Here is a 42530-nt window from a genome sequence, read left to right as displayed (position 1 = left end):
CACTTTACATTTACATGAACCACAAATACCACTGCGACATGCGATGATGATCGGAACACCTGCTTTCTCTAGTGAGTCAGCTAACGGAGTTCCTAGATCCGCTTCAACTTTTGCACCAAACGCAGGCACAAATACTTCAACAGATCCGCTCGCTTCAACGCCTTCTGCTTGATTATCTGTATCCACTTTTGAAGTTGGAGTGAAGCTCTCTTGGTAGAAGTTGGCCATGTTAAATTCCAGCTCAGTCAGATAACGCTCAACATCTTCCATAAAGCCAACTGGACCGCATAAGTACACGGTTCTTTCTAGAATGTCAGGAGACAGACGAACCAACCAACTCTTATCTAAACGCCCTTGAGGTGCTGTGGTCCCTTGGTTATCTTTCAATAATAGCTTGAGGTTGAAATTCGAATGCATTTCATCCAACTGATTTAGCTCTTCAAAATAGATGGTTTCTTGCTTGCTGCGTGCCATGTGGATGAAATCAATTTCAATCGCAGGATCATGTTTTAACCAGTACTTGACCATCGAGATCACTGGCGTAATACCGCAGCCTGCACTCACCAAAGTAACCTTCTTAGTAGTACTAGGCTTGCAATCAATGCAGTTAAACTCACCCGCAGGCTTGAGTACCGTGACTTCATCACCTTCGTCCAGTTCATCCACAATAAAGTTTGACACTAACCCGCCATCGACACGTTTTACTGTCAGCTTCAAACGGTTGTCATCCGTATCTGAGGCAATCGAATAAGCTCGATAATCCATTTTCTGTGGCATATTCAAGCCTAGAGTGATGAATTGACCTGGCTTGAAGTTGAAATGGAGATCTTGCGGAATTGAGCCCAGCTCAAAGCTAACCGTATCAGGCGTTTCATGCCATTTTTTAAGACAAACCAAAGAGATTGAATCGCTATCAGACCACGCGTACATAGTAATACTCACTTTTTATAATTTGGGATGAACGACAAAAGCCTCGAGCCTTAAATAGACTCAGTCTATTAGGCACGAGGCTTGGTTAGCGAGATTAAGCCGCTAGGATTGTTTTAAGATCTTGCTCAGGCGTAGAAATAGCACGCATGTCGAACTCGTCTTGAATGATCTTCAGTAGGTTCTCAGTTAGGAACGCAGGTGCAGTTGGACCTGTATAAATACCTTTCACACCCAGTGCGAACAGAGTCAGTAAGATAACAATCGCTTTTTGCTCAAACCAAGAAAGGACCAGAGTTAATGGAAGCTCGTTGATCCCACAATCAAACTCTTGAGACAATGCTAGGGCAAGTTGGATTGCAGAGTATGCGTCATTACATTGACCAACATCGAGAAGACGTGGAATACCGTTAATGTCACCAAATTGGTTCTTGTTGAAACGGAACTTACCACAAGCCAAAGTCAGGATAACTGAGTCGTCAGGCGCTTGAGCAGTAAAGTCGGTGTAGTAGCTACGCTCAGCTTTATCACCATCACAGCCACCCACTAAGAAGAAGTGTTTGATGTTACCTTCTTTTACTTGCTCAACCACTGCTGGAGCCGCTTCCATAAGTGCATTGCGACCAAAGCCTACAGTGATCATCTGTTCGATCTCGTCGTGTTTGAAGCCCTCTTGTGCTAGTGCACAATCGATAACAGCGCTGAAGTCATCACCTTCAAGATGAGCAACACCCGGCCAGCCTACGATGCTACGTGTAAATAGACGATCAGCGTACGCGCCAACATCTGGGTTAAGTAGACAGTTAGACGTCATCACAATCGCACCAGGGAAGTTAGCAAACTCTTTTTGTTGATTTTGCCATGCGCTACCGTAGTTACCTGCTAAGTGTGGGTATTTGCTTAGTTCAGGGTAACCATGAGCTGGAAGCATTTCGCCGTTGGTGTAGACATTAATGCCCTTACCTTCTGTCTGTTGCAGGATCTTTTCTAGGTCATGTAGGTCGTGACCAGAAACAAGAATACAGTGACCTTTCTTCGTTTTAACATTCACAGCCGTTGGTTGTGGGTGACCAAAGGTATCCGTCTCGCCTTTGTCCAACATCTCCATGACTTTGTAGTTCATCAGACCGATCTGCATTGATGTATCAAGCAGCTGTTTCAGATCCGTAGGATCAGTCCCCAAGAACGCCATGATTTGGTGGTATTCAGCATGAATATCTTGGTTTGTTTGACCAAGAACACGTGCGTGCTCCATGTATGCTGCTGCACCCTTCAAGCCGTATAGACAAAGCAGACGTAGACCGATTACGTCTTCATGTTGAGAATCGTGACCACGGTTAACAGCAGCTTGTGGTGCAAGAGCAAGCAACTGAGTGCTATCTGTCGGAAGATCAAATTGAGCTGCTGGTGACAGTGCTGGAATTTCAAAACCAACCACCAGCGCAGCGGCACGAACTTGTTGCTCTAAACGCTGCTTGTATTCGTGTGACTGTTGAGCAAATTCAATGATTCGCTCAGGGTCAAAGTTTACGTTAGTTAATGTCGCGAAAAACGCTTTTGGTGCCCACTCATCGATTTCCGTATCAATGACGTTGCAAGCGCGGCCCAAGTTGGCCCAAAAAGAAACCCCTTGCAGTGAGTACACCAACACGTCTTGTAAATCAGAAACTTCAGAAGTTTTACCACACATACCTTGTGCGAATGAGCAGCCTTTAACGGTTGGCGTTTGAATAGTTTGTTCACATTGAATACAGAACATATTGGGCTCCAGTAATAGTCGTTTGTTGTAAGTTCTTGGCTCACAATGATTTATTTTTCCTACTCCCTAGAGCACCTTCCATGCCAACTTTTAACTCATTGTTTTATAATAGAAAAGCTACATAGCCATATTTTTAGTGCGTATTTATGACTACAAAAGACGACTAAAATTAAACACACCTAGGTCAATATGACTTTCAAAGATTTTTTTGAACACCGTTCATGTTTCGTTCAGAAAAGCTTTGTTAGAGTGACAACATAGAAAAAGAGGAAATGAATTATGAAAAATATCTTAGTTACTGTTGCAGCGCTCTTCACTGGTCTTATCGCACTATTTACCAGCTTGCTGCTTGCTATCCCTCTAACGATTGCTGCCCTAATCACAGGGAAAAAAATTCAGAAGCAAATGAGCCAACAAGGCTTTACATCACGTATGAATACTAACTACTCAGCGAATCGAGATGCTGGTGTGATTGAAGGCGAATACGAAGACTTGTCGAACAAACGATAAGTCACAGATGAGTTAGCACTAGCACAACACAGTGGGCACAGTGCCCACTGTTCAACAAGCACCATAAAAGAAATAGATTAGTAAACCCGACATGAAGAAAACCCTCACATTAAGCTTGCTTACGCTAACATTAATGGGCACATATGGTTGCTCCCATGAACCTGTTATTCCCGCATATCAAGCGTCTGGTGAGCTCCCTACTTATCAGCAAGATAGCTTTGATCGCTACCAAGAAGAAACACAGCAATGGCTGGCTTCTCACCGCATCTTTGTCTCAGAGGACCACCAAAAAGAGATTGAGCTAAACTCTCCAACCGAATATCAACCAGATCAACCAAACGGCGAAGCAGTTCTCCTTGTGCATGGGCTTGGCGATTCTCCGTACTCATTCCACGACGTCGCGACTTACCTTGCTCAACAAGGCTATCTGGTGCGTACTGTTTTACTACCAGGTCACGGCAGTCGTGTTGCCGACTTAATGTTGCCTAGTTTAGAGGACTGGCAAGGCGTTGTGGCTCATCACACCAAGCTGCTTCAACAGGAGTATGATTCGGTGTGGCTAGGAGGTTACTCAACAGGTGCCAACCTAGTTACCTCACAAGCGATGAAAGACGATACGATTTCCGGGCTACTGCTGTTCTCTCCAGCGTTCCAACCGAACTCTTCAGCGGTGCAGTTTGCAGAACTCGCAAGCTACTTTGTCACGTGGGCCGATCAAGATCCTGAAGACAATATGCTGCGCTACAACTCGTTACCAATGAATGGAGCATCGGTTTACTACCAAACCTCTGAGATTGTGCGTAACGATTTACAGAAAGGATACTACGACAAGCCGGTATTTGTATTGATGAGCGAAGGCGACAGCGTGATTGATACGCAATATGTGGAAAATGCCTTTAGTCAGTCGATGTCAAATCCAAGCAACGTGATGATCTGGCAAGGGGAGCAAGAGTTAAGTGACCCAAGAGCGGTGCGTTACAGTATGAAGCTACCAGAGCAACGCATCTCTAATGGCTCTCATATGGGGCTACTGTTCTCTCCACAGAACCCATATTACGGGGTAAACGGTAGTGAGAAGATCTGCTCTAATGGTCAAGCAGAAGGACTAGAAGAAGCGTGCCAAGCCGGTGAAGAGACGTGGTATTCCGCATGGGGTTATCAAGAGCCCAACAAGAATCACGCTCGCTTAACCTTCAACCCATACTTTGAAGATAACATGCACAAACTTAGTGAGATGATGGCGTCTGGCACTGTTATGGCAAACTCAAAGTAAGCTCATAGCCAGCTATCGTATTCAAAAAATAAAAAGGCTCACCACAATACATGGTGAGCCTTTACGTTCTAAAGCGTCTTTTCTAGATTGTCCATACCACACGTGCAGCCAGTAGAATCAATACCACACCCGATAGCCTGTCTATCAACTGGGCTTGAGAGCGGATACGATCAACAATCAGCGGGCTCGACAATACCAGTGTGATGAAGGTGTACCATAGGCCATCCACAATCAGCGGTGTCGATACGATGATGACCTTGTTCATCAGTTCATTACCTAAAGCGACAAACTGACTGAATAGAGCAATAAAGAACAACGCGATCTTTGGGCTAAGAATTGAGATGAGAAAAGCTTCACGAGCAGACTGCATGTACGTGACAGGCTCCCCACCTTCTAATTTTGCTGCCACACCACCTTTTGAACGCAGCGCGTTAACACCTAGATACGCCAAGTATGCAGCACCCGCTAAGCTAATGCCTTTAAATAGCATTGGCGACTGTTCTAACACGACCGCCAAACCGATAATAGTGGCAAACGCATAGATACCGATCCCTGCCGCATGTGCCCAAGCCGCGATAAGACCATTCATTCGTCCACCAGCTAGGCTGTGTTTTGCAATCATTGCTAAGCTTGGCCCCGGTGACATCGCGCCCAACAAGCAGATTGCTAATAAAGAAAACCAAATCGTTATTGTCATTATTCCATTCCTACACTCAATTACTGCGAGCAGACTATCCTCGCTGACTATGTTGTCACCTTAATTTGAACAAGCTATAAATTGAAATCAAAGATAATCATCATTACTATGATTTGAAATCATACTGATATTGTAACTGGATTTCTGCATAGCAAGATACGCCTTCTCACGTACCCACTTGTGTGCAGAATCATTATCAAACTTAGGGTGCCACATCAGCCAATAGGTGTGGCTATCGGTTTCAAAGGGCAATGAGCGGTAGGTCAATGATTGATGACGAGCTAAGTTGTAAGCAATGTGTTCGGGAACAATCATCAGATAATCATCTTGGTTCAGCACGTTACACGCCGCCGAGAAAAACGGCACTTTCAAAGCCACTCTTCGGGAATACCCTAGCTGCTTTAAAGCGATGTCAGCCTGAGTGTCTTTGTCCCCACCCCCGGTCACTCTAATATGCGCAAAATTAACGAGATCATCGATACTCAATGTTTCTTGTCGTGCTAAAGGGTGCGAGCTTCGCATCAGGCATACCGATTTGTCTTCACCCAACTTCATGCTTGATACATGCTCTGGTTTAGTTGGAAACATGCTAGATGCCAAGTGAATCCCCATATCATGAAGGCATTCAAGGTAACTGGGATCCCACAACCGATAGGCGAGATTGATATGCGGCGCGACCTCAGAAACGTCGGCAACAATGTTGGGCAAGATGTACTGAGCAACATAATCACTCGACGCCAGTACTAACTCCCCTTTCCACTCTTTAGGATCAAAAGGCTGATCATCAAGAAGGTGGTCAAATTCCCCTAGCAGCGCGTCCAATTTATCTTTAAGTAGCAAAGCACGTGAAGTCGGAATGAGTTTATTGCCGTCTCTGACCAATAACGGGTCATTACACAGATCTCTCAATTGGGAGAGCTGGCGACTGACCGCAGATTGAGTGATATGCAGTCGCTCCGCAGCACGACTAACATGGCACTCTTCAAGCAACACATGCAGTGAACGCAGCAGATTAAGATTAATATTGCCTAACATGAGAGCCTTACTGAGTTTGCTTATTGAAGAATTCAGTGAGCACCGTGTGCGTCATCAGCTGGCGTAGGTCAGCATAGTTGTGCAGCTGATCTCTGATTCGATTGAGATGTTCCATACTTTCAACTTCTACATAGAGCATCATATCTGTCTCACCACTGATAGAATGACACCACTGAACGCCATCAATTCGATAGATTGACTGTGCATACGATTCGCAGCTGTGGTCACTACTGGAGAGATCGAACTTTAACGAGATATAAGCGCATACATTCTTCGACGCATTCGAATCTGCGACTCGCGCATAATAGCCTTGAATGACTTGGTCATTCTCAAGTTTCTTCATTCTTGCATTGACCGCCGAGCGCGATAGATTAACTTCTCTGGCAATATCACTGACCGAGCAGCGCCCATCATTTTTTAGAATATCGACGATTTGACGATCAAATTTATCCATTGTGCTCACGACTTCCATTGTTCTAGTTATTTCAACTTCCTAATTTGACACAAATTTCAACGTTAGAACAGCCGACACTTTCACTTCTAAAAAACAAAACACCGTTAAAATGACACCAAGTTACGACGTTTCGCTAGCTGCAATCTAAGTAATGACGGAGTATGCTTTTGCAATAAAACATAGCGCTGGCGAATTCCTTAAAACACTCCAGCCACGATAAAATCTTCAAGGACGGCGAATGACACAACTCAAGCAAGAAATCACCCTGCTTTCCGGTATAGGGCAGCTTTCTACCACCCTACTAGGGACTGGGTTATTTATGATTCCCGCAATAGCCGCAGGTATCGCAGGACAATTATCGTTATTAGCTTGGTTGCTGCTGTTCATTGCCATTTGTCCAATTGCTCTCACTTTCGCGGCACTTGGAAAGCGCTATCCTAATGCCGGCGGTACAGCCTATTTTGTGCGCCAAGCATTTGGGCAACGTATGGAGACGGCAGTCGCTTGGCTATTTGTCAGTGTGATTCCTGTTGGCATCCCTGCGGCGATCGCTCTAGCTGGAGGATTTGCGCAGCAGTTACTTCCGGCGCCTCTAAACGCACCACTCAGTGCCCAATTTTTAACTGTCGTACTACTGATCATTGTAAATCTATTAGGCAGCAAGTCTTCCGGGCGACTGCAAACTGTCATCGCACTCTCTATTCTCGCGCTTGTCGGAGCTTTTATTTGGAAAGCAGATATCAGCATGGCTGACGTCGCGATTCCAAGCGTCGATTCAAGTTCAATGTGGTCAATCGGCTCTGCTTTGGCTGTGATGTTTTGGTGTTTTGTTGGTATTGAAGCATTCGCACACATGGGGGAAGAATTTAAGAACCCGCAACGAGACTTTCCCATCGCTATCATCGCAGGTTGCTTTGTAGCAGGATTGGTTTACTGGGCTTGCTCAGTGGTGATTTTAAAATTGGGCGCGTATGGTTCCGCTGAATTTGATGCGACAGCAATTCCATGGGTCACAGAACAACTGTTTGGTGCAGGCTTCAAAACCGTGATCAGCATACTCGGCTTCTTTGCCTGCTTTGCAAGTCTCAACCTATACACGCAGAGCCTATCACGCATGATTTGGGCTCAAGCTCGTCAACACAATCCAAGTGGTAAAATGGCTCAGCTCAATACACGGGGGGCACCACTTTACCCAACGATTGCTATCGGTGTTGTAGCACTACTGTCTTGCGTGATTGGTGAACTATCTTCATTAGATCTTGAGTTTTTCCTCAAGCTGGCCAACGGGATCTTTGTGTTAGTGTACCTATTGGCGATGCTCGCAGCCTGTCGCTTGCTGTCAGGTTCAGGTCAATATATTGCAATGCTGTCGCTGCTATTGTGTACCTTAGTCTTCATCTGCTTAAGTTGGTCAATGCTCTATGCATGCATCGTGTTTGCTGCCTTGCTGCTACCTTGGCGTCGTTGGCTGGGTCGACCTCGCGTTTCACTGGAATAATCACCTACGCCTCACAATGAGATACTTTTTGCGCCATTACTCACGATAAAAAACTTGAGCAATGGCGCGCATTTTCTGAGGTATTTGTTCCAAAGGAATGTTTCCAAAGCCCAGAACTACGGCACGCCAATTACGGCTACTGTTTTTCGTGTATTCGTAAAAACTAAACGGACGCACGACGATGTTTTCTCGCTCTGCCCTTTCACTCCAATCTTGTTCTGAAATCCCGCCATACCACTTCACCGTCACATGCAGTCCGGCCGCTTGGCTTATCACTTCAAGGTCTTGGCCGAACTCACGCTCTAATGCTGTTAGCATCGCTTCATGCTTCTGCTTGTATAGGCGTCGCATTTTTCTAATGTGCCTTAACAGGTCACCTTCATTAATAAAGTCCGCTAACGCTTCCTGAGTATGCATGGGTGAGTCGCCAGTAATTGCGTCTTTGATTTCTAAACAACGAGGTACCAACTGTTTAGGTACTACCATGTAGCCAATTCTCAAGCCATTGAACATCACCTTACTGAGTGAGCCTACGTAGATGACCCGCTCGTCTTGCTCTAGCTTACCCGCTAACCCTTGCATGCTGGTGTATGGGCGATGAGCAAACTGAAATTCACTATCATAGTCATCCTCAATGATCCAAGCCTGTTTCTGTTTTGCCCAATTAATGATCTTGAGCCTCTGCTCCGTAGTAAGCGTCGTACCCATTGGATATTGATTACTTGGCGTGACATAGAGCGCGTGAGCTTGACTCGCCAGTACTTTATCTAAACACAGTCCTTGCTTCTCACGCACTGGAACAGGCTGCATTTGGAGTTGTAAAAGGTCGATGATCTTATGAACCTGACGATACCCGGGCTCCTCCATCAAGACTTCATCTCCAGCCTTAAGGGTCGCCATCAACGCTATCGAGAGCGCCTGCTGTGCACCAATCGTAATAATGACTCGACTAGAATCACAATGAACAGAGCGGCTACTCGCCAAGTAATGACTCAAAGCTTCTCGAAGCACAATGGAACCTTGAACCTGCTGATTTCCTGCAAGGTTTAAACGCGTCACATGCCGCTGCAGTAAGCGCTGCCATTTAGCGAATGGGAAAGCTTGGAGATCGGGAACTCCAGGCGCAAAGCCCTGATTCACATCAAAAGGCGCTTTTCCATTCACATCATTAGGTTCTTTGCCTACCGTTTCCGATTGAGCTTCTGAAGTCCGTAAATAGTATTCGGGCTGTTCTATCGAAACAAAATAGCCCGCTCCTTTTCGGCTTTCTATGTAACCTTCACCCACTAACTGTTCGTAAGCGAAAATCACTGTATTACGGCTTACATCAAGCTCCAGAGCTAGCTTGCGAGTAGAAGGAAGCTTATTCCCTTTACGCCAAAACCCACGCACGATCTTTTCTCTGATGGCGTGAAACAAGGCGTTCTGACGTGTTGTTTTACTGAGATCTAATGACAGGTCTCCGATATCAATTGGCTGCATAACTGGATCCAAAAACTCTTCAAAAGTGGCTCTATTTATGTATCCAGTTAATCGTTAGATTGAGTAAAAAGCAATCATGGAGATGTCATTATGTTATCGAGAACCAACAGAACAACGATTAAGAAAGGAACCCACAAAGCGGAGTTTGAACAGCAAAAGCTATACGACATCATTGATGAAAGCCTTATTGCTCATATCGCCTTAGAAGGAGAGCAAGGCCCGGTGGTCATCCCTATGCTGGCCTGGCGTGTCGATAACCATGTTTATATTCACGGCGCCAAAAACAGTCGTCTACTTAAAGGATTAAAGAAAAGTGCTCAAACGTGTCTCACTTTCACTCTGTTTGACGGCTGGGTGTTAGCGCGTTCAGCTTTTCACCACAGTGCTCACTATCGTTCTGCAGTGGTATTTGGTTCATTTGAGATCATTGACGACGCCGACGAGAAAGACCGACTGCTCAATCATTTCATTGAGCAGATAGCACCAGGTAGAACAGAAGAAGTGCGTCTGAGTAGCCCAAGAGAGTTAGCAGCCACAGAGCTGCTGGCCATTCCGTTAACCGAGGCTTCAGTTAAAATCGGTAAGCACGGCGTGAACGACGATGAGTCTGACCTCGAAATTCCTGTGTGGGCGGGAGTGCTACCTTACAGAACGGTCGTAGGTCCACTCGAAACCGTGCCTGAATTGGAAGGTAAGATTGATTTACCGGACTATTCTGCAGCCTACGGTTCGCGTTGGAGTAATACGCCAAAAAGTAACAACAATGCTTAGCATTGAAGCCGCTTAGAAGTGAGCCTGAAAACGATCGCGATACTGCTTAGGTGTTAAACCTCTATGTTTCTTAAACATACGGTTGAAGCTCGCCGTATTGGTATAACCAAGGCGTGTCGCGATCTCATCGATAGGCGTGGAATAACGCAATAACTCAACCGCCACGTTACTCAACGCGTAACCCGTAATGGTTGAGAATGTAACTCCAAGACGATGCAGTCGCCTCTGAAATTGCTGCTCCGATAACCCAAACAAAGAAGAAACTTTGGCAAGCGTTGGCAAACCAAAATGTCGGCTGTAATTGATCATCTCGTAGATCACCTTATGCTCATCTTCTGCATCGGGCATATTTAGGTAGTTGTCCAAATCATGGTAATTCATTGCTAGGTTGGCACGCCCAGCAGATCGAACTTGGTTAACGGATAGCCTAAGATTACTCGGCAACCACACCTCAGTCCTCGGTTGTCCCCATTGAATTGGGCAATCAAAGTACGCTTGGTAAATCTCTACATTTTTACGATGGCCAGCAATACACACTGCAGCAGGTTTAAAACCTTCTCCAAGATACATTCGCAATATCTTAGTCATGAAAATAGCGACCCGAATGGAGTCGTGAACCTTACCTTTCGCACTATACGCCGGGTTCTCATAACACCATTTAATCAGCGGCCCTACTTCCGCACCATAGAGATACGCACCAGACTGCAAGCAATGGAGGCTTAAGTTTACTCTGCGAATGGTAGAAGCGAGATCATGCCCAGAGAAGAACCAGTTCGCTAATGGTCCCGCTTTCTCAATATCAACTTTTTGCCCTATCTGCAAAATGATGTCTGGGTTGTGTGTCTGCTGCTCTAGGTTCTGATACCACTCGTCAACTTCTGTCACAGGTATCAAGTTCATCGGGTTATCAAACACCGACCTTGGAATACCCAAACTCTCAATGTTTGCCATCTCATTAGCCGCGACTTGCTGATAAATACTAAAAATACCCAGAGCCCGCAAAAAGTTAACGTTATGCACAAAACCACCCATTCATCATAGAAACGAAACAATTTTAATATCACAAATAACAGATCACATCAAAATTGACCTAATTTAGAAATAATCTGTACCTTTGCAACCATAATATCTGACATAGCTCACAATTGCGTTTCTTAGTTAACGTAGGGTTTATCAATGAGTCTTCTTAGTGTCCCGTTTGTTGGAACCGGTGCCGATACAGCACTTCACGTAGTAGCAGGAATTGTGCTTGTCGCGACTATTGCTGCTGCAGGTTACGGTTTCTGGCGAGTTCATGAATTGCCAATTAATAAAGCACATAGCAAAGAGCACCACCAATTGGGGCTGATCACCGCGCTCACCTGGATAGGGTTTATCTGGCATTGGGTATGGGTATTGGCTGTGATTCTCGCGTTTGTCGATATGGAAAAGGCAATTATCAATCTTAGGGATACTTGGCGTGCACCTTCGCCAGAGAAAACTGCAACTCAAGAGAGTGATAACAACGAGGAGAAGCCAGCATGTTAGAAGGTTTAGCTATTTGGGCTCTTTTCATTTATCTGCTTAGGTTAGTTGGTATGCCTTGGAACAAAGGAACCAAAGCGTTCGCTTACCTAGGTGGTACATCGTGGTTGCTGTTCGTATGGGTTGGATTGATTAACTATACTCCGATGGACCTATCGGGCGGCTCAGTAGTCCAATCACCGCATATTCAGCTGCGACCAGATTCCACAGCAGTGTCAGGTAAAACGACCAAGGTTCACATCACACCGAACCAAGATGTAGAAGAAGGCCAGCTGATCTATGAAATTGATGACACCAAATATGTCATTGCTCGTGACAAGGCAAAGATTCAGCTTAATTCAGCGCAAGTTGCTCTAGAAACAGCGCGTCAAGAAGTCGATATCGCGAAGATTTCGTATCAGTCATCACTCGAAGACATCAATTCGACAGAAGCAAAAATTGAGTCCGCGAAAACAGATCTTGTACTGCAAGAGAAAACACTTAAACGCTATTTGCGTCAAAACAGCGTGGTAGAGCATACGATTACGGAATCGGACATCGATCAGCAAACAGCTACTGTCGATTTGGCGCAACACAGCCTGACGACACTGAAGTCCGAACTGAGCAAGAAAAAGGTAGATGCCGAAAACGCTAAACTAAACATTCAAAAAGCGGAAACCAATGTCACTAAAAAGCAGACTGACGTAGACACTGCAATCTCTACATTGGCTCAAGCGGAATGGGATTTAAAGAGCACTAAGGTAACCGCACCAACAGATGGCTTTGTTACCAACTTCATTCTTCGTGAAGGCCAACGTGTATCGATGATGCCACGTATTCAGATGTACACCGAAGAGAAGTACGTACTGATGCGTGTGAATCACCAAGCGATTCGTAACATTAAAGTGGGCCAACCAGCGGAGTTCGCAACAGCGGTGTATCCGGGTAAAATCTTCTCTGCAACGGTGGAAGGCATTGTTGAGGCAACAGGTGAAGCGCAAGCAACGCTACTGGGTATCGATGAATCAGTTCGAGCAACGACAGGCAAGAACTTACAGAATAAACACCACTTCGTTCGTTTGAAGATTGAAGAAACCGAAGGCTATGACATTCCCGTCGGCTCAGTTGGTCTTGCATGGGTAAGTGGTGAGAAGCCGATCAGCTTTATGGCATTCTTAGATGTAATTCGTGGCATCATTATTCGAATGAAATCTCAGCTGTACTTCTTCTACTCGATATAACGGATACGCTCCAACAAACTAAGAATCAACAAGGTCAGCGTTTTGCTGGCCTTTTTTATTATTCAATACATTGCATTTATGTGCCATTCGCAATTTGGAATTGCAAATTGCAAAAACAACGGTCAAATACGCATCAAATTGATATAAAACAGCCGAAAATGGGCCTGTAAAAGTTGGCACACTACCTGCAATACTACTAGTGACCCTTCTTAAGCCGAGGGTCACCTAGCCAACTGACGTTGTTAGTGAACCTACATTGTTCACACTATATATAAGCCAATTGCCATTTTGCAGTTGGCTATTTTTTTGTCTAAATTTCTGCAGAAATTTACAGACACCTATTCATTCCAATAACAACCAATTTTCATAGCTAAGCCGCTCCAAAAGAAACACAACCTCTATTAGAAAACGTTTTCCTTATAAAAAATTAAAAAAACACAAACCTACAAGCAATTGTTTTAATTAAAAATAACATTGCCACACTGACTTTTAGGCAGCTTAATGACAAAAATAACATTGACTATGTGATTTATATCACCATAATGCGCACGTTTGTCTGAAATATGACGAGCGTAATTAGTTTAATTTATAAATTGCGGAGGTAAAAAATGGCTGCGGATAATAACTACAGTCTAGGGCCGGTTCCAACATCGGCTAGGAAAGGAGTCGCTTCATTAACAATGGTAATGTTAGGTTTGACTTTCTTCTCCGCAAGTATGTGGACAGGTGGTTCACTCGGTACTGGTCTCACCTTCAATGATTTCTTCCTCGCCGTTCTCATCGGTAACCTAATCCTTGGTATTTACACTTCTTTTCTTGGCTACATCGGCTCTTCTACTGGCCTCTCAACCCACCTTCTCGCTCGATTCTCTTTTGGTACTAAAGGCTCTTGGCTTCCTTCTGCTCTCCTTGGCGGCACACAAGTTGGCTGGTTCGGCGTTGGCGTAGCAATGTTCGCAATCCCTGTGCAAAAAGCGACCGGCATTGATACCAACACCCTAATTATTGTTTCTGGCTTATTGATGACGGCGACAGTGTACTTCGGTATCAAAGCCTTGATGGTCTTATCGGCGATTGCTGTTCCTGCAATTGCAATCTTAGGTGGCTACTCAGTGATGACTGCTGTAGACAGCGTTGGCGGCTTGGAACAACTTCAGCTTATCAAACCAGAAACCCCAATGGATTTCTCTATGGCGTTGGCTATGGTTGTAGGCTCTTTCGTTAGTGCAGGTACGCTCACTGCCGATTTTGTCCGCTTTGGTAAAAAACCAGCAAGCGCAGTTCTGGTTACTATGGTCGCTTTCTTCATCGGTAACTCGCTAATGTTCATCTTTGGCGCAGCAGGCGCAGCGGCAACAGGCCAATCAGACATCTCTGATGTAATGATCGCTCAAGGTCTACTTCTTCCTGCTATTATCGTGTTAGGTCTGAACATTTGGACAACCAACGAAAACGCGCTGTACGCATCGGGGTTAGGTTTCTCAAACATCACAGGTCGTTCGAGTACACTAATGTCGATCATGAACGGCATCATTGGTACGATTTTCGCGCTATGGTTGTACAACAACTTTGTAGGCTGGCTAACGTTCCTATCGCTGGCAATTCCACCGATCGGTGGCGTTATCATCGCCGATTTCTTTGCTAACCGTAAACGCTACAAAGATTTTGCAAAAGCAGAGTTTCAAACAGTGAATTGGGCTGGCATTATCGCGGTTGCAATTGGTGTTGCTGCAGGTCACTTCCTACCAGGTGTTGTTCCTATCAACGCTGTGTTAGGCGGCGCTATCAGCTACCTAGTGCTCAACCCTCTTATGAACAAAAATGCTCTGAAATCTCAGACGGCTTAAGGAAAAACTATGACTACCTTATTGATCAAGAACGCGAAGCTTCAAGACCAAGATGGCTTGAAACAAATTCTGATTGAAAATGGTCAATTCAGTCGCATTCTAGACAATGATGATCAGATTGATCATCAAGGTGATATTCTCGACGCTCAAGGCGGCATTGCGGTTACTCCTTTCTGTGAGCCACACATCCACCTAGACACAACTCAGACAGCCGGTGAACCAAACTGGAATATTTCAGGTACGCTTTTTGAAGGTATTGAACGCTGGGCGGAGCGCAAAGAGTTACTGTCAATTGAAGATGTAAAGACGCGAGCGAAACAAACACTGAAATGGCAGATTGCTAACGGTGTTCAACACGTTCGTACTCACGTTGACGTTTCTGATCCGACACTTATTGCACTGAAAGCGATGGTGGAAGTTCGTGAAGAGATGAAAGAGTGGGTTGATATCCAGATCGTTGCGTTCCCTCAGGAAGGCATTCTTTCTTACCCGAATGGTAAAGAGCTGCTTGAAGAAGCGGTTCAGCTCGGTGCCGATGTCATCGGTGCAATTCCTCATTTCGAATTCACTCGTGAATATGGCGTTGAATCTCTCCACTATGTATTTGAACTTGCACGTAAATACGACCGCTTAATCGACGTTCACTGTGACGAAATCGATGATGAGCAGTCTCGCTTCGTTGAAACCTTAGCCGCTCTTGCGCATAAGTTTGAGATGGGTGAAAAGGTTACAGCGAGCCACACGACCGCAATGGGCTCTTATAATGGTGCTTACGCGTCTCGTCTGTTCCGCTTGTTACGCATGTCAGGCATCAACTTCGTTGCAAACCCATTGGTAAACATTCACCTGCAAGGCCGCTTCGACGACTATCCGAAACGCCGAGGTGTAACTCGAGTGAAAGAGATGCTCACATCAAACATCAACGTATGTTTTGGCCATGATGATGTTTTCGACCCGTGGTATCCACTTGGTACAGCAAACATGCTGCAAGTCCTGCATATGGGTCTGCACGTCACGCAGGTGATGGGTTACGATCAAATCAACCAATCATTGGATTTGATCAGCAAAAACTCTGCTCGCACACTGAATATCCAAGACAAGTTCGGCATTGAAGTGGGTAAACCTGGCAGCTTGTTGATTCTTCCTGCTGAAAATGGTTTTGATGCTGTGCGTCGACAAGTACCCGTTCAGTACTCTGTGCGACATGGCAAGGTGATCGCAGAAACACAGCCTGCGCAAACCAAAATTAACCTAGATAAATCAGAAGCAATTAACTTTAAACGTTAGTTTCGTCTACACTGATAAAAAAGGAAGCAAGTTAGCTTCCTTTTTTGTTTGTCGATTAGAGTGAAAACGTAACCGCTGCAAAATAAGCAAGCCCTTATTTTTTCTGCCCTAAGCGGCAAAAAAGTCGCCAAATTCGTAATGAATGTGTGTACAACGATGCAGACTGTGTTAACATGCTCTTGCTCTGTTAGCCGGAGTTATTTAAGTTAGAACCAAAGTAAAATTGACAAGTAAAATCGTTACCCGTTTTTGTAAGTAGTTTTTCCTTATTTCTTAGCAATATTAAATAATTCAATTATCAGCGCATTGCATTAATGCAATCAACAATTTAGTAATTTTTTGAATAAGGGACAAATTATGTCTAACACAAATACTGGTACTGTAAAATGGTTTAACGAAGAGAAAGGTTTCGGCTTCATTTCTCAAGATAACGGCGGTGCTGACGTATTCGTTCACTTCCGTGCTATCGTTTCTGAAGGTTTCAAAACTCTGAAAGAAGGCCAAAAGGTTTCTTTCGAAGTTGAAAACGGTCAAAAAGGCCTACAAGCAGCTAACGTTGTTGCTCAATAATAGCTTCTAGCTAAAAAGATTTTAAAGCGCTGGTTTTTACCGGCGCTTTTTTGTTTCTGCTGGTCAAACAGTTACTGTCACTACTACACCACTCCATTCACCAAACCAATACCTCTCAAGGTCTCATTTGGTGACATCTTGCCCAATAAATACTTAGTAACACAAAAACCCACAGAAAATGAGGTAATTTATATAACCCGCATCCATTAATCGTATAATTTTTAAAGCAAATAGAGCGAAAATCCGCTAATCTTGAGTTCACGTTAGATTTAGCTGGTTTATATATCTGCAAGTAAAATAATGAAGAAAGACGAATTTCAGAAATCCACCGCAAATTTAAAGAAAGCGGTGCCACTTATGATGAAAAATAGAGTGTCCACCACACCTGCAAACTACGCCTTGTGGTACACCTATGTAGACAACGCCATTCCACAACTCAACAAAGACATGGACGGCGTGCTAGAACATTATGGTATCTGCCCACCAGCACTGGGTGAGCAACTGTACAACGACTACGTTGCGAGTAAATCCGAAACCACCATTAATGATTTGCGTGCCAATCTAGAGTTGTTGGTTTCTGAAGTATCGAGTTCGATGAACGACACACTGACCGATACATCGGCGTTCTCTGAAATGATCGACAAGAGCTTCGAAGACTTATCCCAAGTCGATAACAACAGCATGTCGATTGATGAGGTGATGTCTCTTGTTCGTCAGCTGGTATCTGAATCACAAAATATTCGTCACTCTACCCAATTTCTGAATTCACAACTGAATGCCGCGACTTCTGAGATCAGTAAACTAAAAAGTCAGCTGGTAGAGGTGCAAAAAGACGCACTCTTTGACAGTCTAACCACTCTTTATAATCGTCGCTCTTTCAATAAAGACCTGCAGATGTTGTGCGAATCTGATCAAGCACTGTGTTTGGTACTGCTGGATATCGACCACTTTAAAACCTTCAATGATACTTACGGTCACTTGTTTGGCGATACGGTCTTAAAAGGCATCGCGCGTAAACTCAAGATGGCGTGTCGTGATGGTATCTCAGCTTACCGTTTTGGTGGCGAAGAGTTCGCGATGATCATTCCTAATAAGTCATTGCGTATCGCACGTCAGATCGCTGATACGAGTCGCCGCTCTCTAGAAAAGCTTTCGATTAAAGATCGTCGCAGTGGCGAGCAAGTGGGTAACATTACCGCTTCATTCGGTGTTGCCGAGCTGCAGCCAAACGAAACGGCCGATTCATTGATCGAACGTGCTGATAAGCTTTTATACGAAGCCAAGTCTCTAGGGCGAAATCGAGTTATGCCATTATAAGCTGATTACTATTGCTCGAATGACCGTCGTTCTAATGACTATCACTCTCAAGCTATAAGTGAAAAGCTGTTGTATACAACCAAAGCGATGTAAGCTTGCCTCAATAATCAACAAAGCCCCGTCAATATAGACGGGGCTTTGTTTTTTCAGTCGTAGATTAGCCATTTCGCGTTGTCAGTGTCACTTAAGAGCACTTAAATGTTGTAGCAGTAATTTAAGCAGTAATCCTCACCACTTTTTGCACGAAATTCTTTGTCTTCACTACACGCCTTAGGCTTACCTTTCTCATCGCCTTGAACCAGACTGATCCAGTGACGTAAAGCTGCCGTCTCAGGCTGTTCGGATTGAGTCGCTTCCATTGGGGATTGACCGAAAGTGGTACAAGTTTCCAACTGAATATCATCGATATCGACCAGTTCAATACGCCCTGTTCCTTTATGGCAACCAAACATTACTTCAAGGTGGCTACCACTTCCATCGCGGAACAAAATTGAATCTGGGTCGCATTTCTCGCCCATGTAGGCAACAAACTGCTTAGGATGTTTAAGTCCGCTGTGTTGACCATCTTTGAAATATGCCATGATATGACGGTAATCGATTACATAGCTAGTAACGTCTTGATGTGAACCATTCTCTAGTGGAAACAGACGGTCTAGCAGCTGTTTTGCTTTAATCTGTTTTTCTGCTTGCTGGTTTGCACTGATCGTCTCCACGGCAAAGACAGCTTCAGCGATAAATGGCTTAGATTGTTTTTGGATTTCTGTTTTATCGAATGTCAGCATATTCATAGTCTTTCCCTCTTGACCAGTCCGATGAAAAATCATCGATTTTCATAGCAAATGTGTGTCCTAGAGCAATTATTCCAAACAAACGTTTAATTTCTTCGTCATTTTGTGAATTGCTTAGTTTGTAGACTAGCGTTTTTTTACCTACAATTTCACAACAAAAATTTTACAATGTGAATTTTACAAATATGGCCTTGTCAAAAAGTTTAGTTCGTCAGTCTCATTTCTTGGGTACCAAGATACGTAACCTAAGGAAACGCAACCATTTAACCATGGAAGATCTCTCTGCGCGTTGCATTAGAGTGAATCCTGAATACGCCCCTTCGGTCTCTTATCTCTCTATGATTGAGCGAGGGAAACGCGTCCCGAGTATTGATATGCTCGAAGTAATCGCAGAAGTTTTTCAGAAAAATCCCACTTGGTTTTTGGACGATGAGCCAGAGCAGCAAGCGATAACCCCCGACAAGGGCAATCGTGGTGGAATAAGCGGAATGGCTTTAGAGCCGAGTTTCCTATTCTCGAATGACATTCTTCAGATTGCCATTCCAGAAATGCTCTCACAAACGGGCATTTCTGGACGGCAATTTGCTCACCTACTCATTCGAGCGCATCAAGAAAGCAACCAAAACCACTTTCCAGATTTGGAACGTGCAGCCGAAGAGGTTGGACTGAAACGGCTCAACTTAAGCGTTGAAGACCTTATCGATATTGCTCGTGGGTTAGGAATACAGATTCGCTGGGTAACACGCACTCCGCAAGATGTGGTGGATGAACTAGGGATAAACGCAAAACAGCTAGTTACGTCATTCTTTGAGCCTCCTGGTACCATCTATCTCAATGAGATCCTCAAGGAATATCCAACCCGTCTCAAGTATGACCTTGCTGTTTACATTGGCCACTGTATTTTGCACAGCAAAGAAGGGCTAAAGAGCGTGTTGTCTGTGGGCAATAACAACACTTGGGATGATGCCCAAAGCAAAACTTCTTCACAGCTTAACTCTCAAGATATCTTGCAAGCGTGGCGAGACTTTGAGTCTAGCTTTTTTGCTGGCGCCCTACTCTGCCCTAAAGTGCCGTTCAGACAACTACTGGACAGAACTGGTTATGAAATCGACGTACACCAAAGAGCGGGGGTTTCCCCCTCTGTTGCGATGCGAAGAATGACTGTAGTATCGCCCTACCCTCACTGGCACTACTTTGATGCTTATGGTCCAGGGAAACTCAAAGCGGTATATCGAGGCAACGGAATCCCACTTCCATGGGGTAACATGCGAACGGTAGCCGACCCATGTCAGCACTGGGCAGTTTTCCGTCGATTATCTGAACCTAGAGACGGTAGCTCTGCTCAGATTTCAATTCTGAATGTGGGTGACGAGCCTCGAATCTACTGTTGCGAATCCATCAATATGACGGACCCAGCGGGTAACAACCGCGTATTGTGTGCAGGCATCGACCTCAACCCAGCAATTGATGCGCAAGGTGGTAATTCACGAGAAATAGCAGAGCAGCTAAAAGCTTCCTGTGTAAACAATGGCGGGTCAGTCGCTATTCCACGCAATATCAAGAAGGATCTTACGACCATCGCGAAGATTCTAAACATTAACTGGATTGAACGCGGGATAGAAACAGAGGCAAGACTCATTTGTTCTCGAGGTGGAGAGTGTCCACGTCAGCCGAGCTGTTACTCAAAATGTGGTGAGAGTTAATCATTGCCAAAGCATCAACTTAGAAATTGCAGGCAAAAAAAAACCAACCACAATAAACGTGATTGGCTATATATTTTGTGTGAACAATAAAGGTTCACTAACAACGTCAGTTGGCTAGGTGACCCTCGGCTTAAGAAGGGTCATTTATATTAATGCACTATGCGTGCCAACTTTTAAAGCCCCATTTTACTACGCATCAGCACACTTATTGGTCGTTTATGAGTTCGTGATTTGCAATATGAAATTGCATTTTGCAATCAATACTAATAACGCTAGTGATTATGTTGTTATTACTGAGAGTAAATAAACGCTGTTCAAACGGCTTTTCAACGTCCAACAACCCCAATAAAGCATAAGTAATACGTAATATATTGAAAACAAAAGCCTATTTTCTTAGGACCAAAAAAAACGCAAACATGATTAAATCAGTTTGCGTTCTTGTTTGTTAGGTTAGCACTAAGTCGTCTGAGAGCTTATTACTTGTTGTTTGCTCCAGTTCTTGGCTTGCTGCGACTACCTGTATTCGATTTACTTGCTGATCCCTTAGGACCATAGCTTGAGCCATAACCCGATTTACTTTGACCAGCTTGGTTAGATTTGCCACCGCTGCGTTTCGCTGATGATGGCTTCTTTCCGCTACCTACAGGCTTCGAGTTTGAACCCGTACCATTCACCGGCTTCTTGCCTTTGCCACGCCTAAAGTTACTCCCATTGTTCTTAACAGAAGCATCATCACCTTGCGCTCTATGAGCTGCATCCGGCTGACGTTTAGGTGCAGGGCCTGTGCCAGGCGCATGGCGTTTGTTCTTACCCACGGGCTTATGACCACGAGCATTATCTGATGAACGTTGGCCATCCGAATGCTCTGTCTTTGGCTTCTTAGGCTTTTTCGGTTTCTTAGGCTTAATCGGACGCGTATCCAACTTAGATTCTGGCAATTTGTTTACTGGGCTAAAGCCTTCTAACTCACGACGCTCTAGAACTTGCTGGATAAGACGCTCGATACCAAATAGCTCTGAAGCTTCATCTGCACACACTAAAGAAATAGCCTTACCCACCTCACCAGCACGGCCTGTACGTCCTATACGGTGTACATAGTCCTCAGAGACATGAGGAAGGTCGAAGTTAACCACTTGAGGTAGTTGAGGAATATCAATACCACGTGCAGCAATATCCGTTGCAACCAAGACTCTCACCTGACCGGTCTTAAAGTTTTCTAGTGCTTTTGTACGCGCGCCTTGGCTCTTGTTGCCGTGGATTGGCGCAGCAGTAATACCTTGGTCACCAAGAAAACGAGCCAGTTTGTTTGCTCCATGTTTTGTTTTGCTAAACACCAGAACCTGCTGCCAATCATTATCTTTAATAAGCTTGGCCAACATTGGCGCTTTCTTTTTCTTGTCAACAGGATAAATACTCTGCTCTACCGTTTTCGCCGTAGAGTTTGCTGGATTCACTGAGATCTCAACAGGATTGTTCACTAACCCTTTTGCTAGGCTGCGAATTTCATCTGAGAATGTTGCTGAGAACAGTAGGTTTTGACGCTTTTTAGGTAGGAAAGCTAAGATCTTGCGAATATCACGGATGAAACCCATGTCTAGCATTCGGTCAGCTTCGTCTAACACCAAGATTTCTAGCTGATCAAAACGCACTGCATTTTGGTTATAAAGATCAAGCAAGCGACCCGGTGTTGCAACCAATACATCGCTTCCTTTGCGCAGCTTCTGCATTTGCGGGTTAAGCTTCACACCACCAAATACCACCGATGAATTCAAAGGCAGATTGATACCATATTTCACAACACTTCCGTTGACCTGCGCAGCCAATTCGCGAGTCGGTGTCAAGACCAAAGCTCGTACTTGATTGGCACGCACGCGTGGGCCTTTAGAAAGAAGCTCAAGGATAGGGAGCGTGAAGCCAGCTGTTTTACCTGTACCAGTTTGAGCGGCGGCCATCACATCCTTTCCCTTCAAAACGGCTGGAATCGCTTTTTCTTGAATAGGTGATGGCTTGTCATAACCTTGTGCTTCAATCGCTTTTAGAATAGGAGCAGAAAGGCCTAGGGAGGTAAAACTCATAGAATAATGTCTCAGTTAACGAAAAGGTAAGCTCAGTACGAGGTTCGCATGGGCTGTGTAACGCTAAATCGTGACCAACATCGCGTTACGAAGCGCGGTATTCTGAGGCTTTTAACCCAATTCAGCAACTAAATTCTAATTCGACTTGTATTAACTTGCGCGCTTTCTCTGGTACATTTTTTCATCTGCAGCTTTTAGTAGCTCATCGACATCATGAAACGCTTCTGTATAAGCTACCCAGCCGATACTGGCATTTAGAGCAATCTCCTGCCCATCGAACTCTACGGGTCTCAGACAGATATCTCGTTCTAGCTTGCTGCGGATTAAAAGTAGGTTCTGATCATCATGCACTCGTGGCAGTAAAATCAGGAACTCATCGCCCCCCATTCGCGCCACGATATCCGAGCTTCGTAGTACAGCACGAATACGCTTTGAAACCTCAACCAGTACCTTATCGCCTGCCGCATGCCCGTATGTATCATTAATTGATTTAAAGCCATCGAGGTCAATATTCATCACCGCAAAACGTTCTGAACCACTATTCTTAGCATCTCTGAAAGCCATTTTGAGGCTGTACATGAAATAACGTCTGTTGGGCAACATCGTCAGTTCATCGTGCATTGCACGCCCATGAGCGACAGTATAGAGGCGATAGATAGTAAAAAAGGCTAGAGAGAGCAAGAGCAGTACGGAATAGCCGATAATACGCATAATGTTGATGCGTATCCATGACACATCCATCAACACCTTATCTTCGCCTGACAGAGCTAAAAACCAGCCGCCATATGGGAAGCTCGCCATTTCTGTAGCAAATGCGGATTCAAAAACACTCTCATCACCATAGAAAACATCACCATCTTTTCCCGCACTGTTGAAACCTCGGATGGCAAAATGATAGCGGCTCTCCAATTGCTCGGCACCTGCGTCTTTTAACAAAGATTCTAAACTGATAACCGCGCTTGATACTCCCCAATACTCTCGATTAAAGGGAGGGTCCATAAAGATTGGGGTTCGGGTAATGAGTGCCCAGCCACCCTGAAAGAGTTCTACGGGGCCAGAGATGAAAGTTTTTCCAAGTTGTCGAGCCAAAACAATCGAAAGCCACTGTTCTGGGTGATCTCGGTAGTCGATACCCAAAATGCTTTCATTACCTTTTCTTGGGTAGACAAAGCTCAGCACATCATTTTGTGCCAAACCAATCAATTGGATATGCGAACCGTCTTGAATAATACTGTCTGCGATCTTGTTCCACTCTTCAACACTGCCTCGCGGGGCAATGGCAACTTGTGTGGACATACCGTTGAGAAGATACATATCTGTCACAATCACCGCTTCAATACGTGATCTTACGACAGCTAGCTGTTTTTGAGCCTCAGCAAAGGCTTCGTTCTTTAAGAAAGTTATCTGCTTTTGGTGAAAAAATTCAACCGCACTGATGGTCGTTAGCAAAAATAAACAAGATAATATCCTAGCAGACCACTGCTTACTTGAACGATTCGTCATAATTCGTTCCCCCTGCTTTGTCTATTTTTGTATGTTTACTGCTATAAAATGAGGCTCAATAAACATCAATCACTACTTTTTGCTTTAGTTTATCTCATAGTATGCAGTTAACAGGCCAAAAATCTATAACTTGTAAAAACGACATGCGAATAGTGAGCTTTTCATCACCAATAAACATTTATTGGGGTTATCACTTTGCTTTAAATGGTTTTCTTGAGCTATAAAAATAACAACAAGCTGACCAAACACTTACATTCATTATATAGCTCAGTGCTATTTTTGAGCTCTATCCCTCTGCTCGATAACTTTGATATGAAGCTAAAAACAATAACACTCTGTATTTTGCTATCGACCTCCGCTATTGCTGGCGCCTATGCGCACTCTAATGCAAAAGCTGAGAATACAACGCAACAAAATACAGCCCAAAGCAAACTCAACTCATCGCAACAACAAAACTTCAAAGCTTCTGCTGATATCATTCGAAATACTTACGAAAGCCAACTTTATACGCTGCCTGCATTTAAAGAGGGACACTATGGCGTTCGTATGTTCCGACAAACCCAAGATGAAAAATATGCTGCCGCAGTTTGGAGTGACATGGCACGTGTTGCCAGTAAACTGAGCAGACTTTCTAATGAGGTTTATACCCAAGAACAAATTGTTCTCTACTCAGAAAAGCGCATTGCGTCGTATGTTGATGAAGAAGATGAGCGCAGTGTTCGTCGCTACAACATCACTAAGCACATGCCAGAGTATCTGTTCTTAGGGGTTGATCTGCTCGGCTCAATGGCTCGCGCTAACGAGTACGGGTTAGAACATAAAAACGATGCCAAACTAAGAGAAGTTATCCGCCGCTACGATTTTTCTAAGTACGCAACCAACGAAGAGATGGTAAAAGCTTGGGCTGCACAGCTAGCAAATCAAGTGTACTGGCTGCGTCAGTTAGGTGAACAAGATGTGGTTGATGATTTCGTCGAGACATTCAAATCCGCTTACCCTGACAATCAGGACAAGAAGCTCTCGACACAACAGTTTGGTAATAAAATCTACGGGATGACACACATCATTTTTGGTGATTCAGAGTACTACCAACATCAAGTCAGTGAAAAAGAGCACCAATGGATCTACGATTACTTTCGTGAAAATATCGACACAATACTGTTACGTGCCAAGGAAGATGTGATAGCCGAGGTTGGTTTAACCTTCTTATTAGCAGGCTTAGAAGATGATCCAGTTGTAGAGAAGACTCGTCTGGCAATACAAGCGTCTATCGACAAACAGCAAGGTATGATTCCATCCATTACAGGTGATTTTGATTTAGAGTATGGTGAGCACCGAAATGTACTGGCGATTATGCTGCTCGATTGGCAACAAGTGAATGAGGCGCCAACCTTCCAAAAGCATCCGGAAGTATTCAAAAGTCTGCCTTATGGTTTAGTGGAGAACATGCCACACTAAGGACTCGAATTACAGTTGCTCAATACTCAAGTCTATACAACAAACCCAAACATTCTCTGCTTGGGTTTATTTCATTGGGTGACTATTTTTCCGTTACTTCCGCTAACGGTTCACTTCGCTTTGTTCATTACAATCGTAAAATCACCATCGCAATAACCGTCGATCAGCGTGACATCTTCACAGAGCGTTTTGCAAAATCGATAAACCCCTTGTGGGTGGTAGCTGACGAGCAGTTGGCGAGCTGGATAGTAATGTTTGTCTAACAAATTAAACACCACCGTTTTGTTCGCTAACGCATACATTCTTGTGATCATTGAAGTCAGATAGTGTTCGTTTTTAGATGCGTAATTCAAAGAGCCGCTCGCCACAACCACATCATATGGCTTCAAAGAAATCGTGCTTATATCGCCACGTGTAAAGGAACAGGTTGCATTTTGATATCGCTCTTTCGCCTGCTGATAAAACGCCGCTTGCTGCTCAACCCCAAGATAAAAAGGTATCGAGTATTGTGCCGTCAAGAACGGATACAAATCGCCATAACCGCAACCAAGATCAAGTACAGTCTGTCCATCAAACTCGACATTACTAGCAATCGCAGAAAAACGAGCATGTTGTGAATCTCGGTCGGTCCAACCGAGAGAACGCGCGCCATCTTTGGGCCAGCGCTTCGACTGCTTCCGGTGGTACCAATATATTCGGAGTCTATCGAACCAGTGCATTATTTCGTATCGCTAGAGGTCGGTAAGTAACTACCGATCTTGTAACCAATGGCATAACCCACCACCGCTACCGTGACAAAAACCATCGCGGAGAAAACGTAAGCAACACTCGCTATCACGCCGCCTCCCCAAACAACACTAAATACCAAGCCTAGATACGCTTCTTTCGGCCATTGCGTCACTGGAAAGTGGCTATCACCTGCCAACAAAAAAATCAGAGCGGAGACTAATGAAATAGCAACCAGCAAACCAATACATACTCTTGTTTTCATAAAAAGCCTTTCTTAAATAACGCGATAAAACAATGCTTTGGGGATGACGCACCATAGAAGTATATACGAGATAGATTCACCCCACTATTCCCCTAACGAGCGATACTGAGTTTTCCAGAACAATCAACACGAAAACAAAAAACGGGCACTTAGGGAGAAAAGCCCCAAGTGCCCGTTAAATACATATATGGTTCTACTCTACTGCTCTCGCATTGTCATAAAGGCGTCAACTGAGAGAAAGAGTAACCGCAGGTTAAAGCAAGATAAAGATACCCGCCAAGCATGCGCTCATTAGGTTAGCCAATGTGCCTGCTGCAACCGCTTTAAGACCAAGGTTTGCCACCTCAGCACGACGCTCAGGAGCGATAACACCGATAGAACCTAACTGGATCGCAATAGAACCGATGTTCGCAAAGCCGCACAATGCAAAAGTGATGATCACTTGGCTGTGTTCTGAAAGTAACGCTTTGTTCTCGACGAAATCGATGAAAGCAACAAACTCATTCATAATGATCTTCTGACCAATGTAAGAGCCTGCCATTAGCACTTCATCGCTTGGAATACCGATAACCCAAGCCAATGGTGAGAATAGGTAGCCAAATACAGCTTGTAACGTAATACCGGTAAAGCCAACGGTTTCACCTAGGCTCTCAAGGCCTGTATTGACCATTGCAATAACACTGACGAAAGCAATCAGCATAGTACCAACAGCAACAGCGACCTTCATACCGTTCATTGCGCCACTCGCTAACGCGTCAATGACGTTGCTCTGATCAGCCTTGTCCAGCTCAATATTATCGTAGTCACTCGGTGTGCCCAGCTCTGGCACGATGATTTTAGCCATTAAAAGACTACCCGGCGCGGCCATGAAGCTTGCTGCAATAAGGTACTTAAGTTCAACACCAAGTCCAGCATAACCCCCTAACACGCTACCAGCGACCGATGCCATACCACCAGCCATCACTGCGAATAGCTCTGAACGAGTCATTGATTTTAAGAAAGGACGAATAAGAAGTGGCGACTCGCCTTGAGAAAGGAAGATGTTACCCGTTGCAACCAAAGACTCTGCTTTACTGGTACCTAATAGTTTTTGAACGGCACCACCCAGAACTTGAATCACTTTCTGCATCACACCCAGATAGTAAAGTGCAGAAATCAGCGCGCTAAAGAAGATAATGATAGGAAGTACACGCACTGCGAAAATAAACCCTTCAGTAGCAAGGCCACCAAACAGGAATGAGATACCCGCATCTGCAAAACCAAGCAAGCTTGATACACCGCTACTTAAGCTAGTTAATGCCATTTGCCCCCAAGGGAAATACAGCACTAGTGCAGCAAAGCTAATTTGAAGTAGAAAAGCACGGATTACCGTTTTCCAGTTGATCGCCGAACGGCTTTCAGATAGCAGGTACGCGCAAGCAATTAGTGCGAAAACACCAACAAAACCAAATAAAATATTCATAAAATTGTCCTAGAAATCCTTAAAGAGTGAACATGAGCCAAGCGAATGACATAAAAGGAAAAGGACAAAGAATCGCAAGCAATACGCTACGCGAAGAGGGCGTTAACAACGTTAACGAATGTAACAACGAATTGTTCATGTAAGATCACCTTATACAAGCAGTGGAACGCAGCTGGTCCGGTCCGTGGGGTCATTCACATATCCATGTGACGGCTTGTATTGGCTAAGCACCGGCTTAAAACCGGAAGAGAAGTATAAACAACTTAATGAGACTTTCATCACATTTTTAAAAGCAAACGATCGCGCGGTCAAAGATGCATCAATTCGCTCAAATTTGATGGGATTTATTGGAAAACAGAAATAAAAAAAGCGACAATTTTCACTGTCGCTTCTCTTAGGAATACGTATTAGGGCACATAGGTCCAACGAATTAAAACAATCCCAATAACTATAATTAAGTAGCAGAACGTGACTTTATAACGTCCACGTTGTGTTTTTACGCGATTTGTTCCAACTTTCATGTTCCATCATTTAACCAGCAGGTCCGCTATTTAACCAATTTGGCTCTTTACTTAACCAACTTAATTTACTTAACCAACTTAAAGTCATAGCGGCCATCGTTTTCAGCTCTTTCTTCGAACAACAACACATCCTCATGAAAGGTCAGAGCGATAAGTTGATCACTGTATTCATACAGATAGGAGACCGAATACTCTTTATTGAGCTTTTGTTTCGGTTCACCCAACAACTCAATCACTTCCTGTCGGGTCGTTTTCTTCTCTACAAGCTGTTCAAGTTTTGTGTAATCGACATTCTTCGGGCGATCGACGAGTTGCCCCAGCTCGTCAGAGAATGAAACCCATACCGCACTCATCAATAGAGCCAACAACACAAGCAATGTTTTATTCAACACAACACCTCTCCTAAACTGAATAGTAAAGATTACCATCAAAGAGCAGCAATAGCTGTAAGCCGCTGTAAGAACAGACTTTTATATGTAAGGCGTGCGGAAAAACATCGTCGCGCTAGACTAATATTCAGTTGCGGTGGCCTGTGCATCACTGCACTTGTCAGTCGACAACTCAAAGCAGTATTGCGCGTGTTTTTTCAAGCAGCTGAATACTTCAGCGTCGAGTTTGTGGTTCTGCACATGATCATCCAATATCGCCAACGTTTGTTCTAAGCTCATTCCTGGACGATAAGGACGAGACTGAGTCAACGCTTGAAATACATCAACAACTGCAACAATCCGACTTGGTTTATCGAGCTGCTCTGCCGTTTTCCCCATGGGATAGCCCGAGCCATCTAGGCGCTCATGGTGGTTAGACGCCCACTCGCAGATTTGTGGCGAACTAAATAGCTCATGCAGAGCAAAGCGCGAATCTGTCGCATGGCGTTTAATACAGCAGTATTCCTCAGGAGTAAGTGCTCCTGGCTTATGTAGGATCTCTCGTGGCGTTTGCAATTTGCCAATATCGTGGACGAGCCCGGCCAAATAGAGCTTTCTCTGTGTTGTATAGGAGTAGCCTAACTGCTTACCCAGATACTCTGATAACTGCCCTACTTTCAATGAGTGCTTAAACGTAAAAGAGCTCTTGGCATCAACTACGTTAGCAATGAACTCCGCGAAAGCGACCGTCTCATCTAGTGACATCTGCTGAGAAAAGAACGGGACTGGTTTAAACCTATCGCTCATGATCTGGATGTATGACACATCCATAGAGAACCAGAAATCATCGGTATCGACCAACTCACACATATGTTGAACAAGGTTAGTTTCGAACAGAAGGTCTGCTTGTTCAGTTAAGCGTTCAATAATGTACGCCTTGCCGGCAGGAGTGAGGTTACCGAAGCGGTCAGCCGATGCGACACCACATAGGTAGTCAACTCGATCAGCAAGCATGACAACAGCTGCTAGCTCTTTCTCTAGCTGACTAACCGGTAAATCTTTCAGTTCATTCCACGGTGTATGGTGATACAACACAGGTTTAGCAAAGATAGAGAGTACTGGACACTCTTTGAGTATCTGATAACCCTTCTTACAGTGGTGATGCGTCGAGTCTGGGATGAAGCCAGCGATAAGGCTGAGCTGTTCATCTATCTGAGACACACCACAATCGTGGATCAGTCCAAGTGAAAATGCGAGTTGGGCTTGCTCTTCTTCCCAACCTACACTCAGTGCACATCGATACGCGATGTACCCGACTCTTTGCCCATGGTGCTTGCTCTCGAAACCGACATTATCCAGAGCCTTAGCAATACCAAATAGCGCTTTGCGCAAATCTACCGTCACGTTCTGGCAGTACAAATTCATCAATTAAGCCTAGTTTTTATCGTTTTTATATTTATTGGAGGCCAATACTAATCGATTACTTGAGTATATAGTCACAAATTATGTAAGGTTTATTGAGTTTCGTGACATGAATAACGTATAACGAACTTTGCGTGCCACAGTTTGCATAAAAATTAGACAGATAACGATATAAAGAGCAAACTAGTACCAAAGTATAATGACCTTGATGCTGTTAATGAGGACACGATGTTTAAAATAAAAATCAACGACGATATTTCTATTGCACTAGTACAAGAAAGTTTTGCTTCTCATTATGCAGAGCTGGTATCAGCACAAACTGATTATTTAAGCCAATGGCTCGCTTGGCCACCTCATTGTAAAACTGAACAAGACTTTCGTATATTTATCCAACGCTCGCTCCACGACTATGCCGAGGGCAAAAGCATGACTTGCGCGATTGTTTATCAAGATAACATCGTCGGAAATTGTAGCTTCAACACGATCTGCCACAATCTAAAAAAGGTAACGATAGGTTATTGGCTATCAGAGCCTCAACAAGGGAAAGGCATTGTCACGCAAGTCGTCCGCAAGCTCACTCAGATAGCGTTTGACGAGTTAGATATGGAGAAAGTGGAGATCTCAGCAGCAGTCGAGAACATCGCTAGTCGAGCTGTTTGTGAGCGACTTGGATGTAAGCTTGAGGGAATCATTACTCGAGGCGAAAACTTAAATGGACGAATTGTCGACCATGCTATTTATGGTTTAACGCGCAAATAGTAAACAGGTTTGTAGAATTAGAGTATGAGGAGAGGTAAATATGTCCCCTCCTTTTTTGTCATTGGAATTGAAATATTAATACCAAGCACGAAAACCTGTCATTAATCGGATAAAATAAACTCCAAAAGCACTTAAAATAGAATTAACTTTTGAATATTAACTCTAAATTAAGAACTACTCTCTACCCGACGTTTAGGAACAATAATAATAAACTTTGCTCCACCGTGAATGCTGTCCTCTAATTTAAGCTGCCATCTCATTTTTCTCGCCGCAGCATTGGCTATCGCAAGCCCTAAGCCAAAGCCTCCCGTTTTTGCGGTTCGGCTTTGATCAAGACGAGCAAAAGGTAGCATAACTTCATCGCGTTTATCCTCTGGAATTCCATCACCATTATCTTCGATTTGTATCAGCCAGCTCTCGGAGTTCTCATCCAGCGTCACCCAAACTTTATCGCGCGTATAATTCCCTGCATTTTTGAGGATATTGTCCAGCACCAATCGCGCCATAGTGCAGTCGCACTTGGTTGCAAAGCTATTGATAACCAACGACTCAAACTCAACATTCTCGATCTTTGAATAGCGAATGCGATCCAAGCAGTGATCAACTAAGTCACAGCTTGTAGTTATCAAATCGAAGTATGCGCTGTCGATAACGTTCAACTTAGAGAGCATAATAATTTCAGAAGTAAGCTGGTCGATATCGCCAATGTAGCCGTCGATATCATCGAACAGAACTTGCTGTTCAGCCGGCGCTCCCCTGCGTAATAGATCGGTCGCGAGTTGAATCCGACTCAAAGGCGTTCGAACTTCATGAGGAATGGCTTGAGCAAATATATGATTCTGCTTTACCTTACTCTCGATCTCCTCCGCCATCAGATTAAAACTGTTAGCTAATTCTGACACGGGATGAATATCATCCATATCAGAGCGAGTACTGAGTCTACCTCGGCCAAATTGCTGCTGCTTTTCAACCAACAGCTCTATCCGTTCTTGAAAGCGGCGCACTGGTAGATAGATGCTCGCCCCAATCGCGATAATGACGGCAATGAGCAATGCAATCAGAAAGTGTCTCTCTGAGTCTTCATACCATTCTATCGTTGGGGAGAAAAAGTCACCTACCTCACTAAACACAAAACTGTACTTAGAGTTAGGAAGCTGAAATACCGCTGAGTAGAGATTGCGATCACTGAGGTAGATCGGCACACCATTTAGTGTCGTGAAGTGAGTGCAATCCGAGCATGGAGCTTGGCTATCCCAGTTTTCAATAAGACGAAGATTAAAAATGTAGAACTGCTGATAGCCTGTTTTGTCTAGCTCTCTGTATAGTGATGTCGGATGGTTGCGTTGGTGAATATACTGCTCAACAAAATAGGTTCCGTCGTTGAGAAACGTTTCAATCTCTGTACGACGCATGTGCCCTTCACCTAAACTGAGAAACAGATAGATCGTTGCGATCATCCCCGTCACAATCCCAATATAGAGCCGCGCAAACATCGAGATATTTCTTAGCTTGCGTATTACATCTTTACGAAACAAGCATGTACCCCTTGTTTCTTACCGTCCTAATCAGTTGTTTGTCTTTTGCGTGGTTACGCAACTTACGGCGTAAACCAGAGATTCGCATGTCAATTGAGCGATCGTTGAACGCATAGTCAATACCACGAAAAAGCTGGCAACACTGATCTCGCGTGACCACTTCACCAAGGTTATTCACTAATAAATTTAAGATCTCGAACTCAGCAGAAGTGAGCTGTAAGTCCTGACCATAAAGAGTCGCACTTTGAATTGTTGTATTAACCACAATATCGCATGTCTTCTCTTCATTGCTCTCTAATGGAGAACTAGATGACGCACGGCGCAATAGCGCTTCGATGCGAGCCAATAAAGCATGGCCTCGAATCGGCTTTGTTACGTAGTCATCGGCACCAAACTTAAACAAGCTTACCTCGCTCATCTCGTCAGCCGATGCTGTCAATACGAGGATAATACCATTGTAAAACTCACGAGCCTGTCGACAAATTTGTGCACCACTAAGTCCTGGTAGCATCAAATCTAAAAGCACTAAATCTGGCTCGACATCTCGAATAGCTTGTACCGCCAAGTTACCTTGATCAACAACCTCTACCTCATAGCCTTCAGCTTCCAGATAAAGTGTAGTTAGACGCGCAATCTCTTGGTCATCTTCGATTATGAGCACTTTCGCTTTTGACATTCCTATCACCAGTATTTATAAATGCGCGGGCAGTATATAGACTGAGAATACATCATCAATACTGTAACCGAACTCATTATTTTACAGTATGCAAAACAATGTATTCATCTCTGTACACCTATATTTACGATTTCGCATGCGAAATGCACCCTGTTGCGCCTTTACCAATATCCTTTAAATGTTATTCATAAAACTGGCATCATAGTAACGTGCTCGACTTACATCTCCTTTATTTTCTTACCCTCTCTTACATAACGATCATTTACAACAAACCAAAAGTTCATTCATTCTTCCAAGGGCATTTATGCCCTATATATTACTAACATAAATGTAAATAGTAGTTAGAATAACTACTGAGTTGACTTGAAAATACATCGGAAACGATTACCTGTAGGCCTTGGCAGTGGAATCAACCTCACAACTCGATTAGCCCTATGTTTTTAATCTCATTGATTGAGTAGTATTGGCGCCAGTTACCTATTCACCAAAACCATAAATGGAATGATATTTCCTATGAACAAAAAATACTTTGCTGCGTTGCTTGTTACTGGCTCACTCTCTCTCGGTTCAGCGATGGCTGCACAAACAGATGAGACAGCTCAACTGGTTGAGAAACAAGTGTTATCTTGGATGAACGTAGAGGTTGTAAAACAGAGCAGCATTATTCAGAAGATGGTTTTTGACTGCCAGTTTTACAGTGCAACGCCGGTACTCAAATCACCGGATGGCAGCGAAAGCAGTTTTGGACGTTATCAATTTTACTCCCATGACGGTGTGTTGGGTTCAATGACTGAACCATACACCACACAGCCTCTCCCTGAGTTACAACTGTGTATCAAGAGCGGCTTCCAGGTGACTAACCAAGACCAGGCTCAACTTCTGTTTGAAGCGATCGAAACCGTCTATCCAAATGATTCCATGTTCGACCAAAACTACGCGAAAGAGATCATTAAAAAAGAGAGGGAATGGCACCTTATTGATGGAGAGATTTTTGATGACAAGAAGGGCTACGTTATCAAGGTCAATAACAAGGGCCACGTTACCAAAGTGATTCGTTCACTAAACCTATAAAGCAGTACTGAACCCGTGTAGTAATCCCATACGATTGCTACAGCCTCTTCACTTCATTCATTAAGCCTTGATATATGCAAAGTTATCTACCATTCGAGCATCTTAAATGCCCTATTTGGGTGTACGACATCGACAATAAATTGATCGTTTGGGCGAATAGCAGCGCACTGCCACTTTGGGAAGCCGATTCAATTCAAGAGCTCACTTCACGCGATCTTGGAAAAGAGATGTCTGAGGCTATTGAGGCAACACTCGAAGAGTACCAACGGCAATTCCATCTCAATCAGACCATCAAAACCTGGTGGAACTTTACTCCCAAGCACATCGCTAAACGGGCACTATGTCAATTTTCAGGAATTCCTCTGCCAAATGGACGCACTGGTATGCTGGTTCAGGTAGTGGCTGAAGAAAACAGCTTAAAGCATGACTTGGCTTGCTCAGACGGGTCGAACCTTTCTTTATTGTTCGATAAAACCGGCGAGATATTAAGTGTTAATACGGCTTTCTACCAAAGCTATGGCAAACCATTTACTCAGCTGATCGACTTTCTCGGAGACGAAGAGACTGTCGACCTATGGCTTTTCTCCGCCATGCGTGGGCAAGAGATCCTAGAAGAAGTGAGTTGTCAGATTGGCGATAAAACCCATTACTTTGATGTACAAGGTAAATGGTTATTCGACAAGAATCAGCTGCTCCTCAATCTGACCTGTGTCACACGTCAAAAAGAGCGTCTGTTATTAGCCAAATACAACGCTGAGCATGATTGCCTAACTGAACTCCATAACCGTCGAGGTATCACAAACCTATTGCAGACGAGCATTGAATACCGCTCCCCATTTGAACTGATGTTTGTCGACCTAGACGGCTTTAAACTAGTTAACGACACCTATGGACACAATGTTGGTGACCAACTCCTTAAACAAGTAGGGATAAGACTAAAAGAGTTGGTTGATGATACGTGTATGATTGGCCGCTTTGGTGGTGACGAGTTCATCGTCATTGCTCACACTTGTCGAAATCAAAATATCCCACTACTTTGTTCCCGCATCATCAATGCGCTTAACAAGAGCTTTCACATCGCGGGTATCGGTTCCCTATCGGTAGGATGTAGTATTGGTACGGCACACTTTCCCGACAACGCCATGGATCAAGAGTCATTACTTAAACAAGCTGGAATGGCGATGCACATGGCAAAGGCAAATGGCCGTAATCGCTTCCAAACCTTCACTCCGGATCTTGCCAAAGCACTGCATCGAAAGGTCAATATTCGACATCGACTTGCAGGAGCAATCGAGAACGACGATTTAAAACTGCATTACCAGCCGATCATTCACAGTGATAGCAATAAAATAAAAGGCTTTGAGGCGTTACTTCGTTGGAAAGACCATGAACTGGGAGAAATCGCTCCGCGAGAATTTATCAGCTTAGCCGAAGAGACGGGTCAAATCGTTCCGCTTGGGCGGTGGGTATTGAATGCCGCTCTTAAACAACTGGCGACGTGGCACAAAAAGTACGGCCCCGAGCTCACTTTGAGTATCAATATTTCTGGCAAGCAGATCCATTCAGCATTTGCCGACCAACTGTCAGCAATGCTCAAGTTCTATCAGCTACCAGCAAACAAAGTCGCACTTGAGATCACCGAGTCTTCGATGATCTTCAAACATGGAGAAGTCGAACAAGCGCTTTACGACATTGCGGCCCTTAGGGTCGAGTTACACTTGGATGACTTTGGCACTGGCTACTCCTCTCTTTCTATGTTGCATGATTTACCCATCAGTACCGTAAAGCTAGATAAGAGTTTTGTTCACGGCTCACATCAAGGAAGCAAAGCCATTGTAAAAGCGACACATGCCATTTGTGAAAAGCTAGAGCTCAAAGTGGTGGCGGAAGGTGTGGAAACAGAAAGCCAAAAACAGTTTCTTATGAATTGTGGCTACCAATACTTTCAGGGATTTCTATTTAGCAAACCAATTCACCCAGATGAGGTCGAAGAGTACTTTTTAAGTCCGACTTACCATTAATGATTTAATCAACAATATCAGATAGTTAACAAAACCGCTCGCTTACACGGGCTTACATTGTACAAGCTTACAAGCCAGTTGATTAACTTACTGTTTTTATTGATTTTTGTTGGCATGAAGAGAGGTATCATCATCTAGCGTTTCATCAGGTATCTATTTTGTCTATGCCGCTTAGTTTAACCTCGGACTTTAAAGGGGCTTTCGTACATTCAAGCCATTTCTACTACCACATCATACAGAGATACTATGCCTAAAAAATCCGGTTTCACTGTCCTCGAACTTATCGTCTGCTTGGTCATCATCTCTGTCATCGCAACGACAGCTATGGTGAAGTTTATGGAGATCCAAGCAGATGCTCGTGCTAACAAGATCCACGACATTGCAGCTAACCTACGCAATGGCATTGACGTTATCTATGCGAAATCTGTTCTTGCAGGAGTAGAAAAAGAGTGTAATTACACAATCAAAACAGAAGTAGAATCCTATTTTGTTTGTCATGGATACCCAATTGCTTATATGGATTCATTACGAAGGTTAATGAATATCGACTCTAGCGAGTTAAAAGTGATCAATAAAGATAATTTCCCAGGAAAGCCTGAAGAAGAGAGGCGTGCCGCCATTACTTTTCATATGTATGAACACACTTATGAACCCCAAGGTAATTATTGCCAAGTACTCTACCAACCAGAGGAAGAGCCTCAAGTCGTTGTTTTAGATAGCGCTTGTTAAACTTTGACTAGACAACAATTGATGATGGCACATAATAATATTAATTGATTTAATCCTATGATGTGCCATCAATCCTCTAGCATAATTAGTTCATTGTTGATTAACACTCAGTGCTAACATTAATCATAAATAAATATCAAACACTTGAACCAATATCCAAAACTGACTGTAAATTTATAACCAAGTCATAATGAATTCATAACCATAACGGTGATTATTAGTAGATACAAAATTATGTATCTTTATATTCTATTTTCGTTAAATATTTAGGTATTCTCCACTACTTCATTTTTAGACGTGTATTAATAAGCGTTTCATTTATAGATTATATTATTACTCGTGCAACCTAGCAGTCGCCAAACTCAACCATCACCTATATAACACACCAAACCAATAAACATTTATTATATTAGCAGCCGCTAAATAAGAAGCAACTAACTGGGACAAAATTACCCACATTTTGCCAAAATCAAATGGATAAATACCAAAACAAATGGATTTATCCCCTTTCTAACTTGTAAAACTTCTTGATTGATTTATAAATTCCACTTTTGAATGAACATCTCGAGAATCCCTCATTGCCGCCCAAATTCTGCGATTAATATCAAAGTATTGAGAAAAATGGTGACGTTTTGTCGACGTTATTTACAGAGAAGTATGGGCTAAATGAGTAGGAACAATTGATTATTAACACAATAATTATAACAACTATCATTTAGGAGTTAAGCTATGCACTGTTCTCTGAATATATATAGCGAAAGGGAAATATTACAGCTAATTTATAACGAAGAAAAAATATATATCAAAAAGAGCAACTGTAAGATATCTGAGGAAACGCTAAATAGTAAAGAGAGCTTTGTAATAAAGTACTTAATTGATAATTCTTCAATATCAAATCCAAAGTCAGCAAGAGAGGTTGAAGAATCATTCAAATCACATTTTAATGAAGAGTTTAGCCTCTATGCGCTAAAAAACACCATTGCATCAGTCAGAAAGAAATATCGTAACCTGTTAAAAAAGGCAGGTATCGATTCTCAAAGCGAACTCATTTCTAACCTTTATAAAGTGGGATATTTTATTGACCTTGATAAAGCTCCCATTAATCAAGAACAATCAAGGCTAGATATCAACCAATTCAAACCTAGTTATATCGCCGTGCTAAAAATGTTGGCCCGCACTTACTATAAAGAGTGGTTTAAAGGCACTGTTATCGTTCTCTCTACGTCATCGTTAATCTTGTTCGTTGTCTACTTTTTCCAAATCCTTTACACAACCAAGATTGCCGATCAGTTTAGTGAAAACACTAAGATTGTGACCGAAGAGCTCAAGAATTATGGGTGCAACAACGATGATGCAGTCTATGCGTTGAGACACTCACTCAATCTCGATTCAGCGGTGATGACAACCCCTGATGGCTCCTGCTACATATCAACGACTCGCTCTAAATCAGTGAACCCCGATAACATCGGCGAGTTTTATGACAGCTTAGATTTTACCTATTCCGGGTTTACCTATCCCAAGGAAAACATATTCCTCACGGTACGCATTCCAAAGCGATCGATTGAAGCACGATACCGAAACTCATTAATGCCACTGTTCGTCGATTCAGTATCCATTCAAAAGCATGGCAATATTATCCTTCATAACAATGAGAACCATCCACCTCTTTACGACCACTCGCTCGCAACGGGCGCAACCATTAGCTTCTATAGCCATAACATCACTTGGATTTGGTTAACGCTGACGCTCTTGTTTACGGTGTTACTTTACCATCGATACATTGTAGGCGTGGTTGTATACATGTTGCGTTGGAGAAGGATCTCATTCGAAGAAGAGCCGATCATAAACACTGAGGATAATAGCGTCCTTTATTACGAGCTCCTCTCTCGAGTACGTGATGTTGGCGTTTTGGATTTCATCAACGCAATGCGCCGCTCAAATCTACTGACCTTTCACACGATTCTAATGATTGAGGCAGTTAGAGTCGCTAAGAACAACAATAGTCATGACAAATATGGCGTGAACATTTGCCCAAGCACGTTAGTAGGCGTTAACTTCGACAAAATTGAACCCCACTTAGCTGCCATGGAAGCCAACGAATTTGTCGCAGAAATCACCGAGTATTCGAACATTGGATATGGTGGAGAGGTGATAGATAACATCAAAGCCATCAAGAAGCTCGGTATTACTATTGCGCTAGATGATTTTGGCACAGGCAACAACAATATCGAGATCATTAGTGCAATCTCACCAACCTATCTCAAGCTGGATCGCTGTTTTGTAAAAGACATTGAATCTGGGGAATACCATCAAGGTGTATTACTTAACATCTCAGAGATTGGACGCCTCTCCAAAATGACGATGATTTACGAAGGTGTCGAAACGCGTAGGCAACAATATATCCTGTGTCAGCTCGGCTATAACCTGCATCAAGGTTACCTATACAGCCGGCCTCAACGTGCTGCCGATTAGCCCTGAGAATGGCTACACATAAGCTTCAGCGTGCTCACTATCATAGTGAGTGCGCTCAGCTATGTTAGGAAAATAGGTCGCAATTAAGCCTGCTACAGAGAGTGGCTTATCGAAATAAAACCCCTGTAACAGATCGCATTCATATTGTTGAAGTTTCGCCATTTGTTCATCAGTCTCAACCCCCTCAGCAACGACTTTCATCTGGCATGAATTGCCAATATCGATAATCGCTCTAACCAAGGTTGCGCTGTGTTGACTAGTATTCAATTTACGGATGAAGGAACGGTCTATTTTAATCTCACTGACCGGTAACGAGTTAAGGTAATTCAGAGATGAGAAGCCCGTACCAAAATCATCCAGAGAAATACCAAACCCAATGTCTCTAAGCTCTCTCAGTACAGGCTCCACGACATGCAGATCTTTAATCAAGATGTTCTCCGTGATCTCCAGCGTCACGCGACTGGCACAAAGCCCGGTTTCACTCACTAAATGCTTAACTCGATCTGCGAATCCACTATCGAGAATCTGTTTCGGAGAAACGTTAACAGAAACACCGATCGCATCTCTTCCATTTGGCATAAACGTGAGTGTGTCCTCACACGCCTTTTTTAGAACATATTCCCCCAACTCTTGAATCAGACCAAGACGTTCAGCAGCGGGAATAAAATCCATTGGTGATACAAACCCAAGTTCTGCGTTGTTCCAACGACACAGCGCTTCGATGCCTTTCACTTTTTGAGTTTGGGAATCAACTTGAGGTTGATACACGACGCTGATCTCTCGGTTATCTAACGCGAACTTAAGCTGCTCCTCTACTTGGAAGTCATAGATGACCTGTTTGTTGATGGCCTCGTCATAAAATACCGATTCACCTTTTCGACTCTCTTTGGCCTTGTAGAGCACGATATCTGCTTTGGTTAGCAATTCATCCACTTCAAGTCCGTCATAGGGGTACATGGCGACACCCGCTGAACACTGGGTCGTCACCGAAACGCCATGCAGATTAAACGCTTTATCAAACACGCTCTGTATCTGTTTTACTTTTGCTTGAGCCTGTGTCAACTTGTCGAGCTCTGGAAGGCAGAAAACAAACTCATCCCCACCAAAACGAGATACGATATCGTGTTCATCAAGACACAACTCAAAGCGCTCGCTGATCTGCTTGAGGAGTTCATCCCCATAGCCGTGCCCGTATTGATCGTTGATACGCTTGAAGTCATCGAGATCAACGAACACCACCGCAACCAACTTACCCTGGAGTTTAGACTTAGCGATTGCCCGATTCACTTGTCGCTCCAACTCAGTGCGGTTTGGTAATGCGGTCAAAGAATCATGCCTCGCCATATGCTGCAGTCGACGCCGGCTGTTTTTCAATCGATTGAAGTCTTCCGCGATGCGCTGTTCCATCTGCTTGAAGCGCAGTGAAATTTTGCGGCTCACCAAGGCACTCAAGAAGATACATGCCAACGTTGCCAGTACACTGAACACCAATACCAAACCGAACTCGTTTCGCGATTCAATCAGTAGCTCTTCTTTTCGCTTCTCAATCGACGTTTGAACTTTATCAAGATAAATACCGGTACCTATGATCCAATCCCAGCCGTCAATTCGCTTAACAAAGCTGGTTTTAGGCCCAAGTACACCATCACTGTCTTTGGTGATGTAATCAACAAAGCCACCGGATGCAGGCTGACTCAAAACTTGGTTTTTAAAGCTCTCACCAATCTCTTGGTATAGATTCTGTCCACTACCGACTTGTATCTGATTGTGACGCAGCAATGTGTCTCCGTTCTCCTCGAATACGAACAGATAGCCATTGTCACCGATGGTCACATTGGAAAGAATATCTAAAATGCGCTGGTAACTGGTTGCTTTAACTTGATCTAAATAAACCCCTGTCCCAAAGAACCAGCCATAAGGCTCAAATCGGCGAATATGACTCAGTTTTTCGAACTCTTCATCACCATATCCAGGTCGATTAAATTTATAGCGCATATATGCACTGGAGTTCTCTCTCATCAAGGCCACTTGCTCAGCGACCACATACTGCCCTTCACCGTTACTGACATTGAGCCTGTTAGTACTTTCAAATTCAGGCATAAGAGGGTGAACAAGAGCCGTCCCTTGCATGTCATAGACGTAGATGTAGCTCTGCTTGTTCGCAAAGCTCATGCGTCGTATCTCATTGAGAATCATCACCTTGAGCTCAGGATTAGAGAGATGCTGATTCGATGAGTAGATATTCTGAGCGACCGTATAAGCACGATCGATGCGCCTTTTTAACGCTTTCATCGATTCAGCTTCGGCCACGTGTTGCGTCTTCTCTATCTGTTGTGACACTTGCTTGACTTGAGCTTCAATCAGTCGTTTCTGCGCAGCTATGTAATCCATACGCACTAAATCTACCAATGCTCGAACCTTATGATCGACACCAGTCATCATGATCAAGTTAAGTATGATCGCAGAAGAAATAATGACTACGATCGGCAAATACTTGGTAAACCAAACCAGCTTTTTGTCATTGATGTGCAGCATTCAGAGACTTACAAAGTTATTAGTACGAGATACCATATAGTCTCATTATTTTTACTGAACATCCACCCCTAAAAATAAAAAATAGATATGATTTATAAAAAACAGTTGATTATTTTGATAACAAGTTTAGTGTTATACATATGTATATCACCATACAGAAAGCGATATGACAGATTGGAAAGACGACCAACCTATCTTCCGACAACTGGCTAGCAAAATCACAGAGCAGATCATGCAGGGAGTATGGAGAGATCAACAAGCACTACCGTC

The 42530-nt window shown here is 43.7% G+C and carries 36 protein-coding genes (1 of these 36 only partly in view); 18 read left to right on the top strand and 18 right to left on the bottom strand.

Annotation, left to right across the window (positions count from 1 at the left end; translation table 11 throughout):
• On the bottom strand, window positions 1–930 hold a 930-nt coding region (locus tag AC6R05_RS18085), incomplete at its 3' end, for an FAD-binding oxidoreductase (RefSeq protein WP_500648218.1).
• A gap of 94 nt (window positions 931–1024) precedes the next feature.
• The gene (gene hcp / locus AC6R05_RS18080; protein WP_150897204.1) at window positions 1025–2686 is read right to left on the bottom strand and encodes a hydroxylamine reductase; all 1662 of its coding nucleotides are present in this window, start codon (window positions 2684–2686) and stop codon (window positions 1025–1027) included.
• Between the two features lie 279 nt (window positions 2687–2965).
• Between hcp and AC6R05_RS18075 the strand changes: the two genes are divergently transcribed.
• A complete protein-coding gene (locus tag AC6R05_RS18075) occupies window positions 2966–3196 on the top strand; it encodes a hypothetical protein (RefSeq protein WP_331442115.1) in 231 nt (76 codons plus the stop codon).
• Between the two features lie 91 nt (window positions 3197–3287).
• On the top strand, window positions 3288–4469 hold the full coding sequence (locus AC6R05_RS18070; protein ID WP_500648217.1) for an alpha/beta hydrolase: 1182 nt from the start codon (window positions 3288–3290) through the stop codon (window positions 4467–4469).
• A gap of 82 nt (window positions 4470–4551) precedes the next feature.
• Here AC6R05_RS18070 and AC6R05_RS18065 read toward each other — a convergent pair whose 3' ends face one another.
• From AC6R05_RS18065 to AC6R05_RS18055, 3 genes are all read right to left on the bottom strand, one after another.
• Window positions 4552–5166: a LysE family translocator gene (locus tag AC6R05_RS18065; protein WP_150897201.1), complete on the bottom strand. Its 615-nt coding sequence runs from the start codon at window positions 5164–5166 to the stop codon at window positions 4552–4554.
• A gap of 87 nt (window positions 5167–5253) precedes the next feature.
• The gene (locus tag AC6R05_RS18060; protein WP_500648216.1) at window positions 5254–6201 is read right to left on the bottom strand and encodes a LysR family transcriptional regulator; all 948 of its coding nucleotides are present in this window, start codon (window positions 6199–6201) and stop codon (window positions 5254–5256) included.
• Between the two features lie 7 nt (window positions 6202–6208).
• Window positions 6209–6655, bottom strand: a complete 447-nt coding sequence (locus AC6R05_RS18055) for an Lrp/AsnC family transcriptional regulator (RefSeq protein WP_032550377.1) — start codon at window positions 6653–6655, stop codon at window positions 6209–6211.
• A gap of 238 nt (window positions 6656–6893) precedes the next feature.
• Between AC6R05_RS18055 and yjeH the strand changes: the two genes are divergently transcribed.
• The gene (gene yjeH, locus AC6R05_RS18050) at window positions 6894–8153 is read left to right on the top strand and encodes an L-methionine/branched-chain amino acid transporter (RefSeq protein WP_500648215.1); all 1260 of its coding nucleotides are present in this window, start codon (window positions 6894–6896) and stop codon (window positions 8151–8153) included.
• Window positions 8154–8189: 36 nt separating this feature from the next.
• Here yjeH and pdxR read toward each other — a convergent pair whose 3' ends face one another.
• Window positions 8190–9635: a MocR-like pyridoxine biosynthesis transcription factor PdxR gene (pdxR, locus tag AC6R05_RS18045; protein WP_500648214.1), complete on the bottom strand. Its 1446-nt coding sequence runs from the start codon at window positions 9633–9635 to the stop codon at window positions 8190–8192.
• A 90-nt stretch (window positions 9636–9725) separates the two neighbouring features.
• Here pdxR and AC6R05_RS18040 point away from each other — a divergent pair, with 90 nt between their 5' ends.
• Window positions 9726–10406 carry a pyridoxamine 5'-phosphate oxidase family protein gene (locus AC6R05_RS18040; RefSeq protein WP_500648213.1) on the top strand — a complete coding sequence of 227 codons (681 nt, stop codon included), beginning with the start codon at window positions 9726–9728 and terminating at the stop codon, window positions 10404–10406.
• A gap of 12 nt (window positions 10407–10418) precedes the next feature.
• Here the strand turns inward: AC6R05_RS18040 and AC6R05_RS18035 are convergent, their stop codons facing one another.
• Complete coding sequence (locus AC6R05_RS18035) at window positions 10419–11426, bottom strand: helix-turn-helix domain-containing protein (protein WP_500648212.1); 1008 nt, start codon at window positions 11424–11426, stop codon at window positions 10419–10421.
• Window positions 11427–11582: 156 nt separating this feature from the next.
• Between AC6R05_RS18035 and AC6R05_RS18030 the strand changes: the two genes are divergently transcribed.
• From AC6R05_RS18030 to AC6R05_RS18005, 6 genes are all read left to right on the top strand, one after another.
• Window positions 11583–11933: an MFS transporter gene (locus tag AC6R05_RS18030; protein ID WP_150868621.1), complete on the top strand. Its 351-nt coding sequence runs from the start codon at window positions 11583–11585 to the stop codon at window positions 11931–11933.
• Window positions 11927–13150, top strand: coding sequence for an HlyD family secretion protein (locus tag AC6R05_RS18025; RefSeq protein WP_500648211.1), 1224 nt, complete (start codon window positions 11927–11929; stop codon window positions 13148–13150). Before AC6R05_RS18030 ends, AC6R05_RS18025 begins: the two co-directional genes overlap by 7 nt.
• A 608-nt stretch (window positions 13151–13758) precedes the next feature.
• The gene (codB, locus tag AC6R05_RS18020) at window positions 13759–14997 is read left to right on the top strand and encodes a cytosine permease (RefSeq protein ID WP_500648210.1); all 1239 of its coding nucleotides are present in this window, start codon (window positions 13759–13761) and stop codon (window positions 14995–14997) included.
• A 9-nt stretch (window positions 14998–15006) separates the two neighbouring features.
• Window positions 15007–16284 (top strand): cytosine deaminase, encoded by a 1278-nt coding sequence (locus AC6R05_RS18015; RefSeq protein WP_500648209.1) that lies wholly within the window; start codon window positions 15007–15009, stop codon window positions 16282–16284.
• A gap of 357 nt (window positions 16285–16641) precedes the next feature.
• Entirely contained in the window at window positions 16642–16854 is a 213-nt protein-coding gene (gene cspE, locus AC6R05_RS18010; protein ID WP_004740083.1) for a transcription antiterminator/RNA stability regulator CspE, read from the top strand.
• A gap of 300 nt (window positions 16855–17154) precedes the next feature.
• Window positions 17155–18171: a GGDEF domain-containing protein gene (locus tag AC6R05_RS18005; protein ID WP_285465543.1), complete on the top strand. Its 1017-nt coding sequence runs from the start codon at window positions 17155–17157 to the stop codon at window positions 18169–18171.
• Window positions 18172–18365: 194 nt separating this feature from the next.
• Here AC6R05_RS18005 and AC6R05_RS18000 read toward each other — a convergent pair whose 3' ends face one another.
• Complete coding sequence (locus AC6R05_RS18000) at window positions 18366–18959, bottom strand: aldolase/citrate lyase/malate synthase family protein (protein WP_500648208.1); 594 nt, start codon at window positions 18957–18959, stop codon at window positions 18366–18368.
• A 170-nt stretch (window positions 18960–19129) separates the two neighbouring features.
• Here AC6R05_RS18000 and AC6R05_RS17995 point away from each other — a divergent pair, with 170 nt between their 5' ends.
• On the top strand, window positions 19130–20662 hold the full coding sequence (locus AC6R05_RS17995) for a DUF3612 domain-containing protein (protein WP_500648207.1): 1533 nt from the start codon (window positions 19130–19132) through the stop codon (window positions 20660–20662).
• A 476-nt stretch (window positions 20663–21138) separates the two neighbouring features.
• On the opposite strand, the gene AC6R05_RS17990 is transcribed toward AC6R05_RS17995, so the two are convergent.
• A complete protein-coding gene (locus AC6R05_RS17990; RefSeq protein ID WP_500648206.1) occupies window positions 21139–22737 on the bottom strand; it encodes a DEAD/DEAH box helicase in 1599 nt (532 codons plus the stop codon).
• Between the two features lie 150 nt (window positions 22738–22887).
• Entirely contained in the window at window positions 22888–24240 is a 1353-nt protein-coding gene (locus tag AC6R05_RS17985; protein WP_500648205.1) for a diguanylate cyclase domain-containing protein, read from the bottom strand.
• Window positions 24241–24552: 312 nt separating this feature from the next.
• On the opposite strand from AC6R05_RS17985, the gene AC6R05_RS17980 reads away from it, so the two are divergent.
• Window positions 24553–25698, top strand: coding sequence for a DUF3541 domain-containing protein (locus tag AC6R05_RS17980; RefSeq protein WP_500648221.1), 1146 nt, complete (start codon window positions 24553–24555; stop codon window positions 25696–25698).
• Window positions 25699–25808: 110 nt separating this feature from the next.
• On the opposite strand, the gene AC6R05_RS17975 is transcribed toward AC6R05_RS17980, so the two are convergent.
• The 5 genes from AC6R05_RS17975 to AC6R05_RS17955 all read right to left on the bottom strand — a co-directional run bounded on the left by AC6R05_RS17975 (window position 25809) and on the right by AC6R05_RS17955 (window position 30465).
• Window positions 25809–26417, bottom strand: a complete 609-nt coding sequence (locus tag AC6R05_RS17975; RefSeq protein ID WP_500648204.1) for a class I SAM-dependent methyltransferase — start codon at window positions 26415–26417, stop codon at window positions 25809–25811.
• Entirely contained in the window at window positions 26417–26689 is a 273-nt protein-coding gene (locus AC6R05_RS17970) for a hypothetical protein (protein WP_500648203.1), read from the bottom strand. Before AC6R05_RS17970 ends, AC6R05_RS17975 begins: the two co-directional genes overlap by 1 nt.
• 253 nt (window positions 26690–26942) lie before the next feature.
• Window positions 26943–28151, bottom strand: coding sequence for a NupC/NupG family nucleoside CNT transporter (locus tag AC6R05_RS17965; protein ID WP_032550213.1), 1209 nt, complete (start codon window positions 28149–28151; stop codon window positions 26943–26945).
• 586 nt (window positions 28152–28737) lie between these two features.
• Window positions 28738–29064 carry a hypothetical protein gene (locus AC6R05_RS17960; protein ID WP_285465537.1) on the bottom strand — a complete coding sequence of 109 codons (327 nt, stop codon included), beginning with the start codon at window positions 29062–29064 and terminating at the stop codon, window positions 28738–28740.
• Between the two features lie 117 nt (window positions 29065–29181).
• Window positions 29182–30465 (bottom strand): HD-GYP domain-containing protein, encoded by a 1284-nt coding sequence (locus tag AC6R05_RS17955; RefSeq protein WP_500648202.1) that lies wholly within the window; start codon window positions 30463–30465, stop codon window positions 29182–29184.
• 225 nt (window positions 30466–30690) lie between these two features.
• Between AC6R05_RS17955 and AC6R05_RS17950 the strand changes: the two genes are divergently transcribed.
• On the top strand, window positions 30691–31221 hold the full coding sequence (locus AC6R05_RS17950; RefSeq protein ID WP_500648201.1) for a GNAT family N-acetyltransferase: 531 nt from the start codon (window positions 30691–30693) through the stop codon (window positions 31219–31221).
• 167 nt (window positions 31222–31388) lie between these two features.
• Here AC6R05_RS17950 and AC6R05_RS17945 read toward each other — a convergent pair whose 3' ends face one another.
• Together AC6R05_RS17945 and AC6R05_RS17940 are read right to left on the bottom strand one after the other, a co-directional pair.
• Window positions 31389–32714 carry a sensor histidine kinase gene (locus AC6R05_RS17945; RefSeq protein ID WP_500648220.1) on the bottom strand — a complete coding sequence of 442 codons (1326 nt, stop codon included), beginning with the start codon at window positions 32712–32714 and terminating at the stop codon, window positions 31389–31391.
• Between the two features lie 31 nt (window positions 32715–32745).
• Window positions 32746–33432: a response regulator transcription factor gene (locus AC6R05_RS17940; protein ID WP_032550209.1), complete on the bottom strand. Its 687-nt coding sequence runs from the start codon at window positions 33430–33432 to the stop codon at window positions 32746–32748.
• A gap of 513 nt (window positions 33433–33945) precedes the next feature.
• On the opposite strand from AC6R05_RS17940, the gene AC6R05_RS17935 reads away from it, so the two are divergent.
• The 4 genes from AC6R05_RS17935 to AC6R05_RS17920 all read left to right on the top strand — a co-directional run bounded on the left by AC6R05_RS17935 (window position 33946) and on the right by AC6R05_RS17920 (window position 39725).
• On the top strand, window positions 33946–34503 hold the full coding sequence (locus AC6R05_RS17935) for a hypothetical protein (RefSeq protein ID WP_500648200.1): 558 nt from the start codon (window positions 33946–33948) through the stop codon (window positions 34501–34503).
• Window positions 34504–34577: 74 nt separating this feature from the next.
• Window positions 34578–36524, top strand: coding sequence for a putative bifunctional diguanylate cyclase/phosphodiesterase (locus AC6R05_RS17930; protein ID WP_500648199.1), 1947 nt, complete (start codon window positions 34578–34580; stop codon window positions 36522–36524).
• 246 nt (window positions 36525–36770) lie between these two features.
• Window positions 36771–37253: a type II secretion system protein gene (locus tag AC6R05_RS17925; RefSeq protein ID WP_032550206.1), complete on the top strand. Its 483-nt coding sequence runs from the start codon at window positions 36771–36773 to the stop codon at window positions 37251–37253.
• Between the two features lie 729 nt (window positions 37254–37982).
• Window positions 37983–39725, top strand: coding sequence for an EAL domain-containing protein (locus tag AC6R05_RS17920; protein ID WP_500648198.1), 1743 nt, complete (start codon window positions 37983–37985; stop codon window positions 39723–39725).
• A gap of 12 nt (window positions 39726–39737) precedes the next feature.
• Here the strand turns inward: AC6R05_RS17920 and AC6R05_RS17915 are convergent, their stop codons facing one another.
• Window positions 39738–42260, bottom strand: coding sequence for a bifunctional diguanylate cyclase/phosphodiesterase (locus tag AC6R05_RS17915; protein ID WP_500648197.1), 2523 nt, complete (start codon window positions 42258–42260; stop codon window positions 39738–39740).
• A 166-nt stretch (window positions 42261–42426) separates the two neighbouring features.
• Between AC6R05_RS17915 and AC6R05_RS17910 the strand changes: the two genes are divergently transcribed.
• Window positions 42427–42530, top strand: the beginning of a protein-coding gene (locus AC6R05_RS17910; RefSeq protein WP_500648196.1) for a GntR family transcriptional regulator. 268 nt of this gene lie beyond the right edge of the window; 104 of the gene's 372 nt are visible here — the first part of the coding sequence; its start codon is at window positions 42427–42429; its stop codon lies off the right edge, out of view.

Source organism: Vibrio sp. R11-SG3-ISO9 (genome assembly GCF_059834255.1).
This window is presented reverse-complemented; position numbering and strand designations above follow the sequence as displayed.

Coding starts and splice junctions, on each gene's coding strand:
- AC6R05_RS18055 (WP_032550377.1), bottom strand. CDS start 6,655: ATGGATAAATTTGATCGTCAAATCGTCGATATTCTAAAAAATGATGGG.
- AC6R05_RS17965 (WP_032550213.1), bottom strand. CDS start 28,151: ATGAATATTTTATTTGGTTTTGTTGGTGTTTTCGCACTAATTGCTTGC.
- AC6R05_RS17975 (WP_500648204.1), bottom strand. CDS start 26,417: ATGCACTGGTTCGATAGACTCCGAATATATTGGTACCACCGGAAGCAG.
- yjeH (WP_500648215.1), top strand. CDS start 6,894: ATGACACAACTCAAGCAAGAAATCACCCTGCTTTCCGGTATAGGGCAG.
- AC6R05_RS18000 (WP_500648208.1), bottom strand. CDS start 18,959: ATGAATATGCTGACATTCGATAAAACAGAAATCCAAAAACAATCTAAG.
- AC6R05_RS18060 (WP_500648216.1), bottom strand. CDS start 6,201: ATGTTAGGCAATATTAATCTTAATCTGCTGCGTTCACTGCATGTGTTG.
- AC6R05_RS17955 (WP_500648202.1), bottom strand. CDS start 30,465: ATGAATTTGTACTGCCAGAACGTGACGGTAGATTTGCGCAAAGCGCTA.
- AC6R05_RS18015 (WP_500648209.1), top strand. CDS start 15,007: ATGACTACCTTATTGATCAAGAACGCGAAGCTTCAAGACCAAGATGGC.
- AC6R05_RS17925 (WP_032550206.1), top strand. CDS start 36,771: ATGCCTAAAAAATCCGGTTTCACTGTCCTCGAACTTATCGTCTGCTTG.
- AC6R05_RS18030 (WP_150868621.1), top strand. CDS start 11,583: ATGAGTCTTCTTAGTGTCCCGTTTGTTGGAACCGGTGCCGATACAGCA.
- AC6R05_RS18065 (WP_150897201.1), bottom strand. CDS start 5,166: ATGACAATAACGATTTGGTTTTCTTTATTAGCAATCTGCTTGTTGGGC.
- cspE (WP_004740083.1), top strand. CDS start 16,642: ATGTCTAACACAAATACTGGTACTGTAAAATGGTTTAACGAAGAGAAA.
- AC6R05_RS17940 (WP_032550209.1), bottom strand. CDS start 33,432: ATGTCAAAAGCGAAAGTGCTCATAATCGAAGATGACCAAGAGATTGCG.
- AC6R05_RS17980 (WP_500648221.1), top strand. CDS start 24,553: ATGAAGCTAAAAACAATAACACTCTGTATTTTGCTATCGACCTCCGCT.
- AC6R05_RS17945 (WP_500648220.1), bottom strand. CDS start 32,714: ATGTTTGCGCGGCTCTATATTGGGATTGTGACGGGGATGATCGCAACG.
- AC6R05_RS18005 (WP_285465543.1), top strand. CDS start 17,155: ATGAAGAAAGACGAATTTCAGAAATCCACCGCAAATTTAAAGAAAGCG.
- AC6R05_RS17920 (WP_500648198.1), top strand. CDS start 37,983: ATGCACTGTTCTCTGAATATATATAGCGAAAGGGAAATATTACAGCTA.
- AC6R05_RS17970 (WP_500648203.1), bottom strand. CDS start 26,689: ATGAAAACAAGAGTATGTATTGGTTTGCTGGTTGCTATTTCATTAGTC.
- AC6R05_RS17950 (WP_500648201.1), top strand. CDS start 30,691: ATGTTTAAAATAAAAATCAACGACGATATTTCTATTGCACTAGTACAA.
- AC6R05_RS17930 (WP_500648199.1), top strand. CDS start 34,578: ATGCAAAGTTATCTACCATTCGAGCATCTTAAATGCCCTATTTGGGTG.
- AC6R05_RS18040 (WP_500648213.1), top strand. CDS start 9,726: ATGTTATCGAGAACCAACAGAACAACGATTAAGAAAGGAACCCACAAA.
- AC6R05_RS17985 (WP_500648205.1), bottom strand. CDS start 24,240: ATGACGAATCGTTCAAGTAAGCAGTGGTCTGCTAGGATATTATCTTGT.
- hcp (WP_150897204.1), bottom strand. CDS start 2,686: ATGTTCTGTATTCAATGTGAACAAACTATTCAAACGCCAACCGTTAAA.
- AC6R05_RS18025 (WP_500648211.1), top strand. CDS start 11,927: ATGTTAGAAGGTTTAGCTATTTGGGCTCTTTTCATTTATCTGCTTAGG.
- pdxR (WP_500648214.1), bottom strand. CDS start 9,635: ATGCAGCCAATTGATATCGGAGACCTGTCATTAGATCTCAGTAAAACA.
- codB (WP_500648210.1), top strand. CDS start 13,759: ATGGCTGCGGATAATAACTACAGTCTAGGGCCGGTTCCAACATCGGCT.
- AC6R05_RS18075 (WP_331442115.1), top strand. CDS start 2,966: ATGAAAAATATCTTAGTTACTGTTGCAGCGCTCTTCACTGGTCTTATC.
- AC6R05_RS18070 (WP_500648217.1), top strand. CDS start 3,288: ATGAAGAAAACCCTCACATTAAGCTTGCTTACGCTAACATTAATGGGC.
- AC6R05_RS17915 (WP_500648197.1), bottom strand. CDS start 42,260: ATGCTGCACATCAATGACAAAAAGCTGGTTTGGTTTACCAAGTATTTG.
- AC6R05_RS17935 (WP_500648200.1), top strand. CDS start 33,946: ATGAACAAAAAATACTTTGCTGCGTTGCTTGTTACTGGCTCACTCTCT.
- AC6R05_RS17990 (WP_500648206.1), bottom strand. CDS start 22,737: ATGAGTTTTACCTCCCTAGGCCTTTCTGCTCCTATTCTAAAAGCGATT.